This is a genomic window from Marivivens sp. ABH4_498 (assembly GCF_056160585.1).
This window is the reverse complement of sequence record NZ_JBSWXL010000001.1, coordinates 453357-507541: the sequence shown is the minus strand read 5'-3', so window position 1 is coordinate 507541 and position 54185 is coordinate 453357. Positions and strand designations below refer to the sequence as shown.

Annotated in this window: 62 protein-coding genes, 1 tRNA gene and 1 other RNA gene (1 of these 64 only partly in view); 40 read left to right on the top strand and 24 right to left on the bottom strand. The window is 55.6% G+C overall.

Annotated elements, in window-relative coordinates; translation table 11 throughout:
- Positions 1–51: 51 nt before the first annotated feature.
- The 6 genes from ACXAGA_RS02625 (at position 52) to ACXAGA_RS02600 (ending at position 5801) form a co-directional block, all read left to right on the top strand.
- Entirely contained in the window at positions 52–444 is a 393-nt protein-coding gene (locus tag ACXAGA_RS02625; RefSeq protein ID WP_475115951.1) for a cytidine deaminase, read from the top strand.
- Positions 444–1748 carry a thymidine phosphorylase gene (locus ACXAGA_RS02620; RefSeq protein WP_475115950.1) on the top strand — a complete coding sequence of 435 codons (1305 nt, stop codon included), beginning with the start codon at positions 444–446 and terminating at the stop codon, positions 1746–1748. Before ACXAGA_RS02625 ends, ACXAGA_RS02620 begins: the two co-directional genes overlap by 1 nt.
- Positions 1745–2929 carry a phosphopentomutase gene (locus tag ACXAGA_RS02615; RefSeq protein WP_475115949.1) on the top strand — a complete coding sequence of 395 codons (1185 nt, stop codon included), beginning with the start codon at positions 1745–1747 and terminating at the stop codon, positions 2927–2929. Before ACXAGA_RS02620 ends, ACXAGA_RS02615 begins: the two co-directional genes overlap by 4 nt.
- Entirely contained in the window at positions 2926–3915 is a 990-nt protein-coding gene (locus tag ACXAGA_RS02610; protein ID WP_475115948.1) for an adenosine deaminase, read from the top strand. Before ACXAGA_RS02615 ends, ACXAGA_RS02610 begins: the two co-directional genes overlap by 4 nt.
- A complete protein-coding gene (upp, locus tag ACXAGA_RS02605; protein ID WP_475115947.1) occupies positions 3912–4544 on the top strand; it encodes a uracil phosphoribosyltransferase in 633 nt (210 codons plus the stop codon). The genes ACXAGA_RS02610 and upp overlap by 4 nt, the downstream gene beginning before the upstream one ends.
- Before the next feature lie 87 nt (positions 4545–4631).
- Positions 4632–5801 (top strand): hypothetical protein, encoded by a 1170-nt coding sequence (locus ACXAGA_RS02600; protein WP_475115946.1) that lies wholly within the window; start codon positions 4632–4634, stop codon positions 5799–5801.
- On the opposite strand, the gene ACXAGA_RS02595 is transcribed toward ACXAGA_RS02600, so the two are convergent.
- Complete coding sequence (locus ACXAGA_RS02595; RefSeq protein WP_475115945.1) at positions 5798–6817, bottom strand: hypothetical protein; 1020 nt, start codon at positions 6815–6817, stop codon at positions 5798–5800. The genes ACXAGA_RS02600 and ACXAGA_RS02595 overlap by 4 nt on opposite strands.
- A 111-nt stretch (positions 6818–6928) precedes the next feature.
- Between ACXAGA_RS02595 and ACXAGA_RS02590 the strand changes: the two genes are divergently transcribed.
- From ACXAGA_RS02590 to ACXAGA_RS02580, 3 genes are all read left to right on the top strand, one after another.
- Entirely contained in the window at positions 6929–7579 is a 651-nt protein-coding gene (locus ACXAGA_RS02590; protein ID WP_475115944.1) for a sulfotransferase family 2 domain-containing protein, read from the top strand.
- A 237-nt stretch (positions 7580–7816) separates the two neighbouring features.
- A complete protein-coding gene (locus ACXAGA_RS02585; RefSeq protein ID WP_475115943.1) occupies positions 7817–8362 on the top strand; it encodes a Hint domain-containing protein in 546 nt (181 codons plus the stop codon).
- Positions 8363–8584: 222 nt separating this feature from the next.
- Positions 8585–9262, top strand: a complete 678-nt coding sequence (locus ACXAGA_RS02580) for a hypothetical protein (protein ID WP_475115942.1) — start codon at positions 8585–8587, stop codon at positions 9260–9262.
- A gap of 53 nt (positions 9263–9315) precedes the next feature.
- Here the strand turns inward: ACXAGA_RS02580 and ACXAGA_RS02575 are convergent, their stop codons facing one another.
- The 8 genes from ACXAGA_RS02575 to ACXAGA_RS02540 form a co-directional block, all read right to left on the bottom strand.
- On the bottom strand, positions 9316–9912 hold the full coding sequence (locus tag ACXAGA_RS02575) for a hypothetical protein (protein WP_475115941.1): 597 nt from the start codon (positions 9910–9912) through the stop codon (positions 9316–9318).
- 145 nt (positions 9913–10057) lie between these two features.
- Complete coding sequence (locus tag ACXAGA_RS02570) at positions 10058–12259, bottom strand: 3-hydroxyacyl-CoA dehydrogenase NAD-binding domain-containing protein (RefSeq protein WP_475115940.1); 2202 nt, start codon at positions 12257–12259, stop codon at positions 10058–10060.
- A 103-nt stretch (positions 12260–12362) separates the two neighbouring features.
- Complete coding sequence (locus ACXAGA_RS02565; protein WP_475115939.1) at positions 12363–12857, bottom strand: hypothetical protein; 495 nt, start codon at positions 12855–12857, stop codon at positions 12363–12365.
- A gap of 326 nt (positions 12858–13183) precedes the next feature.
- Positions 13184–14395 (bottom strand): acetyl-CoA C-acetyltransferase, encoded by a 1212-nt coding sequence (locus ACXAGA_RS02560; RefSeq protein WP_475115938.1) that lies wholly within the window; start codon positions 14393–14395, stop codon positions 13184–13186.
- A 10-nt stretch (positions 14396–14405) separates the two neighbouring features.
- Positions 14406–15038, bottom strand: a complete 633-nt coding sequence (locus ACXAGA_RS02555; RefSeq protein WP_475116221.1) for a glutathione S-transferase family protein — start codon at positions 15036–15038, stop codon at positions 14406–14408.
- Between the two features lie 51 nt (positions 15039–15089).
- A complete protein-coding gene (locus ACXAGA_RS02550) occupies positions 15090–16862 on the bottom strand; it encodes an acyl-CoA dehydrogenase C-terminal domain-containing protein (RefSeq protein WP_475115937.1) in 1773 nt (590 codons plus the stop codon).
- Between the two features lie 21 nt (positions 16863–16883).
- Positions 16884–17282, bottom strand: a complete 399-nt coding sequence (locus ACXAGA_RS02545) for a MerR family transcriptional regulator (protein WP_475116220.1) — start codon at positions 17280–17282, stop codon at positions 16884–16886.
- A 210-nt stretch (positions 17283–17492) separates the two neighbouring features.
- Positions 17493–17867 (bottom strand): MerR family transcriptional regulator, encoded by a 375-nt coding sequence (locus ACXAGA_RS02540; RefSeq protein WP_475115936.1) that lies wholly within the window; start codon positions 17865–17867, stop codon positions 17493–17495.
- Positions 17868–18002: 135 nt separating this feature from the next.
- Between ACXAGA_RS02540 and ACXAGA_RS02535 the strand changes: the two genes are divergently transcribed.
- Genes ACXAGA_RS02535 through ACXAGA_RS02525 form a run of 3 tightly spaced genes read left to right on the top strand, consistent with a single transcriptional unit; the run spans position 18003 to position 20237 of the window.
- Entirely contained in the window at positions 18003–18440 is a 438-nt protein-coding gene (locus ACXAGA_RS02535; protein ID WP_475115935.1) for a PaaI family thioesterase, read from the top strand.
- 8 nt (positions 18441–18448) lie between these two features.
- Complete coding sequence (locus ACXAGA_RS02530; RefSeq protein ID WP_475115934.1) at positions 18449–18934, top strand: PaaI family thioesterase; 486 nt, start codon at positions 18449–18451, stop codon at positions 18932–18934.
- Positions 18927–20237, top strand: a complete 1311-nt coding sequence (locus ACXAGA_RS02525) for an MATE family efflux transporter (protein ID WP_475115933.1) — start codon at positions 18927–18929, stop codon at positions 20235–20237. The genes ACXAGA_RS02530 and ACXAGA_RS02525 overlap by 8 nt, the downstream gene beginning before the upstream one ends.
- On the opposite strand, the gene arsC is transcribed toward ACXAGA_RS02525, so the two are convergent.
- Genes arsC through ACXAGA_RS02510 form a run of 3 tightly spaced genes read right to left on the bottom strand, consistent with a single transcriptional unit; the run spans position 20224 to position 21940 of the window.
- Positions 20224–20559, bottom strand: coding sequence for an arsenate reductase (glutaredoxin) (arsC, locus tag ACXAGA_RS02520; RefSeq protein ID WP_475115932.1), 336 nt, complete (start codon positions 20557–20559; stop codon positions 20224–20226). The two genes, ACXAGA_RS02525 and arsC, sit on opposite strands and share 14 nt — an antisense overlap.
- Positions 20556–21608: a quinone-dependent dihydroorotate dehydrogenase gene (locus ACXAGA_RS02515; RefSeq protein ID WP_475115931.1), complete on the bottom strand. Its 1053-nt coding sequence runs from the start codon at positions 21606–21608 to the stop codon at positions 20556–20558. Before ACXAGA_RS02515 ends, arsC begins: the two co-directional genes overlap by 4 nt.
- Entirely contained in the window at positions 21608–21940 is a 333-nt protein-coding gene (locus ACXAGA_RS02510; protein ID WP_475115930.1) for a DUF952 domain-containing protein, read from the bottom strand. The genes ACXAGA_RS02515 and ACXAGA_RS02510 overlap by 1 nt, the downstream gene beginning before the upstream one ends.
- 166 nt (positions 21941–22106) lie before the next feature.
- Between ACXAGA_RS02510 and ACXAGA_RS02505 the strand changes: the two genes are divergently transcribed.
- From ACXAGA_RS02505 to ACXAGA_RS02495, 3 genes are all read left to right on the top strand, one after another.
- Positions 22107–23675 (top strand): bifunctional metallophosphatase/5'-nucleotidase, encoded by a 1569-nt coding sequence (locus ACXAGA_RS02505; RefSeq protein WP_475115929.1) that lies wholly within the window; start codon positions 22107–22109, stop codon positions 23673–23675.
- A gap of 81 nt (positions 23676–23756) precedes the next feature.
- Complete coding sequence (locus ACXAGA_RS02500) at positions 23757–24065, top strand: DnaJ family domain-containing protein (RefSeq protein WP_475116219.1); 309 nt, start codon at positions 23757–23759, stop codon at positions 24063–24065.
- Complete coding sequence (locus ACXAGA_RS02495) at positions 24066–24728, top strand: SOS response-associated peptidase (RefSeq protein WP_475115928.1); 663 nt, start codon at positions 24066–24068, stop codon at positions 24726–24728. It abuts the gene before it with no gap.
- Here the strand turns inward: ACXAGA_RS02495 and ACXAGA_RS02490 are convergent, their stop codons facing one another.
- Complete coding sequence (locus tag ACXAGA_RS02490) at positions 24729–25082, bottom strand: hypothetical protein (protein ID WP_475115927.1); 354 nt, start codon at positions 25080–25082, stop codon at positions 24729–24731.
- A 146-nt stretch (positions 25083–25228) separates the two neighbouring features.
- Here ACXAGA_RS02490 and ACXAGA_RS02485 point away from each other — a divergent pair.
- The 3 genes from ACXAGA_RS02485 to ACXAGA_RS02475 all read left to right on the top strand — a co-directional run bounded on the left by ACXAGA_RS02485 (position 25229) and on the right by ACXAGA_RS02475 (position 29200).
- Positions 25229–25302: transfer RNA gene (locus ACXAGA_RS02485), tRNA-Gly, on the top strand.
- 109 nt (positions 25303–25411) lie between these two features.
- Positions 25412–27205: an ABC transporter transmembrane domain-containing protein gene (locus ACXAGA_RS02480; RefSeq protein WP_475115926.1), complete on the top strand. Its 1794-nt coding sequence runs from the start codon at positions 25412–25414 to the stop codon at positions 27203–27205.
- A 99-nt stretch (positions 27206–27304) separates the two neighbouring features.
- Positions 27305–29200, top strand: a complete 1896-nt coding sequence (locus tag ACXAGA_RS02475) for an acyl-CoA synthetase (RefSeq protein ID WP_475115925.1) — start codon at positions 27305–27307, stop codon at positions 29198–29200.
- A 53-nt stretch (positions 29201–29253) separates the two neighbouring features.
- On the opposite strand, the gene metG is transcribed toward ACXAGA_RS02475, so the two are convergent.
- Positions 29254–30963, bottom strand: coding sequence for a methionine--tRNA ligase (gene metG, locus ACXAGA_RS02470; protein ID WP_475115924.1), 1710 nt, complete (start codon positions 30961–30963; stop codon positions 29254–29256).
- A 129-nt stretch (positions 30964–31092) separates the two neighbouring features.
- Here metG and ACXAGA_RS02465 point away from each other — a divergent pair, with 129 nt between their 5' ends.
- Complete coding sequence (locus ACXAGA_RS02465; RefSeq protein WP_475115923.1) at positions 31093–31551, top strand: hypothetical protein; 459 nt, start codon at positions 31093–31095, stop codon at positions 31549–31551.
- Between the two features lie 36 nt (positions 31552–31587).
- Here ACXAGA_RS02465 and ACXAGA_RS02460 read toward each other — a convergent pair whose 3' ends face one another.
- Positions 31588–32337, bottom strand: coding sequence for an SDR family NAD(P)-dependent oxidoreductase (locus ACXAGA_RS02460; protein ID WP_475115922.1), 750 nt, complete (start codon positions 32335–32337; stop codon positions 31588–31590).
- 173 nt (positions 32338–32510) lie between these two features.
- Between ACXAGA_RS02460 and ACXAGA_RS02455 the strand changes: the two genes are divergently transcribed.
- Complete coding sequence (locus ACXAGA_RS02455) at positions 32511–33545, top strand: aldo/keto reductase (protein ID WP_475115921.1); 1035 nt, start codon at positions 32511–32513, stop codon at positions 33543–33545.
- 5 nt (positions 33546–33550) lie between these two features.
- On the opposite strand, the gene ACXAGA_RS02450 is transcribed toward ACXAGA_RS02455, so the two are convergent.
- Positions 33551–34255 carry an NUDIX hydrolase gene (locus ACXAGA_RS02450; RefSeq protein WP_475115920.1) on the bottom strand — a complete coding sequence of 235 codons (705 nt, stop codon included), beginning with the start codon at positions 34253–34255 and terminating at the stop codon, positions 33551–33553.
- Positions 34252–34650 carry a DUF983 domain-containing protein gene (locus ACXAGA_RS02445; RefSeq protein ID WP_475115919.1) on the bottom strand — a complete coding sequence of 133 codons (399 nt, stop codon included), beginning with the start codon at positions 34648–34650 and terminating at the stop codon, positions 34252–34254. The genes ACXAGA_RS02450 and ACXAGA_RS02445 overlap by 4 nt, the downstream gene beginning before the upstream one ends.
- A gap of 199 nt (positions 34651–34849) precedes the next feature.
- On the opposite strand from ACXAGA_RS02445, the gene ACXAGA_RS02440 reads away from it, so the two are divergent.
- The 4 genes from ACXAGA_RS02440 (at position 34850) to ACXAGA_RS02425 (ending at position 36911) form a co-directional block, all read left to right on the top strand.
- Positions 34850–35392 (top strand): EF-hand domain-containing protein, encoded by a 543-nt coding sequence (locus tag ACXAGA_RS02440; RefSeq protein WP_475115918.1) that lies wholly within the window; start codon positions 34850–34852, stop codon positions 35390–35392.
- Positions 35393–35469: 77 nt separating this feature from the next.
- Positions 35470–36057: an RNA polymerase sigma factor gene (locus tag ACXAGA_RS02435; RefSeq protein WP_475115917.1), complete on the top strand. Its 588-nt coding sequence runs from the start codon at positions 35470–35472 to the stop codon at positions 36055–36057.
- Positions 36050–36412 (top strand): dihydroorotate dehydrogenase, encoded by a 363-nt coding sequence (locus tag ACXAGA_RS02430; RefSeq protein ID WP_475115916.1) that lies wholly within the window; start codon positions 36050–36052, stop codon positions 36410–36412. Before ACXAGA_RS02435 ends, ACXAGA_RS02430 begins: the two co-directional genes overlap by 8 nt.
- A gap of 1 nt (position 36413) precedes the next feature.
- Complete coding sequence (locus ACXAGA_RS02425; protein WP_475115915.1) at positions 36414–36911, top strand: periplasmic heavy metal sensor; 498 nt, start codon at positions 36414–36416, stop codon at positions 36909–36911.
- Between the two features lie 8 nt (positions 36912–36919).
- On the opposite strand, the gene ACXAGA_RS02420 is transcribed toward ACXAGA_RS02425, so the two are convergent.
- Positions 36920–38248: a diguanylate cyclase gene (locus tag ACXAGA_RS02420; protein WP_475115914.1), complete on the bottom strand. Its 1329-nt coding sequence runs from the start codon at positions 38246–38248 to the stop codon at positions 36920–36922.
- A gap of 152 nt (positions 38249–38400) precedes the next feature.
- Here ACXAGA_RS02420 and ACXAGA_RS02415 point away from each other — a divergent pair, with 152 nt between their 5' ends.
- Both ACXAGA_RS02415 and ACXAGA_RS02410 read left to right on the top strand, forming a co-directional pair.
- Positions 38401–38679 carry a DUF3572 domain-containing protein gene (locus ACXAGA_RS02415; protein WP_475115913.1) on the top strand — a complete coding sequence of 93 codons (279 nt, stop codon included), beginning with the start codon at positions 38401–38403 and terminating at the stop codon, positions 38677–38679.
- Position 38680: 1 nt separating this feature from the next.
- Positions 38681–39379 carry an HAD family hydrolase gene (locus ACXAGA_RS02410; RefSeq protein WP_475115912.1) on the top strand — a complete coding sequence of 233 codons (699 nt, stop codon included), beginning with the start codon at positions 38681–38683 and terminating at the stop codon, positions 39377–39379.
- Here the strand turns inward: ACXAGA_RS02410 and ACXAGA_RS02405 are convergent.
- Positions 39370–39966: a TetR/AcrR family transcriptional regulator gene (locus ACXAGA_RS02405; protein ID WP_475115911.1), complete on the bottom strand. Its 597-nt coding sequence runs from the start codon at positions 39964–39966 to the stop codon at positions 39370–39372. The two genes, ACXAGA_RS02410 and ACXAGA_RS02405, sit on opposite strands and share 10 nt — an antisense overlap.
- An 88-nt stretch (positions 39967–40054) precedes the next feature.
- Entirely contained in the window at positions 40055–41122 is a 1068-nt protein-coding gene (locus tag ACXAGA_RS02400; protein ID WP_475115910.1) for a zinc ABC transporter substrate-binding protein, read from the bottom strand.
- Between the two features lie 101 nt (positions 41123–41223).
- Between ACXAGA_RS02400 and ACXAGA_RS02395 the strand changes: the two genes are divergently transcribed.
- The 6 genes from ACXAGA_RS02395 (at position 41224) to ACXAGA_RS02370 (ending at position 44515) form a co-directional block, all read left to right on the top strand.
- Positions 41224–41700 carry a transcriptional repressor gene (locus tag ACXAGA_RS02395; RefSeq protein WP_475115909.1) on the top strand — a complete coding sequence of 159 codons (477 nt, stop codon included), beginning with the start codon at positions 41224–41226 and terminating at the stop codon, positions 41698–41700.
- A 1-nt stretch (position 41701) separates the two neighbouring features.
- The gene (locus ACXAGA_RS02390) at positions 41702–42457 is read left to right on the top strand and encodes an ATP-binding cassette domain-containing protein (RefSeq protein WP_475115908.1); all 756 of its coding nucleotides are present in this window, start codon (positions 41702–41704) and stop codon (positions 42455–42457) included.
- Positions 42457–43251, top strand: a complete 795-nt coding sequence (locus tag ACXAGA_RS02385; RefSeq protein WP_475115907.1) for a metal ABC transporter permease — start codon at positions 42457–42459, stop codon at positions 43249–43251. Before ACXAGA_RS02390 ends, ACXAGA_RS02385 begins: the two co-directional genes overlap by 1 nt.
- A 34-nt stretch (positions 43252–43285) precedes the next feature.
- Positions 43286–43651: RNase P RNA component class A (gene rnpB, locus ACXAGA_RS02380), an RNA gene on the top strand.
- 123 nt (positions 43652–43774) lie between these two features.
- Positions 43775–43942 carry a 50S ribosomal protein L33 gene (gene rpmG, locus ACXAGA_RS02375; protein WP_007814563.1) on the top strand — a complete coding sequence of 56 codons (168 nt, stop codon included), beginning with the start codon at positions 43775–43777 and terminating at the stop codon, positions 43940–43942.
- A 72-nt stretch (positions 43943–44014) separates the two neighbouring features.
- The gene (locus tag ACXAGA_RS02370; protein ID WP_475115906.1) at positions 44015–44515 is read left to right on the top strand and encodes a GNAT family N-acetyltransferase; all 501 of its coding nucleotides are present in this window, start codon (positions 44015–44017) and stop codon (positions 44513–44515) included.
- On the opposite strand, the gene hisN is transcribed toward ACXAGA_RS02370, so the two are convergent.
- Both hisN and ACXAGA_RS02360 read right to left on the bottom strand, forming a co-directional pair.
- Positions 44512–45324, bottom strand: coding sequence for a histidinol-phosphatase (hisN, locus tag ACXAGA_RS02365; RefSeq protein ID WP_475115905.1), 813 nt, complete (start codon positions 45322–45324; stop codon positions 44512–44514). The two genes, ACXAGA_RS02370 and hisN, sit on opposite strands and share 4 nt — an antisense overlap.
- Before the next feature lie 61 nt (positions 45325–45385).
- Positions 45386–45754, bottom strand: coding sequence for a helix-turn-helix domain-containing protein (locus tag ACXAGA_RS02360; RefSeq protein ID WP_086451587.1), 369 nt, complete (start codon positions 45752–45754; stop codon positions 45386–45388).
- A 253-nt stretch (positions 45755–46007) separates the two neighbouring features.
- Between ACXAGA_RS02360 and ACXAGA_RS02355 the strand changes: the two genes are divergently transcribed.
- A complete protein-coding gene (locus ACXAGA_RS02355) occupies positions 46008–46964 on the top strand; it encodes an NADPH:quinone oxidoreductase family protein (RefSeq protein ID WP_475115904.1) in 957 nt (318 codons plus the stop codon).
- On the opposite strand, the gene ACXAGA_RS02350 is transcribed toward ACXAGA_RS02355, so the two are convergent.
- Positions 46954–47811, bottom strand: coding sequence for a LysR family transcriptional regulator (locus ACXAGA_RS02350; RefSeq protein WP_475115903.1), 858 nt, complete (start codon positions 47809–47811; stop codon positions 46954–46956). The two genes, ACXAGA_RS02355 and ACXAGA_RS02350, sit on opposite strands and share 11 nt — an antisense overlap.
- A gap of 115 nt (positions 47812–47926) precedes the next feature.
- Between ACXAGA_RS02350 and ACXAGA_RS02345 the strand changes: the two genes are divergently transcribed.
- From ACXAGA_RS02345 to ACXAGA_RS02325, 5 genes are all read left to right on the top strand, one after another.
- Complete coding sequence (locus ACXAGA_RS02345) at positions 47927–48151, top strand: DUF1127 domain-containing protein (RefSeq protein ID WP_475115902.1); 225 nt, start codon at positions 47927–47929, stop codon at positions 48149–48151.
- Between the two features lie 96 nt (positions 48152–48247).
- On the top strand, positions 48248–48982 hold the full coding sequence (locus ACXAGA_RS02340) for a Bax inhibitor-1/YccA family protein (RefSeq protein ID WP_475115901.1): 735 nt from the start codon (positions 48248–48250) through the stop codon (positions 48980–48982).
- A 151-nt stretch (positions 48983–49133) separates the two neighbouring features.
- Positions 49134–49445 (top strand): hypothetical protein, encoded by a 312-nt coding sequence (locus tag ACXAGA_RS02335; protein ID WP_475115900.1) that lies wholly within the window; start codon positions 49134–49136, stop codon positions 49443–49445.
- Between the two features lie 94 nt (positions 49446–49539).
- The gene (locus ACXAGA_RS02330; protein ID WP_475116218.1) at positions 49540–50832 is read left to right on the top strand and encodes an 8-oxoguanine deaminase; all 1293 of its coding nucleotides are present in this window, start codon (positions 49540–49542) and stop codon (positions 50830–50832) included.
- Positions 50829–51323: a CAP domain-containing protein gene (locus ACXAGA_RS02325; protein WP_475115899.1), complete on the top strand. Its 495-nt coding sequence runs from the start codon at positions 50829–50831 to the stop codon at positions 51321–51323. The genes ACXAGA_RS02330 and ACXAGA_RS02325 overlap by 4 nt, the downstream gene beginning before the upstream one ends.
- On the opposite strand, the gene guaD is transcribed toward ACXAGA_RS02325, so the two are convergent.
- Positions 51275–52597 carry a guanine deaminase gene (gene guaD / locus ACXAGA_RS02320; RefSeq protein ID WP_475115898.1) on the bottom strand — a complete coding sequence of 441 codons (1323 nt, stop codon included), beginning with the start codon at positions 52595–52597 and terminating at the stop codon, positions 51275–51277. The two genes, ACXAGA_RS02325 and guaD, sit on opposite strands and share 49 nt — an antisense overlap.
- A 113-nt stretch (positions 52598–52710) precedes the next feature.
- On the opposite strand from guaD, the gene mgtE reads away from it, so the two are divergent.
- Together mgtE and ACXAGA_RS02310 are read left to right on the top strand one after the other, a co-directional pair.
- Complete coding sequence (mgtE, locus tag ACXAGA_RS02315; RefSeq protein WP_475115897.1) at positions 52711–54081, top strand: magnesium transporter; 1371 nt, start codon at positions 52711–52713, stop codon at positions 54079–54081.
- On the top strand, positions 54078–54185 hold the beginning of the coding sequence (locus tag ACXAGA_RS02310; protein ID WP_475115896.1) for a 5-formyltetrahydrofolate cyclo-ligase. 450 nt of this gene lie beyond the right edge of the window; the window shows 108 of its 558 coding nt (coding positions 1–108); it begins with the start codon at positions 54078–54080; the stop codon falls past the right edge of the window. Before mgtE ends, ACXAGA_RS02310 begins: the two co-directional genes overlap by 4 nt.

Sequence of the window (54185 nt, the reverse complement as noted above, 5' to 3'; positions counted from 1 at the left end):
AACTGGTCCAATGTCAGGGCACATTTTACCAAATGATAAAACGGGGTTTCGATGTCTTTGTTTGATGACGCAATCAAGGTGCGGGAAAATGCCTATGCGCCGTATTCGAATTTCAATGTTGGCGCGGCGATAAAAACCAAAGACGGCAATGTCTATGTGGGCTGTAACGTCGAAAACGTCGCCTACCCCGAAGGCACCTGTGCCGAAGCGGGCGCAATTGCCGCCATGTGCGCCGCTGGTGAACGTGAGATTGTTGAGGTCGCCGTCGTCGCAGATAGCCCGACGCCAGTCACGCCCTGTGGAGGATGTCGTCAAAAGCTATCAGAGTTTGCCGACCCCGATGCCCCTGTAAAAATGTACAATCTGAACGGCGATGTTCTGGAAATGAAAGCGCGCGATTTATTGCCTGGCGTCTTTACGACCGACCACATGAGCAACACCTGATGGATGCTCGGACGATCATTGGTCAGCTGCGCGATGGACAGGTGCCATCGCGCGACGCGATTGGCTGGTTCGCGCATGGTCTGGCGACCGGTGTTGTCACCGACGCCCAAGCTGGCGCGTTTGCCATGGCGGTTTTGCTGAATGGCCTAAACGACGAAGGCCGCGTCGCGTTGACCTTGGGGATGCGCGATTCTGGTGACGTGCTGAAATGGCGGGTGGATGGTCCTGTGATGGACAAACATTCGACGGGCGGTGTTGGCGATTGTGTGTCGCTGATCCTTGCACCTGCCTTGGCGGCTTGCGGTGTTTATGTGCCGATGATTTCGGGGCGTGGTTTGGGCCATACGGGCGGCACGCTGGATAAATTGGAATCGATCCCAGGTCTGGTCACTGACGTTGATAGTGCGCGTTTACATGGGCTGCTGGACAAAGTCGGCTGCGCGATTGTCAGCGCTTCGGGGCGGATCGCGCCTGCTGACAAACGGTTATATGCCATCCGTGACGTCAGCGCGACGGTTGAAAGCATTGATTTGATCACGGCATCCATCCTGTCGAAAAAACTGGCAGCTGGTCTGGATGGGCTGATTTTAGATGTCAAAGTCGGCTCTGGCGCGTTTATGAAAACGGCGGATGACGCGCGAAATTTGGCGCGGGCGTTGGTGCAGACCGCAAACGGGGCAGGGTGCAACACGGCTGCGTTTATCACGGATATGAATGAACCGCTTGCTCCGAATTTGGGTAACGCGGTCGAGGTTGCGACCTGTATGGAAATCCTGTCGGGCAACCGTTTGGCAGGGCCGCGGTTGCATGACCTAACGGTCGCTTTGGGTGGGCGTATCATCGCGTTGTCGGGCGGATCCGAAGGCGAAGGCGAAGAAATGATCGCCGAAGCCATCGCGTCGGGTGCCGCGATGGACCGCTTTGCGCAGATGGTATTCGAAATGGGCGGCCCGCCCGATATGGACAAAGATTGGCGCACGCATTTGCCGGTTGCCCCCGTTGTTCGGCCTGTCGCAGCGCCCGAAGGCGGGATTGTCAGCGGTTGGGATGGTCAACGTCTGGGTCTAACTGTGGTGGAATTAGGCGGCGGGCGCATGGTCGAAACGGATCGGGTCGATCCGTCGGTCGGTATAACGGATGTCATCCCATTAGGCAGGCGGGTGGAAAAGGGCGATCCTATTGGCTGGGTCCATGCGAAAAATGATAGCGACGCAGATCGTGCTGCGGCTAACATATTGTCATCCTTGACGATTGGGGGCGCTGACCCCGATCATCCTGTGGTGCATGAAAGGATTGACCCATGACGCGTGCGTTTCTGGTCGTGATGGATAGCGTCGGCATCGGCGGCGCGCCGGACGCCGATAAATTTTTCAACGATGGTCAGCCTGACACCGGCGCAAATACGGTCGCTCATATCGCCGCTGCAATGGCGCCTATCCGGCCTTTGCTATTACCGACGCTTTCGTCGCTGGGGTTGGGGCGTGCCGTCGAATTGGCGTCAGGCGAAACCGCTACTGGTTTGGATGGCCCCGTGACGGGCGCATGGGGTGCTGCCACCGAAATTTCGAACGGCAAAGATACCCCAAGCGGCCATTGGGAACTGGCTGGCGTTCCTGTGCCGTGGGATTGGTCGTACTTTGAAGCAAAGCAAAATTCGTTTCCCCCAAATGTGGTTGATGCGCTGTGCAAGGCGGCTGGGACCGGCGGGATTTTGGCGAACTGTCATGCCTCGGGGACGGAAATCATTGAACGGTTGGGCGATGAACACGTCAAAACGGGTTGGCCGATTTGTTACACGTCGGTGGACAGCGTTTTGCAGATTGCTGCGCACGAAGAACACTTTGGACTAGATCGTTTGCTGGACCTATGCCGCGCGGTTGCGCCGATGTTGCATGACATGCGCGTTGGCCGCGTGATTGCCCGCCCGTTTGTTGGCGAAAACGGCCAATATGCCCGCACGTCTAACCGCAAAGATTTCGCCATCGCGCCGCCTGCCGATACGCTGTGCGATGTGGCTGCGGCTGCGGGGCGTCCTGTGCATGCGGTTGGCAAAATCGGTGACATCTTTTCGATGCGCGGCATCACGGACGTGCGCAAAGGCCGCGATAACGCCCTGATGCAGCATCTGTCGGACTGGGTCGATAACGCCGAGGAAGGGTCGCTGACCTTTGCCAATTTCGTCGAATTCGACAGTGAATACGGGCACCGCCGCGATGTCGAAGGATACGCGCGCCATCTGGAATGGTTCGACGCGGAAATCGGGAACATCCTGCCCCGCTTGGGCGAAGGCGACCTGTTGGTGATCACCGCGGATCACGGCAATGACCCGACATGGATCGGAACGGATCACACCCGTGAACGTGTGCCTGTTCTGGTTCATGGGTTGGGGCACAAAGAATTGGGCCACATGGCCTTTACCGATGTGGCGGATTTGGTCGCCGATCATCTGGGCTTGCCGCCCATATCCTCAGGAGGCAACACATGACCTATCAATCCTTGCCCAAAGTCGAACTTCACCTGCATTTCGAAGGCGCCGCGCCGCCCGAATTCATTCGCCAGTTGGCGCATGAGAAAAAGGTGGATTTGTCCAAGATTTTCAATCCCGACGGCACTTACGCCTATCGCGATTTCGATCATTTCCTAGAGGTCTACGAGGGCGCAACTTCGGTCCTGAAATCGCCCGAAGATTTCGCGCGTCTGTGCACGGCCGTGGCCGAACAATCCGCGCAGCATGGCGTGGTCTACACCGAACTATTTATATCGCCCGATTTTTGCGGTGGATCGGATGTGTCCGCATGGCGCGACTATCTGGCCGCGATCAAAGAGGCCGCAGACAAAGCCGAAGCCCAGCACGGAATCACGATCAAAGGCGTCGCCACCTGCATCCGCCATTTCGGGCCTGAAATGGCGAAACGCAGCGCCCTATGCGCGGCCGAAACGGCGGGGGATTTTCTGACGGGGTTCGGGATGGGCGGTGCTGAAATGATGCATCGGCCCGGCGATTTTGCCTATAGTTTCGATATGGCGCGCGAAGCAGGCCTGCAACTGACCTGCCACGCGGGCGAATGGGGCGGCCCTGATATGGTGGCGGACACGATCAACGACCTGCGCGTCGAACGGATCGGTCATGGCATCAACGCGATCAAAGACCGCGCCTTGGTTGACCGCATCGCCGCTGCAGGCATCGTGTTAGAGGTTTGCCCGGGATCGAACGTGTTCCTGAACGCGTCTGGTGATCTAAACGATCACCCGATCAAAGCCCTGCGCGACGCTGGTGTAAAGGTCACCGTTTCGACGGACGATCCGCCGTTTTTCCAGACGACGATGACCAAAGAATATGATGATCTGGCCGCTGCTTTCGGCTGGGATGAAACTGATTTTAACGCATTGAATCAAACAGCTTTGGACGCGGCATTCTGTGACGCTGAAACCAGAGATAAGATCGCCAAACGATTGGAGACCACGAAATGACCGACCATCTAACAGTGGTGTCGCACCCACTGGTACAGCACAAATTGACCATTATGCGGGAAAAGGAAACGTCGACCGCAGTGTTCCGTCAGCTGTTACGGGAAATTTCGTTACTATTGGCCTACGAAGTCACCCGCGATCTGCCTTTGTCGACCAAGAAAATCGAAACGCCGCTGTGCGAAATGGATGCGCCGCAGTTGGACGGTAAAAAATTGGCGCTGGTGTCGATCCTGCGCGCGGGCAACGGATTGCTGGACGGTATTCTGGAACTGATTCCATCTGCTCGGGTCGGTTTCGTGGGGCTGTACCGCGACGAAGAAACGCTGCAACCCGTCGAATATTATTTCAAAGTCCCCGCCGAGATCGAAGATCGTGTGGTGATCGTGGTCGATCCTATGCTGGCAACGGGCAATTCGTCGGCTGCGGCGATTGACATGATCAAAGACGCGGGCGCAAAAAATATCATTTTCTTGTGCTTGCTGGCAGCCCCAGAAGGCGTCGCAAAAATGAAAGAGGCGCACCCAGATGTGCCCATTGTTACGGCGGCTTTGGACGATGGTTTGACGGATCAAGGGTACATCACACCAGGCCTAGGGGATGCGGGTGATCGGATGTTTGGCACAAAATAGCCACATGTCTGGCACCTATAGCGTGTCCAAATGCTTTACAGATAAGGGTTATTCGGGCATCTTCACCTAAAAGAGTATGAGGTGCAGATGTCGAGCGCTCGGATTATCGGGTTTATCGCGGCGTGTTTGGGCGGCGTAGCGCAGATTGGGTACGCCCAATCGCAGACCCCTGTACCTGCCGAATTCCCCCCAGCCAGCTATGACGCGAACCAATATGTTGACAGTCAGGGCTGCGTTTTTGTGCGTGCCGGTATGGCTGGAACGGTCAATTGGGTGCCGCGTCTGTCCCGTGATCGTCAGCAGCTGTGCGGGTTTGAACCCACTATTGGCGCTGCGATCCCGTCGCCTTTGCCATCGAACGTGCCGATCATCACAATCGATCAGCCTGCTGCGCCAGCCGCTGCCGCACCGCGTATCATTGCGGAAACCATTGTTCCGCCGACAACGAACAAAGACCCCATTGAAACGGTCGCATCTGTGACAACGATGCCGTCGCCGCAATCTGTTGCGTCGCGCGTCATTGCCGATGCTGCCGCAGCTGCGCCTGCGCCAACACCAGCACCTGTCGTGCGTGAACCTGAACCCGTTCGCATGACATTGTCGCAGGTGTGTCAGGGCAAATACGGTGTTCAGCGTCAGTACGTAAATGCGGCGACGGGTGAATTCATTGACTGCGGCCCTGCGCCTGTGGTTGTCGCCGAAACAGTTGCGCCAACAGCCCCTGTGGGCGATGCGCGCTGCACAAACCTAAGCCAGACCGTCACCACCTCTGGTCGCAATGTCGAAGTGCGCTGTGGTCCGCAAACGCAATCCATTTGGGGCGGAAACCGTATTCCAGCCAGCAATCCCGTTCCTGTGGCAACCAACACCGGTACGACCTATGTGCCTGTTGATCGCCCCGCGACGGCCGTTTTGTCCGCGCCTGCACCTGTTGTTACGCCGGCCCCTGCGCCGACAGTGGCACCTGCCGCAGCACCCGTGCCGTCGTCATGCAATTTCGACAGCGTCAGCGCCCAATATATGGCCGGTGCAAATGTACGCTGTGGCCCGCAGACGCAATCACCGTCGGCGGGCATTGCTCGGTCTTCGGCTCAGGCAGGTCGTTCAGATTTCAACCCGTCGACAGGCGGATTGTTTGGTCGCGCGGTTCCAGCATCGAATCCGCCGTATGTGGCGAATGGCGAACCGATTGTGCCAAACGGATACGAAGTGGTTTGGGACGATGATCGCCTGAACCCAAATCGTGGCCTGAATTAATTCCCGCAGATACCCTGTAACGCGACCCAATCCCCATCGCCCAAAATCAGAGGCGCTTGGGTTGGGTTCACTGGGTTCGCTTCGATCAGGGCCAGCGTGCTTTCGCCCGTTATATCGATGGCATAGGCGAACGGACGGCTAGAGACTTGGGCGGCTTCGAACCGTGCAAGCAGTTGTTCGGTGCTGATGGTGGGTAAAGGTTGTCCGACCGTATGTTCCGCATAGCTGCGCAAAATTTCCGAAGACATTTCGCCCGTGGTGAGCAGTTGGAAAGTCGCCCGTATGCCTGCATCGTTTAGGACATCGCCCAAAGGATCGTTTTCAATCCGAGCCTGATTGGCTGCAATAATATAGCCAGCAGGGACGGCTGGATCTTCGTAGTCTTCGACCAATGACCGATTCAGCAGAATGATCCCGCCCGGCAAAACCAACGTTTCTGAAACAGCATCAGGAACGATCAGAACCTGCACGTCGCTATCTGCCCCCAAAGCCCGATCTTTCAGGGTGCTTAGGGCCAGCGCACCACGCGGGCTATCACAAACGGCACCCGTGAGGCGTTGCACATGCCCCAGCAGAGTTGCGCCAATTGCGCTGCGCGTTGCATCTGTGACGGCGTTCAGTGTGTGGTCGCGCAACGCATTTGGTGCCCAAAAAACGCCCAATCCCACAACGGCGGCAATGGATACCATCGCGCCAGCGCCGCGCAAACGACCGGGGCGGGGGCGCGACCGATTGACTGCTTTGCGTACCTTTTCAATCGCATCGATCATCAGATCATCTTCGATCTCGATAGTTTCTGTGCCGTCTTCGTCGGGGGCGAAAATCGCAGGCCGAGACCCTGCGTTCATGCGGACGACAGCTGGCAACGACCAATGGGCCAGCGGGCGATCTGCGCTATCGCGGATGATCAATGTCGCATCGCCAAAGGAAACAACCACCTCGCGGCGTTGCGCGTCGGGGTCCGGTCGCCAGATCCCCAGACTTTCCAGTTTTGCGAATTGATCTAATGCTGTCATATGCTCGTTCTTTTTCTGGCAATATAGCCAGTTCAAAACCTTTGGGCCAGCCTGTGTTGTCGCGATCAGAACGGGGGTCGCGTATCCGTTTGCGGCAGAGTAGGCTGAGGCATGATCATATCCCGTGGGCGCGACTATATATTTGTACACATCCCCAAAACTGGCGGCACCGCGATGGCGTTGGCGCTAGAGGATCGTGCCAAAGCCGACGACATCTTGATCGGGGATACTCCCAAAGCGTTAAAGCGTAAAAAACGACTAAAGGGCGTGCAGACGGCTGGGCGTTTGTGGAAACATTCGCGCCTGTGTGATGTCGAACCGATGGTGTCGCGTGACGAAATGGAACGGATGTTCACATTTACATTGGTGCGCAACCCGTGGGACCGTGTGGTCAGCTATTACCATTGGTTGCAGGATCAGACGTTCGACCATCCTGCCGTTCGATTGGCGCAGACCCTGCCATTTGATCAGTTTGTGAATGAATCACACACGCAAACCAGTTTAGCCGCCAACAGTTATGACAGTTACATGAGAGATGGCGCAGGCACAGAACATTGCAGTCTGTACATCCGATTAGAGTATTTGGCCGCAGATATGTCGCCTTTGGCGGACCATTTGGGGTTCACGCCAGATGTGCCGATCGCGAATGCGTCAAACCGCGATTCGGATTGGCGCGGATATTACAACAGTCAAACCCGTGATTTGATTGGCAATTTATGCGCGCCCGATATTCTGCGTTTCAAATACAGCTTTGATTGTTAACCAAATTGGCGAAATGATGTTGTGTACACGCGTTTACACTTCGCTGATGTGACAATGCCCCAATTGCGCCGCGTTTCGTCCTAAACCTTGTCTCATGAATCAGGTGGTCTGTTCCTATCAAAGCGCAACGCTTGCAGGATAGGGGAAGTGCCGATGTATGCCTGGAACAACCAGACATGGAGCCCGGCTAAAGGGGCACCAGAATTTGCAGCCAGTTTGGCTGATGTTGGTAATGGTATGATTGCTGGAACACGTGTGGCCACCGCGATGGGGTGGCGACCGATCGAAGCAGTCAGTGTGGGTGATCAGGTTTTAACGTTTGACAAAGGGATGCAGACAGTGACGGCCATCCGCCGTGAACATGTGCAGACCAGCGGGGCATTGGGCGGCGTTTCCAATTGGCCATTGCGCGTACCAAAGGGCGCATTGGGCAACCTAGAAGAAATGAGCCTACCGCGCCGTCAGGCCATCCTAATCGAAAGCGATGTCGCAGAGGAAATGTTTGGGGACGCATTCACTCTGGTACCTGTCGCAGCATTAGAAGGGTTTCGGGGCATCGAACCTGTACGACCAGCGGACTACGTCGAGGTCATTACGCTGCAGTTCGAAGAAGATCAGGTCGTGTTCGGCAAAGGGGGATTTTTGTTCTATTGTCCGCCGCCGTCTGACATCATGCAGGACCTGTTTTCCGAACCCAAAGAGCCGCGCTATCACGTCCTACCAAAGGATAAGGCAGAGCTGTTGATCAGTGTTTTGGAATACGAAGACGCGAAACAAGACTGATTTAACGCGCCAGCACTGATTCATCGAATTCGGCGCGATTTTAACTAGAAAACCGTCAGTGGCACGCAAAATCACTGACGGTTTTTTGACGATTTGGGGTATCTGATTACCCAAATGGGGTAAGGTATGGGGCAAAAGGATAGCCCCTATTACCCTGTAATGATAAATAAGATACTCACCCTGACATACAGTGTAACGAACGTGCATACGTAGGGTTTCCAAATGGGTTTCTTGTTCCTTCTTCTTGGTGCGGCTGGCATGGCTGCCTTTGCTGATCTGGATCTGGACGGGTCGGACAGCGACGTTGATACCTCGGAAGAAACCCAAGAAGACGATGTAGATGTTTCCGCCGAAGCGCTGATCGATTTGCTGGGCGATACCACCGTTGTTGACGGTGATGACGACGGATACGATGTCGAAACCGCAGGCGGAGACGATGTTGTGATCGTTGAAGGCAATCAGGTTCTGGACGGCGAAGATTTCACAGACGAAGACATCGAAACCAATGATGGCGACGACTATGTCGAACTATCGGGTGGCCATGGTTCGCATGCAGATGAAATCGATCTGGGCGCTGGCGATGATGTCATCAACGTCGGTTTTGGTTCGGTCGTTGATAGCCTGATTATGGGGGCGGGTGCGGACGTTCTGGCAATGACCGGCATGTGCACCGAAGTCACCGTCGAAGATTTCGACCCAGCCGAAGATGTTCTGGCGCTGGATCTGGGCCTGTCGTTCCTGAATGGCGACGATGCAATGGACTATGTTGAATTCAACGAAACGGACGATGGCGTGACGATGGCCGTCGTCGAACCAGAAGGCACCGAAATTTTCGCTCTGGTTACCCTGAAAGGCCTAACCATGAACGATGTCGCCAGTCTGGAAATCATGTTCGGCTAAATTTCAATTTACCCTATGCGAAAAGGGCGGACCTAGGTCCGCCCTTTTGCGTTTTAAAATGTATAGCCAACAGTCAGCGACAAATATGGCACCGCTGGCAAATCAGACAGTTCGGCGTTCAGATCATCAATGTCGTTTTGAAAATCTGCATCGGCCGCGTTTGTGGATGCTTCTAGCGATGTGAAAATCGCGCCCAGTTCGCCGCTAAGGTAAACGCCGCTGTCCCATGTGTATTGGTAACCCGTCGCCAGCATCAGCGCGACATCGTCTTTGAATGCGATTTCGGCTTCGAACGTGTCTGCTCCGTCGTCAAATTCGGACGAAATGGACGAATTGGAAAAGAACAAACCGCCCGACACACGCCAGCCGCCATATGCATAGTAATCAGCAACGACACCCAAAGCGCCCAAGCTGAGGTCCGCTGTGACGTTATAATCGGTGCCATCATCGGATTCATAGCTGTCGGTTTCCGATACGTTGATACCGCCTAGGTAGAAACCGCGCGCTTTGATCTGTGGTGTGATTTCATAGGAACCTTCGATCATCGCGCCAAAGGTCGACAGGCCCGCGCCTGCTTGGATATCGCCAGTTTCAGCGGCTGCTGCACCGGCTAAGCCTAAAAATAGAATAGAAGAAATTATCGTTTTCATAGTTAACCCCATAACAATAACGTAGGGTCAACTTACGGTTCGGCTGCCGCAATGGAATGCGCTAATCTGACTTGCGGTTCGCACAACCAAAAGATGTTGCAGATGGGAAACAGGTGGCGATGTAACACCGCCACCTGATGTTCATTTATGCAGCAGCTTTGCCTGCGCCAAAGCGGCCATAGAACGATTGGCCTTTGTCCGCCATGTCGCGCAACAGCGGTGGACAGGCGAAACGATCGCCAAAGGCTTCGGTCAGTTGATCACAACGTTCCGCAGCATAAGGCGCGCCCATGATGTCCAACCAGCTGAACGGACCGCCCGACCACGGCGCAAAGCCCCAGCCTAGGATCGCACCAACGTCGCCTTCGCGGATGTCTTCCAAAACGCCTTCTTCTAATGCGCGCACGGCCTCTAGGACTTGGGCGAACAGCAGGCGGTGCTGAACGGTTGTCAGATCAGGCTGTTCGTCTGCCACAGGGTATTTCGCGGCCAGACCATCCCATAGGCCCTGACGTTTGCCTTTTTCGTCGTAGGCATAGAAACCAGCGGCGGCTTTGCGGCCCATGCGGCCTTCGTCTGCCATCCAGAACAGCACTTCGTCCACGGCGTCGTTCGGATAGGCGTCGCCCATCGCGGCCTTGGTCGCTTTGGCGATTTTTACGCCCAAATCGATCGAGGTTTCGTCCGTCAATTGCAGCGGGCCCAGCGGCATTCCGACCAGTTTCGCCGCATTTTCGATCAGCGCAGGTTCGACACCTTCGCGGACCATGCGGATGCCTTCGTTGATGTATGGGATGATGCAGCGGTTCGCATAAAAGAACCGTTCGTCATTCACAACGATAGGCGTTTTGCGGATCTGGCGGACGTAATCCAACGCCTTGGCCACCGCGCGATCACCGGTTTCTTTGCCTTTGATAATCTCGACCAGCATCATTTTTTCGACCGGAGAGAAGAAGTGAATGCCGATGAACTGTTCCGCGTTTTTCGACGCTTTGGCCAGTTGGCTGATTGGCAGGGTCGATGTGTTGGTCGCAAAGATGCAGTCGGGGCCGACAACGGCCTCTACTTTGGCTGTCACGTCCGCTTTGATCGATACGTCTTCGAACACGGCTTCGATGATCAGGTCGCAACCAGCCAGCGCGTTGTAATCGGTGGTCGCGGTGATCTGGCCCAGAACCTGTTCTTTCTTTTCTGGGGTCGTCTTTTTGCGGGCGATGCCTTTGTCCAGGAACGCTTCGGTATAGGCTTTGCCGCGGTCTGCGGCCTCTTGGTTGGCGTCGATCAGCACGACTTCCATACCTGCCTGCGCGGAAACCAGCGTGATGCCAGCGCCCATCATGCCCGCGCCGATCACGCCGACCTTTTTCACGGTCTGGTCGTCAACGGCTGGACGGTTTGCGCCTTTTTCCAGTGCCTCTTTGTTGATGAACAGGCTGCGGATCATGGCCGAGGACGACGGGTTCAGCAGAACGTTGGTGAACCAGCGGGCTTCGATTTTCAGGGCCTGATCGAATGGCACCAATGCGCCTTCGTAGACGGCGGATAGCAGCGCCTTGGCGGCTGGATAGACGCCTTGGGTTTTGCCGTTGACCATTGCGGATGCGCCCACAAAGGTCATGAAACCAGCGGGGTGATACGGTGCGCCGCCCGGCATTTTGTACCCTTTGGCGTCCCAAGGTTTCAGGATGTCAGCGTCTTTGGCGTTCAGAACCCATTCTTTGGCCGCAGACAGCAGTTCGTCCGCTGGGACGACTTCGTCAACGACGCCCGCTGCTTTGGCTTTTTTCGGGTCGTTTAGTTTACCCTCTAGCAGCAGAGGCGACGCAGCCATCGCGCCCAATTTGCGCGACAGGCGGGTGGTGCCGCCAGCGCCCGGGAAAATGCCGACCATGATTTCAGGCAGGCCGATTTTGGCTTTGGGGTTGTCGGCTGCGAAAATGCGGTGCGTGGACAGCGGGATTTCCAGACCGATGCCCAACGCCGTACCAGGCAGGGCTGCGGCGATCGGTTTGCCGCCTTTGTTGGTTTTCGGGTCCATGCCAGCGCGTTCGATTTTGCGCAGGATGCCGTGCATGTTCATCACGCCGTCAAACAGGCCTTTGGCGGGGTTGTCGCCTGCGCTGTCTTTCATCTTTGCGATGATGTTCAGGTCCATCCCGCCAGCAAAGGTGTCTTTGCCGGATGTGATCACGATGCCTTTGACGGCGTCATCCGCCAGCGCCTGATCAACCAGTGCGTCCAGTTCGGCAAAGCCTTCTAGGCTCATGACGTTCATGGATTTGCCTTGAACATCCCACGTGATGACGGCGACGCCATCGGCGTCAATGGCCATAGTAAAGTCGGTCATTTGTTTCCTCCCGATAAATGGGTTTGGCATAGTGCCATAGCAGTTTGGCCCGCCGCGAAACGTCGCGGCAGGCTCTTTAACAGATTTAGAGTGTGGTCGGTGTTTACTTGCCCGCGGTTTGCAGTGCGCTGAGCAATTCGATCATTGGCGCGCGCGGCGTTTGATACTGGACAAGTTTGATTTTGATCTGATCGTCCGCCAACCCGCAGAAATAGGTCGCCCCACTTTCCTCCAATGTCTTTCCGTCGATATCCAGCAAACGAAACTGAACCCATACGGGCAGGTGATCGTCTCGTGCTGAACTTTGACGGGTGAAATTCACTTCGACCTTGGCCACGTTGATCATTCGCAAAACGGATGTGATTAGATTGAATTCCGCCAGCATTTCGTCGTGATTGGTGATTGTGATCAGTTCGTCCGTGTATTGGAGCGCATGAGGCATCGCAAAATAGTCGGTCATCCGATCCATTTTGCCCAACAGGACATCCTTGGTCATGCGATCCAGCAGATCCATGGCGCGCTGCGCCAATTGCGTGCAATCGTTCTGACTCGGCACAGGCCGAGGCTGCGAACTTTGAAACGTTTTGGTTTGTGTCATACCCATTTTTGCACTCGTCATATCCTTTAGCCACGTCAATGGAACGTTGGTAGACGTTCGCATTTTCGGTGGTTTCGTCCTTAACGACAGCGAAAGCCGCTGCGTTACCCCAAAAGACGAAAGTGTCCCCAATAAAAAACAAATCACAGTTGATCGGCGCCGTTTGTCCACAAGCGCCGGTCTCCCTGTGTATAAGTTTTTCAAAGCGGTTTGGATACATGATTCGTCTTCTGTTCCGTGCGGGTCGGGTGGGCATAGGTCAGCAATGACTGGCAAATGCCCAATTAATCAGAGAAATTTACAAACTCTGGGTTGATCACAAATTGTTACATTCGTTCGATGATGGTTGCTGCGCCCATTCCGGATGCAATGCACAGCGTTGCAAGGCCTACGCCTTTGCCTGTGCGTTCCAGTTCATCCAGCAGGGTGCCGATAATGATTGCGCCCGTTGCGCCCAGCGGGTGACCCATTGCGATCGAACCGCCGTTGACGTTCACGACCGATGGATCGACGTCGAATGCCTGCATGAAACGCATCACAACGGATGCAAAGGCTTCGTTCACCTCGAACAGGTCGATGTCGGAAATCGACATGCCGTTGTCTGCCAGAATCTTTTCGGTGACGGGCACAGGACCGGTCAGCATGATGGTCGGATCGGTGCCGATTTTTGCGGTGGCACGGATGCGCGCGCGCGGTGTCAGGCCGTATTTTTCGCCGAACTCTTTGTTGCCGATCAGAACGCCAGCGGACCCATCCACGATACCAGAAGAGTTCCCAGCGTGGTGGATGTGGTTGATACGTTCCAGATGCGGGTATTTCATCAGCGCGACCTTATCAAAGCCGGGCATGACTTCGCCCATGTCTTTGAACGATGCCTTTAGGTTGCCCAGCATTTCGGTGGTGGTGCCGGGGCGCATGTATTCGTCATGATCCAGAACGGTCAGGCCGTTTTGATCCAGAACAGGAATGATGGATTTCGCGAAACGGCCATCGTCCCACGCGGCTTTGGCGCGGTTTTGCGATTCAACGGCCAATGCGTCTGCGGCTTCGCGGGTGAAACCGTATTCGGTGGCGATGATGTCTGCCGAAATGCCCTGAGGCACGAAATAGGTGTCCATTGCGATGGATGGGTCAACGGCAATCGCTGCGCCGTCCGAACCCATGGCAACGCGGCTCATCATTTCGACGCCGCCCGCGATGTATGCCATGCCTGCGCCGCCTTTGACTTGGTTCGCGGCGATGTTCACGGCTTCCATGCCGGATGCGCAGAAACGGTTGATCGCAAGGCCTGGGATCGATTCATCCAGATCGGACGCCAGAACCGCAGTCCGCGCCAAACAGCCGCCCTGTTCGCCGACTTGGGTCACGTTGCCCCAGATCACGTCTTCGACGGCGTGCCCGTCCAGACCGTTGCGGTTTTTCAGCGCGTTCAGAACGTTTGAAGACAAACGAACGCTGGTCATTTCATGTAGGCTGCCGTCTTTGCGGCCTTTGCCGCGCGGCGTGCGTACGGCGTCATAGATGTAGGCTTCGGTCATGGTTTCCTCCTCAGGCGTCGGGCAATGCGCGACGCATCAATTCGTATGGGTGTTTCCAACCGGGCAGGGAGCTGATGTTGTCCAGCCAACGGTCGATGTTCGGGTAATCGCTGCGGTCAAAGGTGAAATCTTCGGTGTAGAACAGATAGCTACAGCAGCTTAGGTCAGCGTTGGTCAGGGCGTTGCCCACGATCCAATCACGACCCTGTAAATGGGTATCCAGCGTTTTCAGCGCGGCCTTTAGACGGCCCGCAATAAATCCGATCACATCGGCGCTGCGTTTGTCGGCGGGCAAGAAATTCATCTGAAACCGCAGCATGCCTGCTTGGGAAGATAGTTTGTGGTTATCCCACAGAACCCAGCGTAGAACCTCGCGGCGTTCTTCAGCTGTCGTTCCGCCGAATTTTCCCGTTTTTTCAGTCAGGTAATCCAGAATGACGCCTGATTGTGTCAGCGTCAGATCCCCATCAACCAAAACAGGACATTCGCCCATTTCGTTGAGGGCCAAAAATTCAGGGCTGCGCGAACCGCCGCGGAAAAAATCGACCCAGACAGGTTCCCATTCAACATCGGCAAAGGTCAGCGCCAATGCCGCCTTGTAGGAATGTCCGCTTTCGCCAAAACAGTATAATTTCATTGCGATACCAATCGTTAGGGTGGTCAGGATGGAGGCATAGCCCCCATCCTAAATCGCTTAGAACTGGTCCGCAGTCAGGCCCATGACAGTGTCCGCACCGGTTTCGATACGGGCAAGGTGCATCGAACATGCCGGCAGGCTGCGCGCCATGTAGAATTCACCGGTTTTGATTTTCGCATTCAGGAAATCAGTGTCGGTGTTGCCGGCATCCAGCGCGGTGTAGGCAGCCGCCGCCATGCGGGTCCACATCAGGCCCAGACATACGTGGCCCATCATGTGCATGAAATCATACGACCCAGACAGCGCGTTGTTGGGGTTTTTCATGCCGTTCTGCATGAAATACATACCCGCCGCTCGCAGCTGTTTGGATGCGTTTTTCAGTGCATCGGTGAACGGTTTCATGCGTTCGTCTTCGTGGGCTTTGCATTCCGCTTTGACCATTTCAAAGAACGCCATGACGTGTTTGCCGCCGTCTTGGGCCAGTTTGCGGCCAACAAGGTCCAGCGCCTGAATGCCGTTCGCGCCTTCGTAGATCATGGCGATACGGGCATCACGGGCGAATTGGGACATACCCCATTCTTCGATATAGCCGTGGCCGCCGTAAACCTGCTGGGCCTGAACCGCCATTTCGAAACCTTTGTCGGTCAAGAAACCCTTGATCACAGGGGTTAGCAGCGACACCAGACCGTGGGCGGCTTCGTCGTGTTCGCGGCTGTGTTTGTCGATCAGGTTCGCGCCCCAATAGGTCAGAGCGCGCGCGCCTTCGACGAACGATTTCTGTTCCATCAGGTTGCGGCGGATGTCTGGGTGCACGATCAGCGGATCGGCTGGGCCGTCTGGGTTTTTCGCGCCGGTGACATCGCGGCCTTGCAGGCGGTCTTTGGCGTAGATCAGCGCGTTTTGGTATGCCGCTTCGGCCTGTGCGTAGCCCTGCAGGCCAACGCCCAGACGCGCTTCGTTCATCATGGTGAACATGGCGCGCATGCCTTTGTGTTCTTCGCCGACCAGATAACCAACCGCGCCGTCATAGTTCATAACGCAGGTCGAGTTGCCGTGGATGCCCATTTTTTCTTCGATCTTGCCGACGGACACAGCGTTGCGTTCGCCCAGATCGCCGTTGTCATCGACCATGATTTTCGGAACGATGAACAGGGACACGCCTTTGATGCCTTCTGGGCCGCCGACGATTTTCGCCAGAACCAGATGGATCACGTTGTCCGACATGTCGTGATCGCCAGCCGAGATAAAGATTTTCTGGCCAGTGATTTTGAACGAACCATCTGCCTGAGGTTCGGCTTTGGTGCGCATCAGGCCCAGATCGGTGCCGCAGTGCGGTTCGGTCAGGTTCATGGTGCCTGTCCATTCGCAGGTCACCATTTTCGGCAGGAATTTCGCCTTTAGTTCGTCGGACGCGTGGGCGTGGATCGCGGAATAAGCACCGTGGGTCAGGCCCTGATACATGTTGAACGCCATGTTCGCGGATACGAACGGTTCGTTCACTGCGGTCATCATCAGATAGGGCAGGCCCTGACCGCCGTATTCGGGGTCACAATCCAGCGCGGTCCAGCCGCCTTCTTTCATTTGTTCAAAGGCGTCTTTGAAACCTGTAGGCGTGCGAACAACGCCGTTTTCCAGGGTGCAGCCTTCGGTGTCGCCAACGGCGTTCAGCGGGGCCAATACGTCGGATGCGATTTTACCTGCCTCTTCTACAACGGCAGATGTGAAATCACGGTCCATTTCATCATAACCAGGCACGGATTGTTCGGATACTTTCAGAACATCGTGCAGCAGGAACTGAATGTCCTTTGTCGGTGCTGTATAGCTAGGCATGGTGGTCTCCTCCGAGTGCGGTTAACCCGCGTTTTGCAGTCGTAGTTTTTCCAGATGCTGTCGGCCCCATTCCATCTGTTGTTTCAGATCTTCGATGGCGCTTTCGAGCTCGGCTTTTTGATCTTCCATTTCGGCCAAATGACGTTTCGCAATCTCATAGGTTTCGGCCAGCTGGGTTTCCTGCTGATCATCCAGTTCATACAGGTCCAGTAGCTGGCGTAACTCTTCCAAGGTGAAACCAAACCGTTTGCCGCGCAGGATCAATTTCAGGCGGGCACGGTCGCGTTTCGTGAACAGGCGCTTTTGGCCTTCGCGGATCGGGAACAATAGTTCCTTCGCCTCGTAAAACCGCAAAGTGCGCGGCGTTACATCATACGCGTCGCACATTTCGCGGATCGTCAGTGTCTGTTCTGTCGTCATCGTCATTTGCAGTCCTATTTGTGTCGGCAACGTTGCGGTGCAATCGTCGGCACACGGCTAATGTAGTGCTCAAGTTGACCATAACGTAAACGAAACGCTGCGTCATTTCCGAGTGTGACGAAAGGTCAAATTCCAAGAATTGAAAAAATGGGCGCCCAGAAACGAAAAAAGAAGGCGTAGCGCCTTCTTTTTGGGGTGATTTGGTTGGGCTTAGGCTTTGTTCAGATTCGCCTGTGTTTCATCCCGCAGCTTTTTGAGGTCTTTCATCGTTTCCTCTAGCTGAGTCTTTTGTTCGGCAAGCTGGGCCAATTGTTCGTCAGCCATTTCGACCCATCTGCGCATTTGCGCATCGGTGCCCAGTTGGTCGTACATTTCCAGCCACTGGCGCAATTCTTCCAATGAAAATCCAAAACGGCGTCCACGCATGATCAACGTCATACGCGCCACTTCGCGTGGGCCATAGAAACGGGCGCGGCCTTCGCGGTCTGGGGCCAGCAATTCAATGTATTCATAGTACCGTAGGGTTCGCGGTGTTACATCGAATTTGGCGCACATCTCTTTGAAAGAAATTCGCGGTTCTGTCATGTGTCGACCTCCTCTCGCGCCACACTAGAAATAAAACATGGGTTCGGCAACCGCAGTTGACGTAACGGTGTACGAACGTACAACCACTTGCGCAATTGGGTATTTTTCCCGAATACTGCCCCCGCAGGAGGCCCAATGTCACACGAAACCAAAGATCGCCAAACGCTGATTGCCAATCAATTTATATCGTCCCTTCCACATGCCAAGTCATTGGGCATGCGGCTGGTGGAAATTGGCGATGGATTGGCTGCGATTGAAATGGATTATGATGAACGGTTCGTGGGTGATCCTGAAACGGGCGTGATCCATGGCGGGGCCGTTTCGGCCCTGATGGATACGTGTTCGGGTGCGGCCGTGATGTGTCACCCTCAGGCGTCATTGGGAACGGCGACGTTGGATTTGCGTATTGATTACATGCGGTCCGCAACACCGGGGCAGACCATTGTTGCCCGCGCGGAATGCTATCACGTCACGCGCAGCGTCGCCTTTGTGCGCGCCACGGCCTACGACGATGATCGGGATCGGCCCGTTGCAACATCGACCGGCGCCTTTACCGTTGAACGCAAGGCATAGGACATAAAATGCGCAAACCCGAACCCGTACAGGTCGTAAAACAACGTCGTGATGCTGCGCTGGAACGGTTGATCCAGTCGATGCCCTATAGTCGTTTTTTGGGGATTCAGTTTGATCGCCGCGGCGATGAATTGACTGCTGTTCTGCCGTTCAAAGACGAATTGATCGGGAACCCGATTTTGCCCGCGATCCACGGCGGCGCGACTGCCGCATTTTTGGAAACCGCAGCAATTGTTGAGCTGGCTTGGTCGATGATCTGGTCCGATATCGAAGGCGCAGAGCCCCAAGATGTCAAAGTGCGGCTGCCCAAAACCATCGATATCACCGTGGATTATTTGCGATCAGGCCTGCCGCGTGACGCCTATGCGCGGGCGCGGATCACCCGCGCAGGACGCCGTTATGCCAGTGTTCAGGTCGAAGCATGGCAAGACAACCGTGATCGTCCATTCGCGCAGGCTACGGGTCATTTTTTGATGCCGTCCCGCGATGGATAATCTGACCCATCGGCGGGTTCTATATATCGCCGTTCCTATTGTTTTGGCCAACATCACGGTTCCTTTGTTGGGGTTGGTGGATACGGGCGTAATCGGGCAACTGGGGCAAGCCGCGCCGTTGGGCGCAGTGGCGTTGGGTGCGCTGATCCTGACGGCGATCTATTGGGTCTGTGGGTTCTTGCGCATGGGCACAACAGGTCTGACCAGTCAGGCCATCGGCGCAGGCGATATGGACGAAGCCTTTGCCCTGCTAAAACGTGGCCTATTGGTTGGGTTCGGGTTCGGTTTGTTCGTGATCGTTGCTCAATGGCCTTTGTTTTGGGGGGCATTTTATCTGTCGCCCGCATCGGAAGACGTCGAAACTCTGGCGCGACAATATATGTCCATCCGCGTCTGGTCGGCCCCTGCTGCAATTGCCAGCTACGCAGTGATCGGTTGGTTGATCGCCCGTGAACGGTCACGCGGCGTTCTGGTGCAACAGATTGCGATGAATATCGTCAACATTGGATTGGATATCCTGTTCGTTCTGGTTTTGAACTGGGGCGTTGAGGGCGTGGCGTGGGCTACATTCGTGGCGGATTGGACCGGATTGGCTGTGGGTCTATGGTTCTGCCGCGATGCCGTGCGCACGCGGATCGGATGGCCTGCCATTTTGGATGCTGCGCGGATCAAACGCATGGCGATGGTGAATGGCGATATCCTTATTCGGACTTTGGCGTTGCAGGCGATTGTTGTCATGTTCGTCTTTTGGGGTGCGGCGATGGGCGATGTGCAGCTGGCCGCGAACGAAGTCCTGATGCAATTCCTGACGCTGGTGGCGTTTTGTTTGGACGGCTTTGCGTTTTCGGCCGAAACGCTGGTGGGGCAGGCGATGGGGCGGGGGGATCGCGCAATGCTGCGCCGCGCGGCCATTCTGTCGTCTTTTTGGGGCGCGATAACGACCGTGGCTATGGTCGCGTTGTTCTGGTTATTCGGCGCAGCAATCATTGATTTTTTGACTACTGCCCCCGATGTGCGCGATGCCGCGCGGGTATTTTTGCCCTACATGGTTGTTGGCCCGTTGATCGGGTTGCCTGCGTGGATGTTGGACGGGATTTTCATCGGCGCGACCCGCACGCGTGACATGCGGAATATGATGCTGATTTCATTCGCAATCTATATCGCCGCTGCGATTCCGTTGATTGACCAATTTGGAAACCACGGTGTCTGGTTGGCGATGATCGTCAGTTGGATCGCGCGCGGGGTGACGTTGGGTATGCGCTACCCCGCGTTGGAAAGATCCGTATCGGCTACAAAAGGCTAAGGATATTTTCAGGCGGACGGCCCACAACGGCACGGTCGCCGGAAATCACAATGGGCCGTTCGATCAGTTTTGGGTTCGCGACCATCGCGGGGATAATCGCGCTGTCATCAGCGTCTTTGAGCCCAAGTTCGCGATAGATCGTTTCACCCGTCCGCAACAGATCCCGCGGGGTCATGCCCAATTTCGCAATAACCTGAGACAGTTCGGTTTCGGTCGGGGTGTCAGTCAGGTACAAACGTACGGTCGGATCAACACCGTTTTCTTGCAACAGCGCCAATCCTTGACGGCTTTTGCTGCATCGCGGGTTGTGCCAGATGATCATGTCCAATCGCTCCGGCCTGATCCGACGGCTTGTTTAACCGATTCAAAACCGTCACGCTTCAACAGTTCATCCAATCCACGGGTGATTTTGGTCACCAACCCCATGCCGCCGTAGACTAACGCGGTGTACAGTTGAACCGCAGACGCACCCGCGCGGATTTTTTGATAGGCCTGTTCTGCCGATCCAACGCCGCCGACGCCGATGATGGGCAAATCGGTCATCGTGGATAGTTTTGCCAGAACGCGGGTGGATTTTTCGAACAACGGCTGACCGGATAGGCCGCCTTTTTGGTGGGCGTGCTGGCTCAGCAATCCGGCGCGGTCCAATGTGGTGTTTGTGGCGATGATACCAGAAATACCCGATGCGTTTGCGACTTCGGCGACATCGGTGATTTCTGCTTCGGTCAAATCCGGGGCAATTTTCAGGAAAATCGGGATCGGTCGATCCAGAGCCGCATTGGTTTCAATGACGCCGGACAGCAGCGCCGACAGCGCGTCTTTGCCCTGCAGATCACGCAGTTTTTCGGTGTTCGGGCTGGACACGTTGACGGTCGCGAAATCCAGATGGGCGCCGCAGTGTTTCAGCACGGTCGCGAAATCGGCAGCGCGGTCTTCGCTGTCTTTGTTGGCGCCTAGGTTCAAACCGATCACGGCGTTCTGGGGGCGTTTCGCCAGACGGGTCGCGGCGGCCTCCATGCCTTCGTTGTTGAACCCGAACCTGTTGATCGCGGCGCGGTCTTCGGTCAGGCGGAACAGGCGGGGTTTGGGGTTGCCCGGCTGCGCGCGCGGCGTGATTGCACCGACTTCGATAAAGCCGAAACCGCAGCGGGTCAGAGGCGACAAAACGGTCGCGTTTTTATCAAATCCTGCAGCCAAACCAATAGGGTTGGCCAGATCAATGCCCGCGATCGATGTTTTCAAACGGTCCGAACTGTAGGTTTCGGTTTTTGGGGCGATGCCATATTGCAGCGCCTTGATCGCCAGTCCGTGGGACGTTTCCGGATCAATCTGGCGTAGGGCGGACAGGCCGATTTGTTCAATTAGGTTCATTATAGCTCCGGAAACTGGTGCGCACCGTCGACCAGCGGCAAAGGTTTTTCCCAAATAACATCCTGCATCTTTAGGTTGCGGTAAAGATGCGGAAACAGCGCCCCACCGCGCGACGGTTCCCATTTCAGGTCATCCGACAACGCGTCACTGTCTAATGCGATTAAATGCAAATCCGTTTCGCCAGCAAAATGTTTTGCAGCAGTTTCAACGACCTGATCGGCTGTGGAGATATGAATGTAGCCATCCGTCACATCAATCGGAGCCCCAACGGTTTCCCCATCGGTGCATAATTGATCCCATTCGGCGGCGCGGAAAATTTTATAAATCAGCATAGCGTTGTCATGCCTTTGTCATTGCAGCGGGTCAAGTGCCTGCAAAACAGGCAATCGACTGACATTCAGTTGTCACACGGCTGGTTTACGTGAAGTCCAATGAGACAAGATTTGACTCGTTGGTCAAGGCTGGCCAATCTGAATGGATAAAAACAGGGAGCATTCAATGCTAAACAAACTATTTGTATCGACATGCGCGGTTGCGCTGTCTGCGACGGCGGCGATGGCCGATTATTCGCTGCACGTCATTCACATCAATGACCTACATTCGCGCATCGAACCCGTCAGCAAATACGACAGCACCTGTAGCGAAGAAGCAAACGCAGAAGGCGAATGTTTCGGCGGCGTGGCCCGCGTTGCCACCGCAATCGCCAACCTGCGCGAAGAGCTGGCAGGCGAAAACGTCATCGTTCTGGATGCCGGCGACCAGTATCAGGGGTCGCTGATGTACACGACCTACAAAGGCGATGTTGAAATCGAATTCATGGAAAAGATCGGTTTCGATGCAATGGCCGTTGGTAATCATGAATTTGACGATGGCGACGAAGGTTTGGCCAAACTGGCTGATGGTGTGTCGTTCCCAGTCATTTCGGGCAACATCGACGTGTCGTCGTCCAACATTCTGGCGGGCAAAGTTGCCGACCACGTGATCCTAGAGGTCGGCGGCGAAAAAATCGGCATCGTGTCGGCTTTGGCTGTTGATACGGTTGAAACCTCTAGCCCATCGGACGCTGTGATTTTTTCGGATGAAATCGCAAACCTGCAGCATGACGTGGATATGCTGACCGAAATGGGCGTGACCAAAATCATCGCGCTGAACCACGTGGGCGTGACCAAAGATTTGGTAATCGCAGAATCCGTCAGCGGTCTGGATGCCGTTGTTGGCGGCCATTCGCACACCCTGTTTTCGAACGAAGAAGGGTCCGAATACGCATACCCAACCATGGTTGGTAACGTGCCTGTCGTGCAGGCCTATGCCTATTCGAAATACGTGGGCCATCTGGTCCTGAATTTCGATGACGACGGCAACCTGCTGGACGCGTCGGGCGACACCATGCTGCTGGATGCTTCGGTCGAAGAAGACGCCGAGATTAAGGCTCGCATCGCTGAACTGGCTGGCCCGATTGAGGAAATGAAAGCCCGCGTTGTGGCTGATGCTGCCGACGAAATCATCGGTGCCCGCGAAGAATGCCGCGCACGTGAATGTGCTATGGGATCGCTGATCGCTGACGCAATGCTGGACCGCGTCGCAGGCCAAGGCATCGACATCGCAATCCAGAACGGCGGCGGTATCCGCGCATCCATCGATGCAGGCGAAGTCACCATGGGCGAAGTCGTCACCGTTCTGCCATTCCAGAACACTTTGTCGACGTTTGAAATCACTGGCGAAACTCTGCTGGCGGCACTGGAAAACGGTGTCAGCCAGATGGAGGAAGGCGCAGGCCGTTTCCCTCAGGTTGCTGGCATGACCTACACCGTTGATCCATCGAAACCAGCGGGCGAACGCATTGTTGACGCGATGGTCGGCGGCGAAGCGATCGATCCGGCGGCGACCTATGGCGCGGTGTCGAACAACTACGTCCGTAACGGCGGCGACGGCTATTCGATGTTCGAAGATGCTGCAAACGCCTATGACTATGGCCCTGACCTGGCTGACGTGTTGGCGGAATACATGGCGGCTGCATCGCCATTCACCCCATACACCGATGGCCGCATCACGGTTGTTGGCGAATAATATCGTACCCCATGCGATATCGGCCCCCGCTGGAAACGGCGGGGGTTTTTTGTTTGTGCCTGTCCGCCTATATTCATGCCCATGGACCACCCGCTGATTGACCTGATCAACGCCCGCATTGCTGCGGCGGACAAAGACGGCGCCTTTGATAACCTCGAAGGGGAGGGGAAACCTTTGCCTGAATGCGCGGACCCTGAAAATTATCTGCTGAACAAGGTCGCGGAACGAAACGGGGCCGAACCTGAATTCGTCACCCTGTCACGCGAATTGCGCAAAATGCGCGAAGACCTGATAGGCGAATCCGACCGCACGCGCCGCCGCGAACTGATGAAAAATATGTCGATGATGGAGGCCCGCATCGACATCGCCCGCAAGGCGTGGACCAAATAAATGTGCGGCCGTATGGCGATCACGCTGCCGCATGATGCGATGGCGCAAATGTTTGATGCTGCGCCCGCCAATGACCTGCCGGAATTTTCGCCCAATTATAACGTCTGCCCGACGAATACTTTGGCCGTGGCGACCAGTGTGGATGGGGTGCGCCATCTGCGGCCTATGCGCTGGGGATTTCTACCGCATTGGTACAAAACGCCGAACGGTGGTCCGCTGTTGATCAACGCGCGGTCGGAAACCATTGCGGAAAAACCTGCGTTTCGCGATGCCTGCCGCCAGCGCCGTTGCCTAATCGCGGCCAGCGGTTTTTACGAATGGCACCGCGCCGAAGGGGACACGCCCAAACCCTTTTGGGTGACGCGTACGGATGGCCAGCCGATGGTATTCGGTGGCATCTGGCAACAATGGCAAGATGAATTGACCTGCGCCATTGTCACGACCGATGCCAACGCGGAAATGGCGGCGGTGCATCACAGGCTGCCTTTGATTCTGGAACCTGACACATGGGCCAAATGGCTGGGCGAACAGGGGCACGGGGCCGCCACATTAATGAAACCCACCGCAGAGGGGATCATTTCCCTGCGGCGGGCCGGAACTGCGGTCAATTCGAATCGGGCCAGCGGGCCTGAATTGATCGACCCGCTCGTCGAAGATGAATGATTAGTTCAGAACCGGTTCGTCGAACGAAAATTCGCCGTTCACTTCGTTACCAAAACTGGTTTCGAACTGCAGAACGGTGTCCGCTGTGATGACTAACGAATAGGTTTCCAATGGCGCCAAAGAACCTGTTTCCCACTGAGGCTCATCGGTTTCCAATTCGCGCACAGCCATCACGCTTTGGGCGCTGTCGGTTTGATTGCTGAAAATCACTGTGTCGCCAGCATTCAGATACGTCACCATCGGAAAATATCCGAAATCAGTGATCACCACAGTTTGTGTTACGCTATCTTCGGCAAGGGCCGCAGTGGCTGTTGAAAGTGCCGCAATGACAGCAATCGTAAGATTACGAAGCATGAACCAATCCTATTCCCAGTCTTTCACACCCTGAATCGGGCTTTGGGACAGGCGTACCCTGATATTTCGTCAAAATTGGGGCCGGAAAAAGACAGAAAAACTGGGCTTGAAACTCCCCTGCAGTGCAGACTATATGTCTGCGCAGCGCGGGTGTTGTGTAATGGTAAGACCTTAGCCTTCCAAGCTAATGATACGGGTTCGATTCCCGTCACCCGCTCCATCAATCCTCAGTTTCATACCTATGATTGCCGTGTTGCGACGATGGTGCGCTTGTTATCAACGGCCTGTCTGGCTATCACACGTCAACTTTACTGACGACGATGGCAGCCATGGCAAAACCTCCGACCGATAACGCACAAGACCGCGCAGGATCGAAACGAATCTCGGCCTTGGCTGAATTGTGGCCGTTCATTCGCCCATACCGCCTGATGCTGGCTGCGGCGTTTGTTGCGCTGACGTTGACCGCGATGGTGTCGCTGGTGCTACCGCTGGCCGTGCGCCGCGTTGTCGATAATTTCGAAGGCGGGGCAACACCGCTGCTGAACCAGTATTTCAGCGCCGCATTAATCGTGGTCGGCCTGTTGGCGCTGGGCACGGGCCTGCGGTATTATCTGGTGACGCGTCTGGGCGAACGTGTGGTTGCTGACATCCGAAAGGCCGTGTTCGACCGCATGGTCACGATGAGCCCCGCGTTCTATGAAAACATTATGACGGGTGAAGTGCTAAGCCGCATTACAACGGACACAACCCTGATCCTGTCGGTCATCGGATCGTCTGTGTCGGTCGCGCTGCGTAACCTGTTCATTTTCATTGGCGGGCTGTTTTTGCTGTTCTTTACCTCGGCCAAATTGGCGGCGCTGGTGCTGTTGATTGTGCCTGTTGTAATCGTGCCGATCGTCGTTTTGGGCCGCCGTCTGCGTAAATTGGGCCGTGAAAATCAGGATTGGATCGCCAATTCGTCCGGTTCCGCATCCGAAGCGTTGCTATCCGTGCAAACCGTTCAGGCATTCACCCAAGAGGTCCGCACCGCCCTGAAATTCAGCGATGTGACCGAACGCAGTTTTGATAGTGCCAAAACCCGTATTCTAACCCGTGCCGCGATGACCGTGATCGTGATCTTTATGATCTTTTCGGGCGTTGTTGGCGTGCTGTGGGTCGGTGCACAAGATGTGGCTAACGGCGCAATGACCGTCGGCGAATTGGTGCAGTTCGTCATCTACGCCGTCATGGTTGCGGGCGCAGTTGGGGCGCTGACCGAAATTTGGGGCGAACTACAGCGTGCAGCAGGCGCAACCGAACGTTTGGCAGAACTGTTGAACGCCAAAGATTCGGTCGCTGATCCCGCGTCGCCCGTTGAGGTGCCCGATATGAAAAACGGCGTCATCGAATTTTCGAACGTGACCTTTAGCTATCCATCGCGCCAAAATCTGCCTGCGTTGAATGCTGTGAACCTAACAGTGCAGCCTGGGGAAACCATCGCGCTGGTTGGTCCATCGGGCGCGGGTAAATCGACCGTGATCCAAATGCTGATGAGGTTCTTTGATCCTCAGTCGGGTAAAATCACGCTGTCTGGCGTGGATCTGCGCGATATGGCCCGCGGTGATTTCCGCCAACAGATCGCGATCGTTCCCCAAGACGCCGTTGTCTTTGCCGATACTGCGCGCGAAAACATCCGCTTTGGCCGCCCCGATGCGACCGATGCCGAGGTCGAGGCAGCAGCCAAAGCCGCCGCTGCCCATGATTTTATCGTCGCGTTGGAAAATGGGTACGACAGTTATCTGGGCGAACGCGGGGTCATGCTGTCGGGCGGCCAGAAACAACGCATCGCGATTGCCCGCGCCATTTTGCGTGACGCGCCGATCCTTTTGCTGGACGAAGCCACCAGCGCATTGGACGCAGAAAGCGAACGTTTGGTCCAAAGCGCCGTCGAACAACTGGCCCAAGACCGCACAACCCTGATCATTGCGCACCGTTTGGCGACGATCAAACAGGCCGACCGCATCGTTGTGTTTGATGATGGCCAGATTGTTGAACAAGGCACCCATGACGATCTGGTGGCCAAAGGCGGGCTGTACGCACGTCTGGCCAAGCTCCAATTTACCGAAGGTTCCGCTGCGGCATAGACTCTTCGTTTCGCTGCGTCATACTTGCGTACATGCGCTGTTCTGACACATCCTGAGACAAACGGCGCTGTGGGACGCGCCGACATGGGAGGAGCCTGCATGACTTATGCAACAATCGCAGATCGCGAAGCGATCGTCGCGGAAAAACCTTGGACTGATCGCAATCAGCCCAAAACGACGTTTGAACTGCTGACACGCACCGCGACCGCACATGGCCCGCGCCCAGCGGTGTCGTATCAAATTCTATCGGATCCAACGTCCAAAAAAGAAACGCTGACGTGGACGCAGCTGTTGGAGCAGACCTGCCAAACGGCAAACCTGTTCCGCAAATTGGGCGTCGGCGAAAATGACGTTGTGGCCTATGTACTGCCGAACGCGACCGAAACCGTCCTGACGTACTTGGGCGGTCAGATCGCGGGCATTGTGAACCCGATCAACCCGCTGCTGGACGCAGAACATATTGCAGGAATCCTACGCGAAACGAACGCAAAGGTCGTCGTAACGCTCAAAGGTTTTCCAAAAACCGATGTGCCGCAAAAAGCGCACGAAGCGGTGGCAATGGCCCCCAACGTCAAAACCGTGGTCGAAGTCGATCTGGTCCGCCACCTGTCGGGCCTGAAAAAACTGATCGTTCCGCTGATCCGCCCAAAGGTCAAACCGACCCATAACGCCTCTGTCATCGATTTCACGACCGAGGTCGCAAAGCAAAACAAAACGCTGGATTTCGCAGACAGCACAGGCGACCGCATCGCGGCCTATTTCCATACGGGTGGCACCACGGGCCTGCCGAAAATCGTTCAGCATAAATATTCGGGGATCGTCTATAACTCGTGGCTGGGCGATCGTCTGCTGTTCACTGAACAGGATGTTCAGATTTGTCCGCTGCCGCTGTTCCACGTGTTCGCGACCATTGTGTCGCTGGGCGCGTCGCTCGGCTCGGGTGCGCATTTCGTTCTGCCGACCCCCGCAGGGTATCGCGGTGACGGCGTGTTCGACAATTTCTGGAAACTGATCGAACGCTACAACGTGACGTTCATGATCACCGTTCCGACCGCAATCGCCGCCCTGATGCAGCGCCCTGTGAACGCCGATATTTCGTCGCTGCGTCTGGCGTTCTGCGGGTCCGCGCCTTTGCCTGTCGAACTGTACAAACGGTTCGAAGACGCCGCCAAAATCACCATCTGCGAAGGGTACGGCCTGACCGAGGCAACCTGCCTTGTGTCCATCAACCCACCGGACGGAGAGAAAAAGGTAGGCTCCATCGGGTTCCCGTTCCCATACACGGACGTGAAAATTTTCGACGTGGTCAGTCACGAAGAATGCCCAACCGATACCATCGGTGAAATCTGCGTCAGTAGCCCGGGTGTGTATATGGGCGAAACCTATACTGAGGCGCGCAAAAACGCGGATCTGTATTACCCGGGCCCGTTGGGGCCAACCCAATACCTTCGCACCGGCGATCTGGGCCGTTTTGATAGCGATGGCTATCTGTGGATCACGGGCCGCGCCAAGGATCTGATCATCCGCGCAGGTCACAACATCGACCCCGCCGAAATTGAGGAAGCACTGGCAGGCCACGAAAAGATCGCCTTTGCGGGCGCCATCGGTCAGCCTGATTCCTACGCAGGCGAATTGCCTTGCGCCTATGTCGAATTGGTCGACGGGGCCGAAGCAACCTCCGAGGAGCTGCTGGAATACGCCAAGGCGCATATCCACGAACGCGCAGCGCATCCAAAGTATCTGGAAATCCTGCCCGAACTGCCAAAAACCGCAGTGGGCAAAATTTTCAAACCTGACCTGCGCCGCATGGCAATCACGCGGATCTACAACGAAACGCTTGCCGCCGAAGGCCTAGCCGCCGAAGTGACCGAAGTGATTGAGGATAAAAAACTGGGTCTGGTCGCGGTTCTTTCGAAAACGGGCGATTGCGACGCGGATGCTGTGGCGCACTGTCTGGGGTCACACACCCGCCCGTGGAAATGGGCAGACGCATAAAACAACAAAGGGCGGCCAATGGCCGCCCTTTTCAATTTAATAACCGGACCTGATCAGTCGCGCGTGCCGGCAAATTTGGATTGCCATTCTTCGCGCTGTTCGTCCGAAATTTTGCCGAACAGGTTGTCAGGTACGGTGAATGCGTGGCCAGCGGGCAGGCGGGTGACCGCATCAGCCGCTGCACCTGGCCACTCTGCGTCGACCTTCATCGCCTCTAGCAGCGTTGCGGCTGCATCAGGGATGAACGGTTCCGACAGAACGGCGTATAGCGGGATCAGGTTCAGCGCCAAACGCACCTGCGATGCGGCCAATTCGGGGTCTTCTTTGAATGTAGACCATGGAGCGGCCTCTTGCAGGTATTCGTTGCCCATCACCCAGATCGCGCGCAATGCGCCAGCGGCTTTGCGAACCTCTTTGGCTTCCATGAACTCTTCGTACTGGCGAATGTTTTGTTCCAACTGCGCAACCCAGTCGGCATCCACTGCCAGATCAGGGCCGCCTGTCGGGACCTCTTCGCCGAATTTCGAACGGCAGAATTTGGTGACGCGGCTAACAAAGTTGCCCAAAACGTCGGCCAAATCTTTGTTCACAGATTGTTGGAAATTTTCCCAAGTGAATTCGCTGTCCGACGATTCTGGGGCGTGCGACAGCAGCCACCAACGCCAGTAATCCGCAGGCAGGATTTCCAACGCCTGATCCATAAACACGCCGCGTCCGCGCGAAGTGCTGAACTGGCCTCCGTCATAGTTCAGGTAGTTGAACGATTTGATGTAATCGACCAATTTCCACGGCTCGTTCGATCCCAAAATGGTGCAAGGGAACGACAGGGTGTGGAACGGCACGTTATCTTTGCCCATGAACTGGGTGTAGGTCACGTCATCGGCGCCTTTATCCGTGCGCCACCAGCGTTCCCAATCGTCGCCTTTGCCGGCATCAACCCATTCTTGGGACGCGGCAATGTATTCGATAGGCGCGTCGAACCAGACGTAGAACACTTTGCCTTCCATGCCGGGCCAGTCTTCTCCGCCTTTTTTCACAGGCACGCCCCAGTCCAGATCGCGGGTGATGCCGCGGTCTTGTAGGCCGTCGCCGTCATGCAGCCATTTTTTCGCGATCGACGTCGTCAGCACAGGCCAATCGGTTTTGCTGTCGATCCACGCGTCCAGTTGATCTTTCATCTTGGACTGGCGCAGGTACAGGTGTTTGGTTTCGCGCATTTCCAGATCGGTGGACCCCGAAATGGTCGAATGCGGGTTGATCAGGTCGACAGGGTCCAACTGTTTTGTGCAGTTGTCGCACTGGTCGCCGCGCGCGCTATCGAAACCGCAGTTGGGGCAGGTGCCTTCGATATAACGGTCAGGCAGGAAACGGCCGTCGGCGTGCGAATACATCTGGGTTTCCGACACTTCGCGGATCAGATCGTTATCGGCCAAAACGCCCGCAAAATGCTGGGTCAGTTTTTTGTTCTGTTCCGACGACGAACGGCCAAAGTGATCGAACGACAGGCGGAAGCCTTCGGCGATTTTGGCCTGAACCTCGTGCATTTCGGCGCAATATTCGGCAACGGGTTTGCCTGCCTTGGCTGCTGCCAATTCGGCGGGGGTGCCGTGTTCATCGGTGGCGCATAGGAACATCACTTCGTTGCCGCGACCACGTTGGTAGCGGGCAAAAAGATCCGCAGGCAGCTGCGATCCAACTAAGTTTCCAAGGTGTTTGATCCCGTTGATGTAAGGGATCGCCGAAGTAATCAGATGTCGAGCCATTGTCATTTCCTGTGCGCGGTTATCCGCCTTTTAGCGGCGCATGGGGCGTGATGCCAGCACAGACCGACTATCGCAACCGCGAAACGGGCGCTATATGGGGCTACGAGCATTAAAAAAGGGATAACCCTGATGAAAACCATTATCGCAGCGGCAGCCTTTGCCGCGATTTCAGGCGCCGCAGCAGCACAAGATTTCTACATCGGCGGCGGTATCGATTTGCAGACACCGCACGACGGCGAACAAACCGTTGCATCCACGATTTTGGGCGGTGCGCAGTTTGGCGCGGGTCCGGTGACGTTTGGCCCTGAATTGGAAATGAATCTGACAAACGGCGGCGACTACAACGCGCTGCGCGTGCGCGGGATCGCCCGCCACGACACTGGCACCGTCGCGTTGATGGCGTCGATCGGTTACAGCAACTACGACATCGAAGGCGGTTCTGCGATTGACGGCGTGAACTATGGTTTGGGTATGGATTACGGCCTGACCGACCGGATCGATTTGCGCGCTGAAATCATCCGCGATTATGCGCGAAACGACGACATGTTGGTGACCAACGTCCGTTTCGGGGCGATCTACGGTTTCTAATTTGAAAGGGGCGCCAATTTAGGCGCCCCGTTTCGTTTATTGTGCGGTGTAGCCGCCATCGACCAGATGGTAGCTGCCTGTGATGAAACTTGCGTCATCGGACAGTAGGAACAGCGTCAGTTTGGCAACTTCGTCCGGATCGCCTAGACGTTTCATGGCGTGTTGGTTTGCCAGATAAGCCAATGTGTCCTGATCCAGATTTTGATCCAGCAGTGGCGTTTTGATAAAGCCCGGCCCGATCGAATTGATGCGGATGCCTTTGTCGCCGTATTCTAAGGCGGCGGATTTCGTTAGACCAACGACCCCGTGTTTCGCAGCGACATATGCGCCAGAATTCGCGATGCCGACGGATCCCAGAATGGACGCGATGTTCACAATAGACCCTGTGCCGCCTGTTTCGATCATTTTCGGGATTGCATAGCGCACGCCGTAAAAGACGCCTGTCAGGTTCACGTCGATCACCTTTTGCCAGCTATCGATTGGGTATTCGCCCAATGGAGCCGCCGCGCCGCCGATCCCTGCGTTGTTGACCAGCATATCCAGCGATCCGCCGAATTCGGTCGCCGCCTGCATCATTGCGTCAACCTGTTCTGCATCAGATGTGTCGACCTTGAACGCTTTGGCGTTATCGCCCAGCTCGGATGCCAGTTTTTCGGCGTGTTCCATATCCAGATCGGCAATCAATACTTTGGCGCCTGCCTCTACCAATTGGGTGACAATCGATTTGCCAATGCCAGAACCACCGCCTGTTACAATTGCGGTTTTTCCTTTGAAATCATGGGCCATTTTTGGCCTCCTTTCTGAAATGTTTGTGTCCATCATATAGGTCTGGAATTGTCTGTCTTTGAGGCAGATCACGCGCAGGTGTTGTTCGGCATTGCACAGGCGGAATGCGGGGGTTGCACTGGGGCGTTGAACAACTAGGTTCATGGCCAACGTATTCTATTCAGGACGCATTTATGAAAACGCTACAGCTAGGCCGTACTGGCATTTCGGTGCCCGATTGGTGTTTAGGCACCATGACTTTTTCCAACCAAACGCCGCAGGATGACGCATTCCGCCAGATGGATATGGCGATGGATGCGGGCATCAATTTCTTTGATGTCGCGGAAATGTACCCCGTGAATCCCGTCAAAAAGGAAACGATGGGCAATTCGGAAAAGGTGATCGGCAACTGGTTTGAACAAACGGGCCGCCGCGAAGAGGTCGTGCTGGCGACCAAAGTGTCAGGCGACAGCGGGTTCCGCCCTGGCGGCTACACCGCAGACTCCGTGCGCGGCGCGGTCGAAGATTCGCTGACCCGTCTGAAAACCGACTACATCGATCTGTATCAGATGCATTGGCCGAACCGCGGCAGCTATCATTTCCGCCAAAACTGGGGATTTGATGCGTCCAATCAGGACAAAGCCAAAGAACTGGACAACCTGCGCGGCGTTCTGTCTGTGCTGAACGATCTGGTGACCGAAGGCAAACTGCGCGCGATCGGTCTGTCGAACGAAAGCGCATGGGGCACGATGCAGTGGCTGAAACTGGCCGAAGAGGGCATCGGCCCGCGCGTTGCGTCCATGCAGAACGAATATTCGTTGATGTGCCGTCTGTACGACACCGACATGTCCGAAGTGTCGATCCACGAAGACGTGCTGCTGTTGTCCTATTCGCCGCTGGCAACGGGTCTGCTGACCGGCAAATACCGCAATGGCGCCGTGCCAGAGGCATCGCGCATGTCGCTGGTTCCCGGTCTGTCTGGTCGTTCGAACCCTCGTGCGCACGCCGCCGTCGAAGCCTATCAGGCGATCGCCGATAAACATGGTATCGCGCTGGATCACATGTCGATGGCATGGCAACGCAGCCGTCCGTTCCCGATCTCGGCCATTTTTGGCACCACTACGTCAGATCAGTTGGAACACCTGCTGAAGGGCAAAGATATGGAACTGGACGACGACGTGATCAAAGACATCGACGCCGCGCATCGCGACCACCCGATGCCGTTCTAATAAGTTCAGTAAGCGTCCAATGGGCGCTTGCCACCCAATCGGGTCACCAATTGGGCTTCGTCGTTATCACGGAAAAACGGCACGTTTTCGGGCGGGCCGTTTTTTTCAATGTTGGCCATTAATTCGGCCAAGACGACTTCGGTCACGAACGGCAGATCAAAGGATCGCGCATCGGCGATGGGAACCCATTGAAGATGGCGTAATTCATCTTCGGCCCGCGAAAAATCGTCTGGGTCCGATGATAGCGCGTCTGCATCCGCCAAAAAGAACCGCGCATCAAATCGGCGCGGGCGCCCGGGTGGGGTGATGGCGCGGAAAACAAACGACATGGCACGGCCACTGGGTTTATGACCGGTGGCGCCATATCCGCGCCACCCCTTGGGCGGGGCGGTCCATTCGGCGGGGTCTCCGATGATCAGACCTGTTTCTTCCCATAGTTCGCGGATTGCTGCCGCAACCAATGCGGTGGGGGATATGGTGCTGTGATCCGATAGGCGGGTCAAACATGTTGGATTGATGGGCGCGGCCATGTCCACGGATTGATCAACGTCATCAACCGCTCCGCCTGGAAAGACGAATTTGTTCGGCATAAACGTGGCGCTAGCGCCGCGCTGGCCCATCAATACTTTGGGATTGGTATGCCGATCACGCACCACAATGATCGTGGAGGCATCGCGGATAGGCGTCGAATCGACTGGTTTTTGCGTCATCCTGTGACGTTATCAAATCCATGCATGCGTTTCGCCCATTGAATGCCGACAATCATGCCTTTTAGGCGTGGCAGCAAATACAATGACAGTCCGACACAGCCGACCGTAAATATCGTGGCCATGACCAGCGGTTCCGGGCGGAAATAGACAAATGCGAAATGCATGGCAAAGCCCAGAATGTGACCGACAATCAAAATGGTCAGATAGGCGGGGCCATCATCAGCGCGGTGATGGTGCAGTTCTTCGCGGCACACCGGGCAGCTATCAGAGACCTTTAGGTAACCGGTGAACATGTTGCCTTCTCCGCAGGACGGGCAACGACGGCGAAATCCGCGTAGCATGGATAGTTTGCCATCACGCTCTGGCGCATTGGTGTTTTCTGCGATGTCTGTCATGACTGTCTCCGGTTAGTTGAATTTCACATGCTACTTTTGGCGTAGATTTAAAAGAGGACTTTGCCCTGTTGCGGCTGCATGTCGCGCGGCGAAGGGAAAAAGTTAAATTCACGGCGACGGAAACTTTGGCGCGGTCCGTATTAAAGGCGTCTTGGGCAGTTGAGGGCCTGAGGCGAACCTCGTAACCAAAGGACGAAACATGAAAACCAAACTACTGATTGCTGCACTGATCACTGGCGTTGCTGCGACTTCTGTAACTGCCGCCGGATTTGGTCGTGGTGAGGGAGCAGGATCTTTTGGCCCGCGCGGCGGGATTGCCGCGATGGATTTTGCAACCGTTGACGCAAACGCAGACGGTTCGATCACCCTAGAAGAGCTGCAAGCCCTGCCTGCCGCAAAATTCGCCGAAGCCGACACAGATGGCGATGGCGTTCTAAGCGCAGAAGAACTGACCGCTCAGGTCACTGCGCAGATGGCAGAACGTGCTGCGGCACGTGTCGAACAGCAGATCACATCGCGTGACACAGATGGCGACGGCGTGCTGAGCCTGGAAGAGCTGCAGCCAACCGATACCACCCGTCTGACATCGATGTTCGAACGTCTGGACGCTGATTCTGATGGCAACGTAACCGCCGAAGAATTCGCAGCGTTTGAAACCGCTATGGCACAACGTGGCCAGATGCGCGGTGGTGATCACGGTGATCGCGGCGGTCGTGACGGCGGCCCGCGCAACAATAACTAATGAATTGGACGGGCCCGTGCTTTTGGGTGCGGGCCCCGATTGAACAGACACAAAGGAATCTGTACCTGTGACAGGTAATGGACATGGCCTTTGACGAATATGCAGGCGCGCCTGACAGCGCACTTTTGGTCGCCTTTGCAAATGGCGACAGCGCAGCCGCGCGTTTGCTGGTGGTGCGATTGTCTCCGCGTGCTTTGGGTCAAGCCCAACGCATGCTGAACGATCGCGCAGCCGCCGAAGATGTGGTGCAAGAGGCGTTTTTACGTCTGTGGAAAATTGCGCCCGAATGGCGCCAAGGCGAAGCACAGGTATCGACCTGGCTGTATCGTGTTGTCGCGAATTTATGCACTGACCGATTGCGTGTCAGGCGGCGAAACGTCGATTTCGACAAAATCGCCGAACCCGAAGACAGCGCACCTAGCGTTGCGCAAAAGATGCAAGACGAAGCGCGGCACGATGCTTTGGCCGCTGCTTTGGCCGAAATGCCAGAACGACAGGCGCAGGCCGTGTCTTTGCGACATTTAGAAGGTCTGGGAAATCCCGAGATTGCCCAGATCATGGATATCAGCGTTGAGGCAGTAGAAAGCCTGACAGCGCGGGGAAAACGGACGTTGGCTTCGATTTTGGCCAGCAGGAAAGCGGAACTGGGGTTTAACGATGAGTGATAAACTATCCCACCTGACCGATGCACAGCTTGAGGAAATGTTCGCCTCTGCGCGGACGTCAGACCCTGTGCCGGACGCAGATTTTATGACGCGCATGTTCGCGGATATTGATGTCGAACTGCCGCAGGCCGAACCGGTCGTGGCGGATGCACCGCGCCGTTCTGTCCTAGCGTCTGTTTGGGCCGCTTTGGGCGGCTGGGCTGGCGCAAGCGGGCTGGCGGCTGCGGCGGCAACAGGCATTTGGATTGGCGTTGCATCCCCAACAAGCATGGCCACAGTGACCGATGCGTTCTGGGGGGATAGCATGTCGGTATCCGTGATGGTGCCTGACGATATTTTGGGGTTGGAGGGGTAATATGGCTGAAACAAAGAAATCTTCGATGCGGCCAGCGCTGCGGGTTCTGCTGATTGTTTCGTTGGCACTAAACTTGTTGGTGGCGGGTGTCTTGGTCGGCGGTATTTCCAAAGGCCGCCAGTATAGCCCCAAGGGTAATTTTGATATCTCGGTCGGTCCGTTTTCGCGTGCATTCGACGAAGAAGATCGCCGCGCAATTCGCGACGATTTGCGTGCGCGTATGGCAGAATTCCCAACGCCGCAGGATCAAAGCGCATCAATGCAGACCCTGATTGCCGCCATGCGCGCTGATCCCTTTGTCGAAGAAGCGGTCATCGATCAGTTCGAAAATCAGCGCGAAAATGCGGCAGAAGCCATGCGGATCGGTCAAGAGGTTGTGCTAAACCGCCTGCGACAAATGTCCGTCGAAGAACGCGAAGAATTTACCGAACGCTTGATGAGGGAAGCGATGCGCCGCCCCGATCGTGACGGCGGTGACCGCGGTAAAGACCGCGATTGATCTTATTGTCACGCTGCATTGCGTAGCGTGACAATATTTCGTCCGGCGGCTTTGGATTCGTACAGGGCCGCATCCGCGTAATCGATCAGTTGATTGATGTCGGTAGACCATTTGGCGCTGCAGTCCGATACCGCCAGCCCGATAGACATTGTGACCGTCGCGGGCGGCATATTTCCAATATCTATAGGTGTGTTCTGCACCAAAAATCGTAACCGTTCTGCGGTTTTTTGTGCCGACGCGACCGAGGTATCGGGCAGGGCAACCAGAAACTCTTCGCCTCCGATACGCGCAACTAGATCGATGGGGCGCAGGCTGTCGCGGATCAAATCAGCCACCGCAGCGATGACTTTGTCGCCAGCGGTGTGGCCGTATGTGTCGTTCACAGCTTTGAAATGATCGATGTCCAATGCCATCAATGCAAAACTGCGACGTGTCCGCAGTGCGCGATCCGCCATGGCCTGCAAATGCGGCATCGCATAACGGCGATTGTACAGCCCGGTCAGGGGATCGGTGACGGCTGCCTTTAGGCCTGTTTGAACGGTATCGCGCAGTTTTTCCATGCGGATTTTTCTACGGACCAATCCGCGTGCGCGCAGGCCGATTTCTGCCGCTGTGGCGTTGTGGGGCACGACATCATTTGCCCCCAGATCCAACGCCATCGCCCCCAAATTGTCGCCATTTTCCGGTGCAATAACCAATTGTGCCGCATAGCGGGTTTCATTGCGGCTGCGCAATTCTGCGATGAGCCGAAATACCCGCCCATCTTCGCCGGATGCGCCAGCGTTTCGTGCATCAATGACGTATAGATCAGGTGGCGGATTTAGCGTTTCGGTGTTTAACGCGTCTTCATGTGTGAACGTTTGCACGCGGCTGGCCATTGCCGCGCTAAGTTCACGGGACAACGGCAGGGCAAGCGACTGTGCGCTGGACACCAACGCCACTTTGCCCGGGGCGATAAAGGGATCCCCGCCTTCGGCGAACCCCAGCGCGCGGCTGGTATCGTCACGCATTTTGATTTCGTTGTCGGCCGCACGACTGCGCAACAAACTGCGGATACGCGCAAGCAACATCATATCCGACACGGGTTTCGAAATGACCTCTGTCGCGCCGGAACGAAGCGTTTCGATACGTGACAGGGCAGATTCGAATGGTCCTGTCGCAATGACCGGAATGCGGGCGGTTTCACTGCAGGTCTGCATAAATTTAAAGAAATTGTTCATATCCTGCGGCGCGCTGGATACGTCTGCGACGATCAGATCGACGGCATCACCATCGGCAAGGCATTTTTGCGCCTCTGCAATCGTGGCGCAGGGCGTGACCTTGTATTGGGCGGTCATCAATTTGACCTTTAACACGATGCGGTTTGTTGCAACTGTGTCTATGATAAGAATTTGGCCTGACATAAGGTACTCCGGCAAGGGCGTTGCCTGTTTGTGTCAACTTGGCCTCGAATAGTTAAAAAACTCTTTCCGGAGCTTAAGAAAAGAGAATGAAACGTGAACAGGCGGAAACCATTGCGCTGCAATCCTTGGGCTGGTTGGTCGGCAATGATGAACTTTGTCCGATATTTTTGGGATCAACGGGCGCAAGCGTCGACGACCTGAAAGCCCAAGCCAACGAGCCAGAGTTTTTAGCCTCGGTTCTGGAATTTATCACAATGGACGACCAGTGGGTGATTTCGCTGTGCGATACCTTTGGTTGGCCCTACGAAACCCCACTGCAAGCGCGCTATGCATTGCCAGGGGCACAAAACGTGCATTGGACATAAAATGGCGGCGATTAAAGGCATCATTTTCGACAAAGATGGCACTCTGTTCGATTTCAACGCGACGTGGGGGTGCTGGACGGGCGGATTGATTGCCGAAGAATGCGGTGACGATACGGTGTTGCAGCAGGCGCTGGCGGCGGAACTGGCTTTTGATATGCAAAGCCAACGGTTCGAAAAACATAGCATCGTCATTGCGTCGACGGCCGAAGAGGTCGCGGACGTCATTTTGCCCTACCTGCCAGATACCACGCCTTCGGCTTTGATTGATCGAATGAACGCCCGCGCGGCTCAGGCGCCGCAGGTAGAGGCCGCGCCGCTGAAAACGTTTCTGGCAGATCTGAAAGCGCGTGGATTTGTATTGGGGGTCGCGACGAACGATTCTGAAATGCCTGCGCGGGCACATTTGGATCAAGCAGGCATCAGCGATCAGTTCGAATTTATCGCGGGTTACGACAGCGGGTATGGTGGCAAACCTGCGCCTGGGCAATTGATCGGGTTTTGTAACCACACTGGGTTGGCGCCTGCCGAATGTGTTATGGTCGGCGATAGCACCCATGACCTGATGGCTGGACGCGCCGCTGGGATGCGGTGTGTAGGCGTTTTAACAGGCATGGCAGAGGCCAACGAATTGGCCCCTCATGCTGATGTAGTTCTGCCGTCAATTGCCGCGCTGCCGGAATGGATCGCAGGTCAGGACTGATCCAGTAATTTCAGCAGAACGTTTTTGGCCCGTTCCGCGCGTTTTGTGACGTCGGCTTCGGGTAGGATGGGCAATACACCGATGACTCGGCGGATTTGCGTGTCTGCGACCAGCAGATCGTAATAGGTTTCTGCGGCTTCTGTGGCATCAATCGGATGGGGTCCGCTTTTGTCGATGACTTTGGCAAGCAGCGGGATGATTTTGTCGCGTCCACCTTCGACAATTGTGCGACCCAGCAGACCTGTATCATGGACATCGCCTGCCGCAGCGCGGTCCAGTACGACCGAACGTTGCCCTGTTACGATGGACAGCAGTTGGGGCCCAAAGTTGTCCAGAATGTCGATCAGGCTGTCGCCGTTATCTATCGCCGCTGTCAGCAAATCGCGCGACGCGGATAGGTTGCGTTCGACCATCGACAGGAACAGCCCCTGTTTGTTGCCGTACCATTTGTACAGCGTTTCGTTTGACGCTTTTGCACGTTTGGCGACCTCGAGCATCGAAGTCGCCTTGTAACCTTTTAGTGCGAGTAAGCCATAGGCTGCCGTTTCGATCTGTAGACGGCGGTCAGATTGTTTGGCTTCGTTCATGCTCGGGCCTCTGGTTTCACTGATCTGTACCCGAATATACGGATACAAATGGACAAACCGTTGAGGCCCGATACGAATGCGCTGGGCTCTATCCTTTTAGGCAGTCAGCCAAGGCTGTCGCGATCTGAACAATCGACTCTGACGCCAGTTTTGGAGACCCAGCCAATTGGCCACCCAGCGGATCAATTGTGATGATACGCACGTCCACGCCTTCGGTCACGATGGTCACCCAGTCAGGGCTGGATTGGCTATCGGTCAAGATGCATTGGATGCCTTCGTGTTCGATTTCTTCTTTAATTTCAGCGAGTCGCGCGGCGCTAGGTGCGGATGCGTCGGACAATGCAATGCGCCCTGCGGATGGGATGTCAAAGGCGGATTCGAAATAGCCCAGCGCATCATGCGACACGACATATGGGATGCCACGAACGCCGGCTAGGGCGTTGTTTGCGGCCTCTTTCGCATAGTCGATATCTGCTAAAGTTTGAATCGCATTCTGTGCAATTTCTGTTTCGGTTTCTGGTGCTGCTGCGATGATCTCGGTCTGGATGGTGCCCGTCCAAGCGGTCAAAACGGCAGGAGACAGCCATGCGTGTGGGTCGAATTCGCCGTGGTCGTGTGCGTCGTGGCCATGATCGTCATGATCTTCATGATCATCGTGGTCGTGTTCGTCGTGGCCATCATCGTCATGATCCTCGTGATCATCGTGGTCGTGTTCGTCATGACCATCGTCGGCATGATCGTCATGCGCTTCGTGATCATGTTCGTCGTGATCATGCTCTTCTTCGTGGTCGTGATCGTCATGATCATCGTGAGATTCTTCGCGCCACGCGATTGGTGTCCAACCTTCGGTTTCCAACAGTTCGATAATCGTGGCGTTCGCCCCTAGGGTGCTGATTGGATCGGCAAGGAATGGGGACAACGCTTCGCCCGTCCAGATGACCAAATCGGCCTCTGCGATCGCGCGTGCATCGGATGGGCGCAGCGCAAAGCTGTGTGGGTTATCACCAGGCTGAAGCAGCGTTGTAATTTCTGCGGTGTCCCCCGCAACAGATTGGACCAATGATCCAACAGGCAGAATGTCTGTGACAATTTTCAGCGGCTCTGCATTGGATGCAGAGGCAAAGACGGACAATATTGCGGCGGCTTTGATATACATTGTGACCTCTTGAGAATGTATTTGCCGACCCCTATACTTATGATGTTATAACATAACAACCCCAATAATATAATACTATAACACATAACTCTGGATCCCATATGACCGAGAAAATCCAAAGCTTTGCGCCACATGATCATCAGTCGTGCATCCATTCTGCGATGAATGTGGCCGAAGAAACCTGTGCAGCGCGCAAGGTGCAGCTGACCCCTGTGCGGCGTCGGGTTTTGGAAATATTGCTCGAATCGCATGTTGCGATGGGTGCCTATGACGTGCTGGCGCGTCTGGACGCCGAAGGTTTGGGATCAAAACCACCTGTCGCCTATCGGGCATTGGCGTTTTTGGTGGAACTGGGGTTTGTTCATCGTATCGAACGGTTGAACGCCTTTGTCGCCTGTAACCATCCGGGCGCGTCGCACGATCCTGCATTCATGATTTGCCGTAGCTGCCACAAAGTCGCCGAAGCGGATGCAGGAAATGGCGTGCTGAATTCCCCAGCAAAACAAAGCGGTTTCACCATCGAACAAACCGTCATCGAGGCCGAAGGCCTGTGTTCATCGTGCAAGGAAAGCGCCTGATATGAGCCTGATTACAGCGCGCAACATAAACGTCCGCCAGGGCGATAAACTGGTTTTGCAAAACGTTGATTTCGAAATTCGCAAAAGCGAGATCGTGACGATTGTCGGTCCGAACGGGTCGGGGAAATCCACTTTGTTGCGGACATTGATCGGTGCGATTGCCCCTGAAAAAGGTAAGTTACTGCGCGAGCCTGGGCTGCGTATCGGATATGTACCGCAAAAACTATTTGTGGATGGGGCAATGCCTCTGACTGTGCGGCGTTTTCTGGATGTTCCGAAACGCGTCAAAAATGCAGAGGCAGATGCCGCGCTAGATCGGACAGGGGTCGCGCATTTGGCGGACCAACCCCTGAACGGTCTAAGCGGTGGGCAATTCCAACGGGTTCTGTTGGCCCGCGCGATTTTGGTGAAGCCAGACATTTTGATGCTGGACGAAGCAACGCAAGGTTTGGACCAACCGGGGTCTGCAGCGTTCTATCAACTGATCGAAGAACTGCGCGACACAATGGGCTGTGCCGTTTTGATGGTCAGTCACGAATTGCACGTCGTCATGAGCGCCTCTGACCGCGTTATTTGCCTAAATGGGCATGTGTGCTGCGAAGGGGCGCCAGACGTTGTATCGGCCGCGCCTGAATACCGCCAGCTGTTCGGAACGGGGACGAAAGGCGCGTTGGCATTGTACCGGCACGATCACAACCACGATCATGACCATGTGCACGAACATGATCACACCTGCGACCACGAAGGAGCCCACTGATGTTGGACGATTTTTTCATCCGTGCGCTGATTGCGGGTGTCGGCACGGCTATCACGGCGGGTTGGTTGGGCACGTTCGTTGTGTGGCGCCGCATGGCGTATTTCGGGGATGCTACGGCGCATGCTGCGGTACTGGGGGTTGCACTGGCGCTGGGGTTCCAGATTTCGATCCTGATCGGGGTGTGTCTGACTGCTGGCGGTATGGCCGTTCTGCTATGGGCGCTGCATGGACGCGGGTTTTCAGTGGATACACTGTTGGGGGTCCTTTCGCATGGCGCTTTGGCAATTGGCCTATTGGCAGTGGCGATGGTCCCCGGTCCGCGAGTCAGTCTGGATTCGTATCTGTTCGGCGATATCCTGACGGTCAGCAAAATGGACCTGATCGTTATCTGGTGCGGGTCGGCTGTGGTTGCTGGGGTGTTGTGGTGGCGCTGGTCGGCGCTGGTGACATCGACCGTATCGCCTGATTTGGCCTTTGCTGCTGGCATTGACCCAAGGCGCGAACAATTGATTTTGTCGCTGTTGTTGGCGGGCGTGGTGGCTGTGTCGATCAAAGTTGTCGGGGCGCTGCTGATTACCGCGCTGCTGGTTATTCCTGCCGCCGCTGCCCGTAACGTCGCGCGGACGCCCGAAATGATGGCCGTCATTGCGGCACTGATCGGCGGGGCGTCGGCGATCGGTGGGTTGCACGCGTCTTTGTGGTTTGATGCGCCTGCGGGCCCGCCAATTGTCGTGGCAGCCGTCGTGTTGTTTGCGGCGGGCGTGGTGCTGCGGCCTGTGTTTATTCGCCGTTGACCGAATGACAGGCTTGGCATAGGCACTGCGTCGCGCGGATGGCTGGATGACCGCAGGTTTGACCTGAGGAAAGTCCGGACACCAAAAGGCAAGGTGCCGGGTAACGCCCGGCGGGGGTAACCCTAGGGACAGCGCCACAGAGAACAGACTACCCTGCATGCAGGGAAAAGGTGAAACGGTGGAGTAAGAGCCCACCGCGGGACTGGCAACAGGACCGGCAAGGCAAGCCCCACCTGGTGCAATGCCAAATAGGGACCTCGTGCCCGTTAGGGCAGGGACGCCTAACCCCGAGAGGTCCGGGTTGGCAGCTAGAGGGCGGTTGGTAACAGCTGCTCAAGATGAATGGTCATCCAAGGGGTCAAACCCTGGACAAAATCCGGCTTATAGGCCGTCCGCGCATAAATGTTTCAGGAATCTTCTGAAACGCTGTTGACTCGGCCCAACCCTTCGTTAAAAGGCGGGCTTCATACGAATTCACGCGATGTGCCGCTATCTCACGGCCCGCGATCAGGAGAGATGAGACATGGCGAAGCCGACCACTATCAAAATCCGCCTGAACTCCACCGCGGGTACCGGGCACTTCTACGTCACTAAAAAGAACGCGCGTACGATGACCGAAAAAATGGTTGTACGTAAATACGACCCAGTTGTTCGTAAGCACGTTGAATACAAAGAAGGTAAGATTAAATAATCTTACGTTCTTGTATTGTGATACAGACGGCCGTACGGGACACCCGTGCGGCCGTTTTCTTTTGGTTCTGTTATGTTTTATGTTCGTGAAGCCAATTCAGCTGATCTACCTGCCGTCGTCGCGCTAATGAAGGCGAGCTATGACGTGCAACTACGCGATTCCTATCCCCCTTCGACATTCGAAAGGCTAAGGGAAGAGATCGTAGAGATGCCTGTAGAATTGATCGATTCTGGCAGGTTTTATTTGGCTGTGGAAAACGACAAAGTTTTGGGCTGCGGTGGTTGGATGCGTGATGCACCCAAACAGTTGGACCCAAAACCCCAATTTGGTTTGCTACGTCGGTTCGCAACATCGCCTATGGCGCTGCGATACGGCATTGCGTCCGAACTTTTGTATCAATGCATTGCCGCTGCGCGGGTCGAAGGCCTACGAGGCTTTGAATGCGTGACGACATTGAATGCGGTGGGTTTCTTTCGGAATCGCGGATTCGTCGTCGAAGGGGAAATGAACCTTCTTTCTGACACCGTCACCGATGACAAAATTCCCATGGTTCGTATGCTGCGGGAATTTTAGCGCATATTGCTGCGCAGAATTTCCATCGCCTCTTGGTGAATGTCGCGATTCGCGGCGGCGATGACCTGACCGCCATTGTGGACTGGGTTGCCATCCCAATCGGTCACGATCCCGCCGGCTGCCTGAATCAACGCGATAGGCGCCTGAATGTCATAGGAATTCAGTCCTGCTTCGATCACCAGATCGATTTGGCCCGCAGCAAGCAGGGCATAGGCATAACAGTCGCAGCCATACCGCACCAATTGCGCCTGATCCGCCACGGCAGTGAATGCCGCGCGTTCGGCATCGCTGCCCACCTCGGGGAATGTTGTGAATAGGATAGACTGTGACAGCGGACGCGCTGCGCGGGTCTGCAATGCGCGTGTGCCGTGTGGCCCTGTAACGGTCGCGTGGGTGGGTGCGCCGATGAAACGTTCGCCGATATAGGGTTGGTCAATGATGCCCACCACAGGGCCGCTTGCGGGGCCTACAGCGATCAACACGCCCCAAGTTGGCGTGCCGGACAAATACCCGCGCGTGCCGTCAATCGGATCCAGAACCCATGTCAGCCCCGAAGTGCCGTTTGTGATTCCATATTCTTCGCCGATAATTGCGTCGTCTGGGCGCTCTGCTGCCAATACGTCGCGCATTGCGCGTTCGGCGGCGCGGTCGCCTTCGGTCACGGGGTCAAAATCTGCGGGGCGTTTGTTGTCTGCCGACAGGCCAACACTGCGGAAATGTTCCAACGTCGCAGGACGGGCCGCATCGGCAAGCAAATGGGCGACCCGGATCAGATCGCCCATTGTTTCGGTATCGATTTTATCGGTCATGACCAGCCCCTGAATTCGCTTCCGTTTTCGGTAGCGCGGGACCCGTCACATGGTCAAGCTGTTAGGCGGCCGAGTCGGACAGGACGCGTGCCAAATCGAACAGGCGGCGACGTTGTGCTTCGGGAATTGCGTAATAAGAACGCAAAAGCTCCAGTGCTTCTTTGTCCGACAGGATGTCGTTTGGCATGTCGCCTTCGGTCTGGGCTGCTGCGTTTTCCAGTCCTTCAAAGAAGAACGAAATATCCACACCCAATGCGTGAGCGATATCCCACAGGCGCGAAGCAGAGACGCGGTTCATGCCGGTTTCATATTTTTGGATTTGCTGGAATTTAATTCCAACTTTTTCAGCAAGCTGCTGCTGAGTGGTGCCAATCATCCACCGACGGTGGCGGATGCGTTTACCTACATGCACATCTACTGGATGGCTCATGGACACATGTTCCTTTCGGGTCACTGGTAACGTTTGACGATCACCGACCACCCCACAGGTCGTTATCACGTATTTAGGATCTGTTTTTCGCGCCCTAATAGAACACGTAACGGTTGCGCATAAAACCTGCCCTTTAGGACAGGTTGAGCTGCAAAAGGTCATTGGTGTCGCAGTTGGAGACTGTTGTTTTGCAATCCGTATTGGGCTCTGCCATCCTTTCGGTTGAATACAGATCGTAACATGGGCCCGTTTGATGAAATCCTATCGTGTTTCGGCGTTTGATACTGCGCCGTCGCTGGAAAATATTGCCGTTCCGTCGCCGCAAAAAGGCGAAGTTTTACTGGAAATTCATGCATGCGGGCTGAATTTTGCTGATTTGTTAATGACCAAAGGCACCTATCAGGACACGCCTGAACCGCCCTTTACGCTGGGCCTAGAGGTGTGCGGGACGATCCGTGAACTGGGGGCAGATGTCACTGGATTCGATGTGGGTGACCGCGTAGCTGTCTATGGCGGGCAGGGCGGAATGGCCGAATTTGGCGTTTTTCCTGCAGAACGTTGCGTCACGGTGCCTGATGCTATGTCCAGCGCCGAAGCGGCGGGTTTCATGGTGGCCTATGGGTCATCGCACCTTGCCTTGACGCGGAGGGCGCGGTTGCAGGCGGGCGAAACGCTGGTTGTGATGGGGGCGGCCGGCGGCGTTGGTCTGACCGCCGTTGAAATCGGCAAACAGTTGGGCGCAACTGTGATTGCTGTGGCACGTGGCGCGGAAAAATTGGAAATCGCGCGTCAGGCGGGCGCGGATCATCTGATCGATGCCTCTGCCGATCTGGTTGCCGAACTAAAGGCGTTGGGCGGGATCGACGTGGCCTACGATGCCGTCGGCGGTGATATGTTCAAGGCGGCGATGAAGGCCGCCAAACGCGAAGCGCGGCTGATGCCGATCGGTTTTGCCAGCGGTGATGTTCCGCAGATTCCGTCAAATCATCTGCTGGTCAAAAACATCGACGTGATCGGGTTTTATTGGGGCGGCTATTTGAAATTCAATCCCAAAGCCCTGACCGATAGCATGGCTGAATTGTTTGACTGGTACACCGCTGGCCGCATCAAGCCGCATGTCAGCCACATCGTCCCGTTGGATCAGGCCGCCGATGCGTTGGATATTTTGGCCAAACGCAAATCGACGGGCAAAGTGGTGGTTACGCCCTAGCGCGATATGCCTCGCGCAGCATATCAGCCAGATGCTGGCCTACGGGGTCGTTCCTGTTGGGGGACAGATACAGGTTGATATACGTGCTGGGCAGTTCAGGCAGGGTGCCGCCGTGGTCGATCTGTTCCAATTCTGTCGGGGCTGTGCCCTCTAGCATCGTGTGGACGGCCAAATCTGCGGCGATCGTCGCCTCGGCTGATCGGGTGGAATCCGTGTCCAGCGCCATTTCCCACGAAATTCCGGCGTCCTCTAGCGTGCGCTGACAGACGTTGCGGAAAATGCAGTGGGCTTCGTGGCCCAGACGCAAGGGACGATTGCGAAACGCGGTGCCATTCGGCGCCCCGATCCAAACCAGCGGCACATCAGCCAGCGTTTCGGCATCAACAGGTTGTTCGTATTCCGTGGTCAGCAGGACATCAATTTCCTGATTGGTGAACTGCTGTTTCATTTGCCGCGTGTAGGACGAAATCAAGCGGACTTGGACACGCGGAAAGTCTAACGAAAACTGGCGCAGAACGGGCGGCAAAACGGGATAGACGATATCATGCGGCACGCCCAACGTGATTTCGCCTTCGAAAGCGTTCGAGGTCAGCCGCCCCAATGCTTCGTCGTTGATGTCCAGCAAACGACGTGCATACCCCAACAGCTGCTCTCCGGCGGCGGTTGCTTTGATCTGGCGGCCCGAACGGTCCAGCAGGATCAACCCAAGGTTTTCCTCTAGCCGTTTGAGCTGCATGGAAACAGCCGATTGCGTCAGGTTCAGCCGCGTCGCAGCGCGAGTCACCCCGCCCAAATCCAGAACGGTCACCAGGGCGCGCAGGGCGGTCATGTCTAGGTTACGGGCCATTATCAAAATCTGTGATGTTAGGGATGACAATCATTCGTTTCCATAATGCACGTCCAGCGAGTTACATCAAGGATATTGAACGAACACAGCAATTCATCACGAAAGGAAATGACCGATGGCTTTTGTTCAGTCTTCTTCCCTGCGCGGCGTTTCTGGTCGCCGCTTATCGATTGCAAAGCGTTTGCGCATGATGTTCGCGCTGCGCAAAAGCCGGGCACAGTTGGCCGCGCTGACCGATGATCAATTGGCCGATATCGGTGTTTCGCGCGATCAAGCCATGGCCGAAAGCCAGCGCGCGCCATGGGATGGGCACGAATATTGGGTCAAACGTACGTTTTGATACCTTACTAGCCCTTGAAAACCTGTGCCGCATTTCCGATATTTAAAGCAAAGCCCCTATGGTGGGGCCAAAACACAGCGTTTTTGGAGGTTTTCAATGGCTGACTTTCGCACGATGCATGCCGCAACAGGCGCACGCACCGCTGCTATCGACGAGGGCCTGCGCGCCCACATGAACAAAGTTTACGCGACGATGTCGGTCGGCACCCTGCTGACATTTATCGTTGCGTGGGCATTTGGTTCTAGCGCGGAACTTTTTTCGATCCTGCGTAACCCTCAAGGTGGCATGACCATTCTGGGTTGGATCGTGATGTTCGCGCCGTTGATCATGGTGTTCGCATTCGGCGCCGCGATTAATCGTCTGTCGGCTGCTGGCGCCCAACTGTTCTTCTACGCATTCGCGGCCGTTATGGGCCTGTCGATGTCGTGGATTTTCGTCGCGTTCACCGGCACTTCGATTGCTCAGGTATTCTTGGTCACCTCGATCGCTTTTGCGGGTCTGTCGCTGGTTGGTTACACCACCAAAAAAGACCTGTCCGCGATGGGTTCGTTCCTGATCATGGGTGTGATCGGTCTGCTGGTCGCATCGATCATCAACATGTTCCTGCAATCGCCAGCAATCGCATATGCTGTGTCGATCCTGGGCGTTCTGATCTTTGCGGGTCTGACGGCATATGACACGCAGAAAATCAAAAACGACTACATCCAGCACGCACATGCGATGGATCAGGAATGGCTGGCGAAATCGGCAATCATGGGCGCACTGAACCTGTACTTGGATTTCATCAACATGTTCATGTTCCTGCTGCAATTGCTGGGCAACCGCGAATAACGCATTTTCAAACCGCTTAATGTTTAGGCCGTCCGTAGGGGCGGCCTTTTCGTTTGTATAGTTTGCTCGCGCGAAGGGTTAGGGTTGCTCGACAGTTGGCGGTTTGGGCCGTCCAATAACATGTGAGAAGTATCAGACAGGTTTGGGTCACATGTTCTATCGAATCTATACAGTCAAACTCGGAAGTTTGGCGAATGCAAAGCTGGCCGCAGCATTCTTTACCGAGACCTTTGAGAAAGACGCACACATGCTGCCTGTGGCGTCGATCGAAATCTTTTTCGATTCCGAAGGCAGTTTGCTGATTCACGTTGGCGCGACCTCAATGGCGGCAATGAAACGTTTCAATAAATACGGCGATGCTGTGCTAGAGGAACTGCGCGAAAGTTTCGTGTGCAAGACAGACAAATTCACCACTGTTTCGGTTTTCCGTTTCGATCAGGCCGCAGCAAAGGTCGCGGTTTAACGGTTGCAGTTGTTCCGCGCGCGGCTACGGTTGGCATTAGGCAACTGAGGGCGTAGCGGTGCGTATTCTAATCAAGGGCGCGACCATTCTGACGATGGACGATCATCTGCACGAATGCGTCGGTGATATTTTGATTTCAAACGGGGTGATCCAAGCGGTCGGGCAGATCGATGCCGTCGATGTTGATCGCACCATTCATGCTGCGGGCTGTGTTGTTACCCCGGGGTTGGTGAACACGCATCATCATTTATTCCAAACTCTCACGCGGGCTGTGCCGGGCGGTCAGGATGCACTGCTGTTTGGGTGGCTAAAAACGCTTTACCCTATTTGGTCGCGGTTCGGGCCAGAGGAATTTTATACCTCGGCGGCGGTAGGATTGGCCGAACTGGCGCTATCGGGATGTACGTTGACGTCAGACCATTTGTATCTGTTCCCCAATGGCGGCCGATTGGACGACACGATCGCGGCGGCCTCAGATATCGGCCTGCGGTTCCATCCAACTCGCGGCGCCATGAGCATAGGCGAATCCGACGGCGGGCTGCCGCCTGATGGTCTGGTGGAAAACGAAGCGGATATTTTGAACGACTGCATCCGCGTGATTGATGCGTTTCACGATGATAGCGACGGCGCAATGGTGCGCGTTGGTGTTGCGCCTTGTTCTCCGTTTTCGGTGTCCCGTGACCTGATGCGCGATGCCGCCGTTCTGGCGCGCGACAAAGGCGTGATGATGCACACGCATTTGGCCGAAAACGACGAAGACATTGCCTATAGCCTTGCCAACTTTGGCTGTCGTCCCGGTCAATATGCCGAAGAATTGGGTTGGACGGGGTCTGATGTCTGGCATGCCCATTGCGTCAAATTGGACGCTGAGGAAATTGAGCTGTTCGCACGCACGAAAACGGGCGTAGCGCATTGTCCGTGTTCCAACTGCCGTTTGGGGTCGGGCATAGCGCCGCTGCGGTCCATGCGGGACGCGGGCGTGCCGGTTGGGTTGGGCGTCGACGGATCAGCCAGCAATGACGCGGGCAATCTGGTGCTAGAGGCGCGGCAAGCCATGCTGTTACAGCGCGTGGCCAACGGTGCAGACGCCATGAGCGCCCGAGAGGCATTGTATATTGCAACCCGTGGCGGGGCCGAAGTTTTGGGCAGATATGACTGTGGGCAGATCGCTGTAGGCAAACGGGCAGATATCGCCATCTGGGATGTGTCTGGTATCGAATCCGCGGGCAGTTGGGACCCAGCGGCGATATTATTGGCAGGCCCGACAACCGTTCGTGATTTGTTGGTCGAAGGCCGTATCGTGGTAGAAAGCGGTCAGTTGGCTACAATGGATTTACAAGCGCTGGTGCGCCAACAAAATAAGTTAGCAAAAGGGTTAATGGTATGAAGTTACGTTCGATGTGCGCGGCGATGGCGATGGGTTTGATGGCAGGCTGTATTGTCGAGCCGATCCCAATTCCCGTTGGATCGTCGATGCCTGATCCTTCGTCGGTATCGATTACACCGGCAACGACGGGCTTTGGCGCATTGATGGTGTCTCAGCGGGCGGCGGCAGGCGTGGGTCCTGTCGAAGAAAACGCACAACTAACCGCCGCTGCGAACGCGTATGCACGGCGTTTGGATACCGAAGGTTTCTTTGATCACGTTGCGCCTGATGGATCAAAACCATCGGATCGCGCATTGGCCGCTGGGTACTGCGACCAATACGTTGGTGAAAACCTTGCTTACGGGCAAGCTTCGGAAATTCAGGTGATGCAGGATTGGATGAGCTCTACGGGGCATCGCGAAAATATCCTGAACCCGAATTTCGTTCGGTACGGTTTGGGCCGCTATGGCGACAAATGGGTGCTGATGCTGGGGGGTGCGTGCACGTTTTGACCCGCGATCCATGTGGCGGTGATCGCACGGTCATCGCCCATCATGATCGTTGGGAACAGCGCATCCCATAGGTTTTCAGCCCGATCCGCCCGTTGCGCGATCGCTGCGGTGGATTTCAGATCTACCACCGTGATATCGGCCATTGATCCCGCAGCCAGTCGGCCAATTTCACCCGTTTTATGCAGCGCCGCTGCCGATCCTTCGGTCGCCAACCACCACAGCTGTGATGGATGCACGGCTTCTCCGCGTAGTTGGGCAATTTCATAGGTGGCGCCCATCGTGCGCAGCATCGAAAAATTCGATCCGCCTCCGGTGTCTGTGGCCAAACCGATGCGCATTTGCGTTTTGGACAGGCCCATCAGGTCGAACAATCCAGATCCGATGAACGTGTTCGATGTCGGACAGTGGACGACCGAAGCGCCGATGTCGGACAGACGCGTAATTTCGCGGTCGGTCAAATGAATTGCGTGGCCGTATAGTCCCATTTCGCCCAGCAAACCGAATTGTTCATAGGTATCCAAATAATCCCGCGCGGCGGGGAACAGGGATTTGACCCATTCGATTTCGGGCAGCTGTTCGCTGAGATGCGTTTGCATCATCACGTCAGGACGTTCGGCCCATAGATCGCCCAAAACCCTTAGCTGTTCTGCTGTCGATGTGGGCGAAAACCTAGGCGTGATCGCATAGGTGGCGCGGCCACGGGCATGCCATTTATCCAGCAATGCTTTGCTGTCGTCGTATGCGGATTGGACCGTATCGCGCAACGTATCAGGCGCGTTTCGATCCATGCAGGTTTTTCCGGCTACGACGGCCATATTCCGCGCCTCTGCGGCGGTGAAAAACGCATCCACCGATGTAGGATGGATTGTGCAGAAACTGGTTAATGTTGTCGTGCCGTGGGCGACGGCCAAATCGATTGTACGATTGGCGATGTCAGCGGCGTAATCGGGGTCAAAAAAACGGGACTCTTCGGGGAAAGTGTATGTATTCAGCCAATCAATCAGCTGTTTTCCCCATGACGCGATGATGCCCGTTTGCGGATAATGCATATGGGCGTCGATAAACCCCGCAGTGATTAGCGCATCCCCGTAATCTGTGACCTGAGCATCTGGATTGGCGCTGCGGATTGCGTCCGCTGCGCCTACATCGGTGATGCGGTCGCCTTCGATCAACACGGCCCCGTGGGTGTGGTGTTCAAAGGCAGTGTTCCAATCTGTTTCAAATGGATTTGCTGTAAAAGCCAGAGTTTGGCCTGTCAGAATATGTTTGTTCATAGGGGTGACATTAGGGGGCGTGAAACTGGTCGTAAATCGATGATTTTGGTTCTGTTGCCATTGTCGCGCGACGTTATCTTTGTATGTTGAGCGCAAAGATCAAAGGGGGTGCTATGTCCGAACAGTTTGAAATGGACGATGACGAAGCATTCGGCGTTGCCCCAACGCTGATTGATGATGTGGTCGAAGCAACGTCCTCCGGCGACCTTGCCGCTATTAACGAACTGTTGGACCCGATCCACCCCGCGGATATTGCGCACCTGATCGAACAGTTGCCACCACGCGACCGAACTGCACTGATCGAAGTGTGGAAAGGCGTCGATGGTGAAATTCTGTCCGAACTGGACGAAGGGCTTCGCGAAGAAATCATCGAAACGATGGCGCCCGCCGAATTGGCCGAGGTCGTGCGCGATCTGGAATCGGATGACGTTGTCGATCTGGTCGAATATCTGGACGAAGACCAGCAAGAGGCCGTTCTGGATGTGCTGGACGGTGCTGAACGTCTGGCCGTTGAAAAGGCGCTTTCTTACCCCGAAGAATCGGCTGGCCGACATATGCAGGTCGAAGTCGTCCGCGCGCCGGACCACTGGACCGTGGGCGAAGCGATCGATTTTCTGCGGTCCGATGTCGAATTGCCCGATCAGTTTTATCACGTGATCCTGATTGATGCGCGGCTGAAACCTGTGGGCTATGTCACCTTGGGTCGTATTCTGTCCGCGCGTCGGGGGCAGAAACTGACCGATCTGGCCGAAGAAAGTTTCCGCAGTTTTCACGTCGAAGATCCTGCCGCAGATGTGGCGCATGCGTTCAACCACTATCACCTGATTTCCGCGCCTGTGGTGGATGATGATGATCGTTTGGTTGGTGTCATCACAATCGACGATGCGATGACCTTGCTGGACGAAGAGCACGAAGAAGACATCCTACGCCTTGCTGGTGTGGGCGAAGGCAGCCTGTCCGATACCGTTCTGGAAACCACCAAACAGCGTTTGCCGTGGTTGGCCGTAAACCTAGTGACGGCGATCCTTGCGTCGATGGTGATTGGTCTGTTTGAAACGACCATTTCAGGATTGGTTGCTTTGGCCGTTTTGATGCCGATTGTTGCGTCTATGGGCGGCAACGCTGGCACGCAATCGTTGACCGTTGCCGTGCGCGCCATCGCGACCCGCGACCTGACAGGGTCAAACGTTTGGCGGGTTATTCGCCGCGAATTGGCTGTTGGATTGTTCAACGGTTTAGTGTTCGCTGTGTTGATGGGCACGGTGGGCTGGGTCTGGTTCGGAATGCCGATGCTGGGCGTTGTGCTGGCCGTCGCTATGGTGATCAATCTGGTCGTGGCGGGGCTCGCGGGGACTGTGGTGCCGGTGGTATTGGAAAAACTAGGCGTTGACCCTGCGCTGGCATCTGGTGCCTTTGTGACGACCGTGACGGATGTCGTTGGGTTCTTTGCCTTCCTTGGACTGGCTGCGGTGATGATATTATGACCTTGATCGACAAAAACGCTGCACGCAAAGCCGCCTTTGTGCGCCGAAAACTGGCCCACGATGCAGGCGTCGGCACCGCAGCGCATTTGTCCGAGGTTCTGGCC

Excerpts from the sequence above, each read along its gene's own strand:
- ACXAGA_RS02625 (WP_475115951.1), top strand. The coding sequence starts at position 52 with ATGTCTTTGTTTGATGACGCAATCAAGGTGCGGGAAAATGCCTATGCG.
- ACXAGA_RS02620 (WP_475115950.1), top strand. The coding sequence starts at position 444 with ATGGATGCTCGGACGATCATTGGTCAGCTGCGCGATGGACAGGTGCCA.
- ACXAGA_RS02615 (WP_475115949.1), top strand. The coding sequence starts at position 1,745 with ATGACGCGTGCGTTTCTGGTCGTGATGGATAGCGTCGGCATCGGCGGC.
- ACXAGA_RS02610 (WP_475115948.1), top strand. The coding sequence starts at position 2,926 with ATGACCTATCAATCCTTGCCCAAAGTCGAACTTCACCTGCATTTCGAA.
- upp (WP_475115947.1), top strand. The coding sequence starts at position 3,912 with ATGACCGACCATCTAACAGTGGTGTCGCACCCACTGGTACAGCACAAA.
- ACXAGA_RS02600 (WP_475115946.1), top strand. The coding sequence starts at position 4,632 with ATGTCGAGCGCTCGGATTATCGGGTTTATCGCGGCGTGTTTGGGCGGC.
- ACXAGA_RS02595 (WP_475115945.1), bottom strand. The coding sequence starts at position 6,817 with ATGACAGCATTAGATCAATTCGCAAAACTGGAAAGTCTGGGGATCTGG.
- ACXAGA_RS02590 (WP_475115944.1), top strand. The coding sequence starts at position 6,929 with ATGATCATATCCCGTGGGCGCGACTATATATTTGTACACATCCCCAAA.
- ACXAGA_RS02585 (WP_475115943.1), top strand. The coding sequence starts at position 7,817 with ATGATTGCTGGAACACGTGTGGCCACCGCGATGGGGTGGCGACCGATC.
- ACXAGA_RS02580 (WP_475115942.1), top strand. The coding sequence starts at position 8,585 with ATGGGTTTCTTGTTCCTTCTTCTTGGTGCGGCTGGCATGGCTGCCTTT.
- ACXAGA_RS02575 (WP_475115941.1), bottom strand. The coding sequence starts at position 9,912 with ATGAAAACGATAATTTCTTCTATTCTATTTTTAGGCTTAGCCGGTGCA.
- ACXAGA_RS02570 (WP_475115940.1), bottom strand. The coding sequence starts at position 12,259 with ATGACCGACTTTACTATGGCCATTGACGCCGATGGCGTCGCCGTCATC.
- ACXAGA_RS02565 (WP_475115939.1), bottom strand. The coding sequence starts at position 12,857 with ATGACACAAACCAAAACGTTTCAAAGTTCGCAGCCTCGGCCTGTGCCG.
- ACXAGA_RS02560 (WP_475115938.1), bottom strand. The coding sequence starts at position 14,395 with ATGACCGAAGCCTACATCTATGACGCCGTACGCACGCCGCGCGGCAAA.
- ACXAGA_RS02550 (WP_475115937.1), bottom strand. The coding sequence starts at position 16,862 with ATGCCTAGCTATACAGCACCGACAAAGGACATTCAGTTCCTGCTGCAC.
- ACXAGA_RS02545 (WP_475116220.1), bottom strand. The coding sequence starts at position 17,282 with ATGACGACAGAACAGACACTGACGATCCGCGAAATGTGCGACGCGTAT.
- ACXAGA_RS02540 (WP_475115936.1), bottom strand. The coding sequence starts at position 17,867 with ATGACAGAACCGCGAATTTCTTTCAAAGAGATGTGCGCCAAATTCGAT.
- ACXAGA_RS02535 (WP_475115935.1), top strand. The coding sequence starts at position 18,003 with ATGTCACACGAAACCAAAGATCGCCAAACGCTGATTGCCAATCAATTT.
- ACXAGA_RS02530 (WP_475115934.1), top strand. The coding sequence starts at position 18,449 with ATGCGCAAACCCGAACCCGTACAGGTCGTAAAACAACGTCGTGATGCT.
- ACXAGA_RS02525 (WP_475115933.1), top strand. The coding sequence starts at position 18,927 with ATGGATAATCTGACCCATCGGCGGGTTCTATATATCGCCGTTCCTATT.
- arsC (WP_475115932.1), bottom strand. The coding sequence starts at position 20,559 with ATGATCATCTGGCACAACCCGCGATGCAGCAAAAGCCGTCAAGGATTG.
- ACXAGA_RS02515 (WP_475115931.1), bottom strand. The coding sequence starts at position 21,608 with ATGAACCTAATTGAACAAATCGGCCTGTCCGCCCTACGCCAGATTGAT.
- ACXAGA_RS02510 (WP_475115930.1), bottom strand. The coding sequence starts at position 21,940 with ATGCTGATTTATAAAATTTTCCGCGCCGCCGAATGGGATCAATTATGC.
- ACXAGA_RS02505 (WP_475115929.1), top strand. The coding sequence starts at position 22,107 with ATGCTAAACAAACTATTTGTATCGACATGCGCGGTTGCGCTGTCTGCG.
- ACXAGA_RS02500 (WP_475116219.1), top strand. The coding sequence starts at position 23,757 with ATGGACCACCCGCTGATTGACCTGATCAACGCCCGCATTGCTGCGGCG.
- ACXAGA_RS02495 (WP_475115928.1), top strand. The coding sequence starts at position 24,066 with ATGTGCGGCCGTATGGCGATCACGCTGCCGCATGATGCGATGGCGCAA.
- ACXAGA_RS02490 (WP_475115927.1), bottom strand. The coding sequence starts at position 25,082 with ATGCTTCGTAATCTTACGATTGCTGTCATTGCGGCACTTTCAACAGCC.
- ACXAGA_RS02480 (WP_475115926.1), top strand. The coding sequence starts at position 25,412 with ATGGCAAAACCTCCGACCGATAACGCACAAGACCGCGCAGGATCGAAA.
- ACXAGA_RS02475 (WP_475115925.1), top strand. The coding sequence starts at position 27,305 with ATGACTTATGCAACAATCGCAGATCGCGAAGCGATCGTCGCGGAAAAA.
- metG (WP_475115924.1), bottom strand. The coding sequence starts at position 30,963 with ATGGCTCGACATCTGATTACTTCGGCGATCCCTTACATCAACGGGATC.
- ACXAGA_RS02465 (WP_475115923.1), top strand. The coding sequence starts at position 31,093 with ATGAAAACCATTATCGCAGCGGCAGCCTTTGCCGCGATTTCAGGCGCC.
- ACXAGA_RS02460 (WP_475115922.1), bottom strand. The coding sequence starts at position 32,337 with ATGGCCCATGATTTCAAAGGAAAAACCGCAATTGTAACAGGCGGTGGT.
- ACXAGA_RS02455 (WP_475115921.1), top strand. The coding sequence starts at position 32,511 with ATGAAAACGCTACAGCTAGGCCGTACTGGCATTTCGGTGCCCGATTGG.
- ACXAGA_RS02450 (WP_475115920.1), bottom strand. The coding sequence starts at position 34,255 with ATGACGCAAAAACCAGTCGATTCGACGCCTATCCGCGATGCCTCCACG.
- ACXAGA_RS02445 (WP_475115919.1), bottom strand. The coding sequence starts at position 34,650 with ATGACAGACATCGCAGAAAACACCAATGCGCCAGAGCGTGATGGCAAA.
- ACXAGA_RS02440 (WP_475115918.1), top strand. The coding sequence starts at position 34,850 with ATGAAAACCAAACTACTGATTGCTGCACTGATCACTGGCGTTGCTGCG.
- ACXAGA_RS02435 (WP_475115917.1), top strand. The coding sequence starts at position 35,470 with ATGGACATGGCCTTTGACGAATATGCAGGCGCGCCTGACAGCGCACTT.
- ACXAGA_RS02430 (WP_475115916.1), top strand. The coding sequence starts at position 36,050 with ATGAGTGATAAACTATCCCACCTGACCGATGCACAGCTTGAGGAAATG.
- ACXAGA_RS02425 (WP_475115915.1), top strand. The coding sequence starts at position 36,414 with ATGGCTGAAACAAAGAAATCTTCGATGCGGCCAGCGCTGCGGGTTCTG.
- ACXAGA_RS02420 (WP_475115914.1), bottom strand. The coding sequence starts at position 38,248 with ATGACCGCCCAATACAAGGTCACGCCCTGCGCCACGATTGCAGAGGCG.
- ACXAGA_RS02415 (WP_475115913.1), top strand. The coding sequence starts at position 38,401 with ATGAAACGTGAACAGGCGGAAACCATTGCGCTGCAATCCTTGGGCTGG.
- ACXAGA_RS02410 (WP_475115912.1), top strand. The coding sequence starts at position 38,681 with ATGGCGGCGATTAAAGGCATCATTTTCGACAAAGATGGCACTCTGTTC.
- ACXAGA_RS02405 (WP_475115911.1), bottom strand. The coding sequence starts at position 39,966 with ATGAACGAAGCCAAACAATCTGACCGCCGTCTACAGATCGAAACGGCA.
- ACXAGA_RS02400 (WP_475115910.1), bottom strand. The coding sequence starts at position 41,122 with ATGTATATCAAAGCCGCCGCAATATTGTCCGTCTTTGCCTCTGCATCC.
- ACXAGA_RS02395 (WP_475115909.1), top strand. The coding sequence starts at position 41,224 with ATGACCGAGAAAATCCAAAGCTTTGCGCCACATGATCATCAGTCGTGC.
- ACXAGA_RS02390 (WP_475115908.1), top strand. The coding sequence starts at position 41,702 with ATGAGCCTGATTACAGCGCGCAACATAAACGTCCGCCAGGGCGATAAA.
- ACXAGA_RS02385 (WP_475115907.1), top strand. The coding sequence starts at position 42,457 with ATGTTGGACGATTTTTTCATCCGTGCGCTGATTGCGGGTGTCGGCACG.
- rpmG (WP_007814563.1), top strand. The coding sequence starts at position 43,775 with ATGGCGAAGCCGACCACTATCAAAATCCGCCTGAACTCCACCGCGGGT.
- ACXAGA_RS02370 (WP_475115906.1), top strand. The coding sequence starts at position 44,015 with ATGTTTTATGTTCGTGAAGCCAATTCAGCTGATCTACCTGCCGTCGTC.
- hisN (WP_475115905.1), bottom strand. The coding sequence starts at position 45,324 with ATGACCGATAAAATCGATACCGAAACAATGGGCGATCTGATCCGGGTC.
- ACXAGA_RS02360 (WP_086451587.1), bottom strand. The coding sequence starts at position 45,754 with ATGAGCCATCCAGTAGATGTGCATGTAGGTAAACGCATCCGCCACCGT.
- ACXAGA_RS02355 (WP_475115904.1), top strand. The coding sequence starts at position 46,008 with ATGAAATCCTATCGTGTTTCGGCGTTTGATACTGCGCCGTCGCTGGAA.
- ACXAGA_RS02350 (WP_475115903.1), bottom strand. The coding sequence starts at position 47,811 with ATGGCCCGTAACCTAGACATGACCGCCCTGCGCGCCCTGGTGACCGTT.
- ACXAGA_RS02345 (WP_475115902.1), top strand. The coding sequence starts at position 47,927 with ATGGCTTTTGTTCAGTCTTCTTCCCTGCGCGGCGTTTCTGGTCGCCGC.
- ACXAGA_RS02340 (WP_475115901.1), top strand. The coding sequence starts at position 48,248 with ATGGCTGACTTTCGCACGATGCATGCCGCAACAGGCGCACGCACCGCT.
- ACXAGA_RS02335 (WP_475115900.1), top strand. The coding sequence starts at position 49,134 with ATGTTCTATCGAATCTATACAGTCAAACTCGGAAGTTTGGCGAATGCA.
- ACXAGA_RS02330 (WP_475116218.1), top strand. The coding sequence starts at position 49,540 with ATGGACGATCATCTGCACGAATGCGTCGGTGATATTTTGATTTCAAAC.
- ACXAGA_RS02325 (WP_475115899.1), top strand. The coding sequence starts at position 50,829 with ATGAAGTTACGTTCGATGTGCGCGGCGATGGCGATGGGTTTGATGGCA.
- guaD (WP_475115898.1), bottom strand. The coding sequence starts at position 52,597 with ATGAACAAACATATTCTGACAGGCCAAACTCTGGCTTTTACAGCAAAT.
- mgtE (WP_475115897.1), top strand. The coding sequence starts at position 52,711 with ATGTCCGAACAGTTTGAAATGGACGATGACGAAGCATTCGGCGTTGCC.